This window comes from Acinetobacter sp. 'aerobic (ED)' (assembly GCF_904886855.1).
GTDB classification, from domain to species: Bacteria; Pseudomonadota; Gammaproteobacteria; order Pseudomonadales; family Moraxellaceae; genus Acinetobacter; species Acinetobacter courvalinii.
This window is the reverse complement of sequence record NZ_CAJHGI010000002.1, coordinates 286,913-344,583: the sequence shown is the minus strand read 5'-3', so window position 1 is coordinate 344,583 and position 57,671 is coordinate 286,913. Positions and strand designations below refer to the sequence as shown.

The 57,671-nt window shown below is 43.6% G+C and carries 57 protein-coding genes (2 of these 57 running past the window's edge); 34 read left to right on the top strand and 23 right to left on the bottom strand.

The genetic code is table 11. From position 1 onward, the window contains the following. From astD to JO943_RS05105, 8 genes are all read left to right on the top strand, one after another. Positions 1 to 299, top strand: partial view of a succinylglutamate-semialdehyde dehydrogenase gene (astD, locus tag JO943_RS05140; RefSeq protein WP_202740158.1) — the 3' end only. Its footprint begins 1,171 nt before the window's first position; the window shows 299 of its 1,470 coding nt (coding positions 1,172-1,470); its start codon lies off the left edge, out of view; it ends in the stop codon at positions 297 to 299. Positions 300 to 331: 32 nt separating this feature from the next. Next, positions 332 to 1,672, top strand: coding sequence for an N-succinylarginine dihydrolase (astB, locus tag JO943_RS05135; RefSeq protein ID WP_032871875.1), 1,341 nt, complete (start codon positions 332 to 334; stop codon positions 1,670 to 1,672). 33 nt (positions 1,673 to 1,705) lie between these two features. Next, entirely contained in the window at positions 1,706 to 2,680 is a 975-nt protein-coding gene (gene astE / locus JO943_RS05130; RefSeq protein WP_202740157.1) for a succinylglutamate desuccinylase, read from the top strand. Between the two features lie 169 nt (positions 2,681 to 2,849). Next, a complete protein-coding gene (locus JO943_RS05125; protein ID WP_005229226.1) occupies positions 2,850 to 4,340 on the top strand; it encodes an amino acid permease in 1,491 nt (496 codons plus the stop codon). A 260-nt stretch (positions 4,341 to 4,600) separates the two neighbouring features. Beyond that, on the top strand, positions 4,601 to 5,251 hold the full coding sequence (locus tag JO943_RS05120; protein WP_005229227.1) for a paraquat-inducible protein A: 651 nt from the start codon (positions 4,601 to 4,603) through the stop codon (positions 5,249 to 5,251). Between the two features lie 23 nt (positions 5,252 to 5,274). Then, positions 5,275 to 6,018 (top strand): paraquat-inducible protein A, encoded by a 744-nt coding sequence (locus JO943_RS05115; RefSeq protein ID WP_413814526.1) that lies wholly within the window; start codon positions 5,275 to 5,277, stop codon positions 6,016 to 6,018. Between the two features lie 36 nt (positions 6,019 to 6,054). Continuing rightward, positions 6,055 to 7,713 carry an intermembrane transport protein PqiB gene (locus JO943_RS05110; protein ID WP_392389963.1) on the top strand — a complete coding sequence of 553 codons (1,659 nt, stop codon included), beginning with the start codon at positions 6,055 to 6,057 and terminating at the stop codon, positions 7,711 to 7,713. Beyond that, a complete protein-coding gene (locus JO943_RS05105) occupies positions 7,713 to 8,408 on the top strand; it encodes a membrane integrity-associated transporter subunit PqiC (protein WP_202740155.1) in 696 nt (231 codons plus the stop codon). The genes JO943_RS05110 and JO943_RS05105 overlap by 1 nt, the downstream gene beginning before the upstream one ends. 220 nt (positions 8,409 to 8,628) lie before the next feature. Here the strand turns inward: JO943_RS05105 and JO943_RS05100 are convergent, their stop codons facing one another. After that, positions 8,629 to 9,393, bottom strand: a complete 765-nt coding sequence (locus JO943_RS05100) for a hypothetical protein (protein WP_202740154.1) — start codon at positions 9,391 to 9,393, stop codon at positions 8,629 to 8,631. Between the two features lie 161 nt (positions 9,394 to 9,554). Between JO943_RS05100 and JO943_RS05095 the strand changes: the two genes are divergently transcribed. Continuing rightward, entirely contained in the window at positions 9,555 to 10,127 is a 573-nt protein-coding gene (locus tag JO943_RS05095) for an undecaprenyl-diphosphatase (RefSeq protein WP_202740153.1), read from the top strand. A gap of 85 nt (positions 10,128 to 10,212) precedes the next feature. Here JO943_RS05095 and JO943_RS05090 read toward each other — a convergent pair whose 3' ends face one another. From JO943_RS05090 to tssH, 6 genes are read right to left on the bottom strand one after another with little or no spacing between them, the layout of a single operon-like run. Continuing rightward, a complete protein-coding gene (locus JO943_RS05090; protein WP_202740152.1) occupies positions 10,213 to 11,181 on the bottom strand; it encodes a M15 family metallopeptidase in 969 nt (322 codons plus the stop codon). 3 nt (positions 11,182 to 11,184) lie between these two features. Then, positions 11,185 to 11,781 (bottom strand): hypothetical protein, encoded by a 597-nt coding sequence (locus JO943_RS05085; RefSeq protein ID WP_005284329.1) that lies wholly within the window; start codon positions 11,779 to 11,781, stop codon positions 11,185 to 11,187. 11 nt (positions 11,782 to 11,792) lie between these two features. Next, positions 11,793 to 12,602 (bottom strand): type IVB secretion system protein IcmH/DotU, encoded by an 810-nt coding sequence (gene icmH, locus JO943_RS05080; protein WP_032871882.1) that lies wholly within the window; start codon positions 12,600 to 12,602, stop codon positions 11,793 to 11,795. A gap of 10 nt (positions 12,603 to 12,612) precedes the next feature. Continuing rightward, positions 12,613 to 13,977 (bottom strand): type VI secretion system baseplate subunit TssK, encoded by a 1,365-nt coding sequence (tssK, locus tag JO943_RS05075; RefSeq protein ID WP_005229252.1) that lies wholly within the window; start codon positions 13,975 to 13,977, stop codon positions 12,613 to 12,615. 16 nt (positions 13,978 to 13,993) lie between these two features. Continuing rightward, positions 13,994 to 15,085 carry a type VI secretion system protein TssA gene (gene tssA / locus JO943_RS05070; protein WP_376746140.1) on the bottom strand — a complete coding sequence of 364 codons (1,092 nt, stop codon included), beginning with the start codon at positions 15,083 to 15,085 and terminating at the stop codon, positions 13,994 to 13,996. 24 nt (positions 15,086 to 15,109) lie between these two features. Beyond that, a complete protein-coding gene (gene tssH, locus JO943_RS05065; RefSeq protein WP_202740151.1) occupies positions 15,110 to 17,782 on the bottom strand; it encodes a type VI secretion system ATPase TssH in 2,673 nt (890 codons plus the stop codon). A gap of 375 nt (positions 17,783 to 18,157) precedes the next feature. On the opposite strand from tssH, the gene JO943_RS05060 reads away from it, so the two are divergent. From JO943_RS05060 to JO943_RS04970, 19 genes are all read left to right on the top strand, one after another. Then, entirely contained in the window at positions 18,158 to 18,862 is a 705-nt protein-coding gene (locus JO943_RS05060) for a hypothetical protein (RefSeq protein WP_199949303.1), read from the top strand. Between the two features lie 19 nt (positions 18,863 to 18,881). Next, positions 18,882 to 19,385 (top strand): type VI secretion system contractile sheath small subunit, encoded by a 504-nt coding sequence (tssB, locus tag JO943_RS05055; RefSeq protein WP_005229256.1) that lies wholly within the window; start codon positions 18,882 to 18,884, stop codon positions 19,383 to 19,385. After that, complete coding sequence (gene tssC, locus JO943_RS05050; RefSeq protein WP_005229258.1) at positions 19,378 to 20,859, top strand: type VI secretion system contractile sheath large subunit; 1,482 nt, start codon at positions 19,378 to 19,380, stop codon at positions 20,857 to 20,859. Before tssB ends, tssC begins: the two co-directional genes overlap by 8 nt. A 51-nt stretch (positions 20,860 to 20,910) precedes the next feature. Further along, positions 20,911 to 21,414 (top strand): Hcp family type VI secretion system effector, encoded by a 504-nt coding sequence (locus tag JO943_RS05045; RefSeq protein WP_004654761.1) that lies wholly within the window; start codon positions 20,911 to 20,913, stop codon positions 21,412 to 21,414. 74 nt (positions 21,415 to 21,488) lie between these two features. Beyond that, positions 21,489 to 21,965, top strand: coding sequence for a type VI secretion system baseplate subunit TssE (gene tssE / locus JO943_RS05040; RefSeq protein WP_004771197.1), 477 nt, complete (start codon positions 21,489 to 21,491; stop codon positions 21,963 to 21,965). 12 nt (positions 21,966 to 21,977) lie between these two features. Then, the gene (gene tssF, locus JO943_RS05035) at positions 21,978 to 23,786 is read left to right on the top strand and encodes a type VI secretion system baseplate subunit TssF (RefSeq protein WP_202740150.1); all 1,809 of its coding nucleotides are present in this window, start codon (positions 21,978 to 21,980) and stop codon (positions 23,784 to 23,786) included. After that, entirely contained in the window at positions 23,750 to 24,745 is a 996-nt protein-coding gene (gene tssG, locus JO943_RS05030; RefSeq protein WP_202740149.1) for a type VI secretion system baseplate subunit TssG, read from the top strand. The genes tssF and tssG overlap by 37 nt, the downstream gene beginning before the upstream one ends. Beyond that, positions 24,745 to 26,169, top strand: coding sequence for a hypothetical protein (locus tag JO943_RS05025; protein WP_202740148.1), 1,425 nt, complete (start codon positions 24,745 to 24,747; stop codon positions 26,167 to 26,169). The genes tssG and JO943_RS05025 overlap by 1 nt, the downstream gene beginning before the upstream one ends. A gap of 28 nt (positions 26,170 to 26,197) precedes the next feature. Further along, positions 26,198 to 30,007, top strand: coding sequence for a type VI secretion system membrane subunit TssM (gene tssM / locus JO943_RS05020; protein ID WP_202740147.1), 3,810 nt, complete (start codon positions 26,198 to 26,200; stop codon positions 30,005 to 30,007). A gap of 37 nt (positions 30,008 to 30,044) precedes the next feature. After that, a complete protein-coding gene (gene tagF, locus JO943_RS05015; protein WP_009514829.1) occupies positions 30,045 to 31,004 on the top strand; it encodes a type VI secretion system-associated protein TagF in 960 nt (319 codons plus the stop codon). A gap of 2 nt (positions 31,005 to 31,006) precedes the next feature. After that, the gene (locus JO943_RS05010) at positions 31,007 to 31,774 is read left to right on the top strand and encodes an OmpA family protein (RefSeq protein WP_005229269.1); all 768 of its coding nucleotides are present in this window, start codon (positions 31,007 to 31,009) and stop codon (positions 31,772 to 31,774) included. A gap of 33 nt (positions 31,775 to 31,807) precedes the next feature. Continuing rightward, positions 31,808 to 32,071, top strand: a complete 264-nt coding sequence (locus tag JO943_RS05005) for a PAAR domain-containing protein (protein WP_005229270.1) — start codon at positions 31,808 to 31,810, stop codon at positions 32,069 to 32,071. A 167-nt stretch (positions 32,072 to 32,238) separates the two neighbouring features. Beyond that, entirely contained in the window at positions 32,239 to 32,691 is a 453-nt protein-coding gene (locus JO943_RS05000) for a hypothetical protein (RefSeq protein WP_005284363.1), read from the top strand. 86 nt (positions 32,692 to 32,777) lie between these two features. After that, positions 32,778 to 33,188, top strand: a complete 411-nt coding sequence (locus JO943_RS04995; protein ID WP_005284366.1) for an NF045616 family extracytoplasmic (lipo)protein — start codon at positions 32,778 to 32,780, stop codon at positions 33,186 to 33,188. Positions 33,189 to 33,232: 44 nt separating this feature from the next. Next, positions 33,233 to 33,646, top strand: coding sequence for an NF045616 family extracytoplasmic (lipo)protein (locus JO943_RS04990; protein ID WP_202740146.1), 414 nt, complete (start codon positions 33,233 to 33,235; stop codon positions 33,644 to 33,646). Positions 33,647 to 33,704: 58 nt separating this feature from the next. Then, complete coding sequence (locus tag JO943_RS04985; protein WP_202740145.1) at positions 33,705 to 34,115, top strand: hypothetical protein; 411 nt, start codon at positions 33,705 to 33,707, stop codon at positions 34,113 to 34,115. Between the two features lie 568 nt (positions 34,116 to 34,683). Beyond that, a complete protein-coding gene (modA, locus tag JO943_RS04980; protein ID WP_413814525.1) occupies positions 34,684 to 35,454 on the top strand; it encodes a molybdate ABC transporter substrate-binding protein in 771 nt (256 codons plus the stop codon). 4 nt (positions 35,455 to 35,458) lie between these two features. Then, positions 35,459 to 36,154 carry a molybdate ABC transporter permease subunit gene (gene modB / locus JO943_RS04975; protein WP_202740143.1) on the top strand — a complete coding sequence of 232 codons (696 nt, stop codon included), beginning with the start codon at positions 35,459 to 35,461 and terminating at the stop codon, positions 36,152 to 36,154. Continuing rightward, on the top strand, positions 36,151 to 36,768 hold the full coding sequence (locus JO943_RS04970) for an ATP-binding cassette domain-containing protein (RefSeq protein WP_032867589.1): 618 nt from the start codon (positions 36,151 to 36,153) through the stop codon (positions 36,766 to 36,768). The genes modB and JO943_RS04970 overlap by 4 nt, the downstream gene beginning before the upstream one ends. Here JO943_RS04970 and JO943_RS04965 read toward each other — a convergent pair. Next, on the bottom strand, positions 36,763 to 37,029 hold the full coding sequence (locus JO943_RS04965; RefSeq protein ID WP_005229281.1) for a metal/formaldehyde-sensitive transcriptional repressor: 267 nt from the start codon (positions 37,027 to 37,029) through the stop codon (positions 36,763 to 36,765). The two genes, JO943_RS04970 and JO943_RS04965, sit on opposite strands and share 6 nt — an antisense overlap. Before the next feature lie 56 nt (positions 37,030 to 37,085). Between JO943_RS04965 and dmeF the strand changes: the two genes are divergently transcribed. Further along, positions 37,086 to 38,057, top strand: coding sequence for a CDF family Co(II)/Ni(II) efflux transporter DmeF (gene dmeF / locus JO943_RS04960; protein ID WP_032871895.1), 972 nt, complete (start codon positions 37,086 to 37,088; stop codon positions 38,055 to 38,057). 46 nt (positions 38,058 to 38,103) lie between these two features. Here dmeF and chrA read toward each other — a convergent pair whose 3' ends face one another. From chrA to JO943_RS04905, 11 genes are all read right to left on the bottom strand, one after another. Next, positions 38,104 to 39,456: a chromate efflux transporter gene (gene chrA, locus JO943_RS04955; protein WP_202740142.1), complete on the bottom strand. Its 1,353-nt coding sequence runs from the start codon at positions 39,454 to 39,456 to the stop codon at positions 38,104 to 38,106. Between the two features lie 2 nt (positions 39,457 to 39,458). Next, on the bottom strand, positions 39,459 to 40,382 hold the full coding sequence (locus tag JO943_RS04950) for a chromate resistance protein ChrB domain-containing protein (protein ID WP_202740141.1): 924 nt from the start codon (positions 40,380 to 40,382) through the stop codon (positions 39,459 to 39,461). A gap of 106 nt (positions 40,383 to 40,488) precedes the next feature. Beyond that, entirely contained in the window at positions 40,489 to 40,776 is a 288-nt protein-coding gene (locus JO943_RS04945) for a DUF971 domain-containing protein (protein WP_202740140.1), read from the bottom strand. Next, positions 40,766 to 41,758, bottom strand: a complete 993-nt coding sequence (locus tag JO943_RS04940; protein WP_202740139.1) for a HEAT repeat domain-containing protein — start codon at positions 41,756 to 41,758, stop codon at positions 40,766 to 40,768. The genes JO943_RS04945 and JO943_RS04940 overlap by 11 nt, the downstream gene beginning before the upstream one ends. A gap of 12 nt (positions 41,759 to 41,770) precedes the next feature. Then, a complete protein-coding gene (locus tag JO943_RS04935; RefSeq protein ID WP_202740138.1) occupies positions 41,771 to 42,592 on the bottom strand; it encodes an ABC transporter ATP-binding protein in 822 nt (273 codons plus the stop codon). A gap of 1 nt (position 42,593) precedes the next feature. Further along, entirely contained in the window at positions 42,594 to 43,436 is an 843-nt protein-coding gene (locus tag JO943_RS04930; RefSeq protein WP_202740137.1) for an ABC transporter permease, read from the bottom strand. 128 nt (positions 43,437 to 43,564) lie between these two features. Then, positions 43,565 to 44,974: an ABC transporter substrate-binding protein gene (locus JO943_RS04925; protein WP_202740136.1), complete on the bottom strand. Its 1,410-nt coding sequence runs from the start codon at positions 44,972 to 44,974 to the stop codon at positions 43,565 to 43,567. 9 nt (positions 44,975 to 44,983) lie between these two features. Continuing rightward, positions 44,984 to 45,229 (bottom strand): ferredoxin family protein, encoded by a 246-nt coding sequence (locus JO943_RS04920; protein WP_005229296.1) that lies wholly within the window; start codon positions 45,227 to 45,229, stop codon positions 44,984 to 44,986. Between the two features lie 10 nt (positions 45,230 to 45,239). After that, positions 45,240 to 46,979, bottom strand: coding sequence for a fumarate reductase/succinate dehydrogenase flavoprotein subunit (locus tag JO943_RS04915; RefSeq protein ID WP_202740135.1), 1,740 nt, complete (start codon positions 46,977 to 46,979; stop codon positions 45,240 to 45,242). A gap of 44 nt (positions 46,980 to 47,023) precedes the next feature. Next, complete coding sequence (locus JO943_RS04910; protein ID WP_202740134.1) at positions 47,024 to 47,776, bottom strand: GntR family transcriptional regulator; 753 nt, start codon at positions 47,774 to 47,776, stop codon at positions 47,024 to 47,026. A 252-nt stretch (positions 47,777 to 48,028) separates the two neighbouring features. After that, on the bottom strand, positions 48,029 to 48,973 hold the full coding sequence (locus tag JO943_RS04905; protein WP_202740133.1) for a LysR family transcriptional regulator: 945 nt from the start codon (positions 48,971 to 48,973) through the stop codon (positions 48,029 to 48,031). Between the two features lie 92 nt (positions 48,974 to 49,065). Here JO943_RS04905 and JO943_RS04900 point away from each other — a divergent pair, with 92 nt between their 5' ends. Next, entirely contained in the window at positions 49,066 to 49,707 is a 642-nt protein-coding gene (locus tag JO943_RS04900; protein WP_032871905.1) for a LysE family translocator, read from the top strand. A gap of 46 nt (positions 49,708 to 49,753) precedes the next feature. On the opposite strand, the gene JO943_RS04895 is transcribed toward JO943_RS04900, so the two are convergent. The 4 genes from JO943_RS04895 to JO943_RS04880 form a co-directional block, all read right to left on the bottom strand. Then, positions 49,754 to 51,724 (bottom strand): family 2A encapsulin nanocompartment cargo protein cysteine desulfurase, encoded by a 1,971-nt coding sequence (locus JO943_RS04895; RefSeq protein ID WP_202740132.1) that lies wholly within the window; start codon positions 51,722 to 51,724, stop codon positions 49,754 to 49,756. Then, positions 51,699 to 52,631: a family 2A encapsulin nanocompartment shell protein gene (locus tag JO943_RS04890; protein WP_005284419.1), complete on the bottom strand. Its 933-nt coding sequence runs from the start codon at positions 52,629 to 52,631 to the stop codon at positions 51,699 to 51,701. Before JO943_RS04890 ends, JO943_RS04895 begins: the two co-directional genes overlap by 26 nt. Before the next feature lie 233 nt (positions 52,632 to 52,864). Then, a complete protein-coding gene (gene epsC / locus JO943_RS04885) occupies positions 52,865 to 53,821 on the bottom strand; it encodes a serine O-acetyltransferase EpsC (protein WP_150953190.1) in 957 nt (318 codons plus the stop codon). Positions 53,822 to 53,856: 35 nt separating this feature from the next. Next, positions 53,857 to 54,366, bottom strand: coding sequence for a rhodanese-like domain-containing protein (locus tag JO943_RS04880; RefSeq protein WP_202740131.1), 510 nt, complete (start codon positions 54,364 to 54,366; stop codon positions 53,857 to 53,859). 407 nt (positions 54,367 to 54,773) lie between these two features. Between JO943_RS04880 and tauA the strand changes: the two genes are divergently transcribed. The 4 genes in view from tauA to tauD are tightly spaced (at most 16 nt apart) and all read left to right on the top strand, a layout consistent with a single transcriptional unit that may run on beyond the window. Further along, positions 54,774 to 55,814, top strand: coding sequence for a taurine ABC transporter substrate-binding protein (tauA, locus tag JO943_RS04875; RefSeq protein WP_199974880.1), 1,041 nt, complete (start codon positions 54,774 to 54,776; stop codon positions 55,812 to 55,814). 9 nt (positions 55,815 to 55,823) lie between these two features. After that, positions 55,824 to 56,615: a taurine ABC transporter ATP-binding protein gene (locus JO943_RS04870; RefSeq protein WP_202740130.1), complete on the top strand. Its 792-nt coding sequence runs from the start codon at positions 55,824 to 55,826 to the stop codon at positions 56,613 to 56,615. Beyond that, positions 56,612 to 57,493: a taurine ABC transporter permease TauC gene (tauC, locus tag JO943_RS04865; protein WP_005284433.1), complete on the top strand. Its 882-nt coding sequence runs from the start codon at positions 56,612 to 56,614 to the stop codon at positions 57,491 to 57,493. Before JO943_RS04870 ends, tauC begins: the two co-directional genes overlap by 4 nt. A gap of 16 nt (positions 57,494 to 57,509) precedes the next feature. Beyond that, on the top strand, positions 57,510 to 57,671 hold the 5' portion of the coding sequence (gene tauD / locus JO943_RS04860) for a taurine dioxygenase (protein ID WP_202740129.1). The gene runs 684 nt beyond the window's last position; the window shows 162 of its 846 coding nt (coding positions 1-162); the start codon lies at positions 57,510 to 57,512; its stop codon lies beyond the right edge, outside the window.

Below are 57,671 nucleotides of genomic sequence, written 5' to 3'. Positions count from 1 at the left end.
GCTTTGATGAAGCCTTAAATATTGCCAATAACACCCGCTTTGGTTTGGCAGTGGGTCTGGTGTCACCTGACCGTGATTTATTTGATCGTGTATTGATTGAAGCGCGGGCAGGGATTGTGAACTGGAACAAGCCATTAACAGGTGCATCAAGTGCGGCACCATTTGGTGGGGTGGGCGCATCAGGTAATCACCGTGCCAGTGCCTTCTATGCAGCAGACTATAGTGCATGGCCAATGGCATCACTGGAAAGTGACAGCGTTACTTTACCTTCAAAATTATCACCGGGCATTGTGCTGTAAGTCGGCTTGTATCGGGACACAGGGAGAAAAAAATGTCAGGTTATGAAATTAATTTTGATGGTTTAGTGGGACCGACCCATCATTATGCGGGTTTATCGTATGGTAATGTCGCATCGACTAAAAACCGGAATAATGCATCCAATCCGAAATTGGCCGCAAAGCAAGGCTTGAAGAAAATGAAAGCGCTTGCGGATTTGGGACTCAAGCAAGGTGTGTTTGCCCCACAAGAGCGTCCGCATGTGCCAACGCTACGCCGTTTGGGTTTTACCGGCAGTGATATTGACGTGATTACCCAAGCCATGCGCACTGCGCCAGCATTGTTATCATCGCTCAGTTCAGCATCATCGATGTGGACGGCAAACTCCTGTACGGTGTCGCCATCGGCAGATAGCGCGGATGGTCGCATGCATTTTACTGCGGCAAACCTGAATAATAAGTTCCATCGATCAATTGAGCATCATACGACTACACGTATTCTGCAAGCAATGTTCAACAATGATGTATATTTCGCGCATCATGAAGCATTGCCTGAAGCAGCACTGTTCGGTGATGAAGGTGCAGCCAATCATAACCGCCTCGGTGGTGCTTATGATCAGGCCGGTGTACAGGTCTTTGTTTATGGTCAGCAACAGCTCGGTGGAACCGTTGCACCGCAGAAATTCCCTGCACGTCAAACCCGTGAGGCGAGTGAAGCGATTGCGCGTTTACATCGTCTAGATGCCAAACGTACGGTGTTCATTCAGCAAAACCCGGATGTGATTGATCAGGGCGTATTTCATAATGATGTGATTGCGGTGAGTAATCAACAGGTGTTGTTCCATCATCAACAGGCTTTTTTAAATCAGGCAGATGCCTTGCATGAAATCCGTGAAAAAATGGCGGGGATCGGGCAAGACTTTATCTCGATTGAAGTGCCGGAAAATCGGGTGAGTGTCGATGATGCAGTTTCGACTTACTTGTTCAATAGCCAGATTCTGACCCGTGCAGATGGTGGCATGAGCATTGTGGTACCCGAAGAATCACGCCAGAACAAAGCCGTGTGGGACTATTTGAGTGACATGATTCAAATGGGTACGCCTATTGATGACATCAAGGTATTTGATTTGCGTGAAAGTATGCGTAATGGCGGTGGCCCTGCATGTTTGCGCTTGCGTGTGGCGGTGAATGACGCGGAACTTGCTGCGGTGAATCCAAACCTGTTTATGAATGATGCATTGTTCAAAACCCTGAATCAGTGGGTCGATCAGCATTATCGTGACGAGTTAACCCAGGACGATTTGGCCGACCCAAATTTATTGATCGAGAGTCGTACTGCACTGGATGAGCTCACCAAGATTCTGGGTTTAGGTTCGGTTTATCACTTCCAGAGATAAATATTTAATAACGGCTTTTAAGGATGAAAGTACATGGTTGATCTACTCGCGTTGACTTTGGCACAACAGCTACCTGAGCAAAAGCAAGGTGAAACGGCTGGATTTTCATGGCAATGGCTTGGTGAAGGGCTATTGCAATGTACGCCAAAAACGGCTTATCGAAAAACCATCGTACTTTCTGCCGGTATTCATGGCAATGAAACGGCACCGATCGAACTGCTGGCACAGATCATTCAGGATGTGTTTGCCGGCCAGCTGGCTTTGGCGGTTCGTGTGCTTTTCGTATTGGGCAATCCTGCTGCAATCCGACAAGGGGTTCGTTATCTTGAAAATGATATGAATCGTATGTTCTGCGGTGGATGTCAGAATTTAATTCAGGATCAGGAAACTGCTCGGGCTGCACAATTGGAGCAGGCGGTAGCAGCGTTCTTTGAACAGGATCAGCTTGCTACGCAACGTTATCACTATGATTTGCATACCGCTATTCGCGCTTCGCTATTACCCGTATTCGCCTTATTTCCGTATCAGACACGGCCTTATGATGACTTCCTGATTCAAAGCTTAAATGCTGCCAATCTGGATGCTTTGGTCTATCACAATGCGGCTGGAAAAACCTTCACCCATTTCAGCACTGAACGTTTTCAGGCCGCCAGCAGTACTTTGGAATTAGGCAAGGCCAAGCCGTTTGGTGAAAATGATCTGGCCGAATTTGCCAGTACTGACCAGATGCTGCGTGCTGTACTTGCAGAGCAGCCTTTACCGATCAGACAAAAATCTGCCATTCGCCAATTTAAGGTGGTGGATTCCATTGTAAAGCAAAGTGACGATTTTCAGCTGAATCTGAGCGCGGATGCACCGAATTTTTCTACCTTCCAGCAAGGTGAAGAGATTGCAACACAGCAAGCGGGGGCCTATATTGCGCATGAGCAGCAAGTCTGGATTTTATTCCCGAACCCGAATGTGAAAACAGGGCTTCGGGCTGGGTTGATATTAAAAGAAATCAAATAAGACCTCGCCAGTGCAGTGGCTAGATGCCGTTATGGAATAGTAATACATGGAGTTTGAATATGGATGTTCAGTAGAACAAAACGCCTCAAGCAATATCATCTAGATATTCGTTTTTATGAATCAAAAGCAAGGACAGGTTGTCATAAGAATACAGTTGGAGTGACCGTGTATGAGTAACAATAACGAAAAGACATTTCCATCAGGCCAGACCCTGAGTGGACAATATGTACCACAGCAGGATGTCGCCAGTTTAGCGGGGTCTTCTAGCGCAGAGATTGAAGTCGGCAAACCATTGAAACGTGCCATGACCAAGCGTCATCTGGTGATGATTTCATTGGGTGGTGCAATCGGAACCGGATTATTTTTAGGCTCGGGCGATGTGATTTCTCAGGCGGGTCCCGTGGGCGCGATTTTTTCTTACCTGCTGGGTGGCGTGATTGCTTACATGGTGATGCTGTGTTTGGGCGAGTTGGCGGTACAGATGCCGGTTTCAGGTTCGTTTGGTGAGTATGCCAGAACCTATATTGGCCCAGGAACGGGCTATATGATTACCTGGTTGTACTGGCTGACCTGGACGGCAACGCTAGGCACCGAATTTACCGCTGCGGCCTTACTGATGCAGGAGTGGTTTCCGTCTATTTCCATGTGGACGTGGACCTTATTATTTGCAGGACTGGTATTTACCCTGAATGTCAGCTCTACGCGGCTATTTGCGGAGTCCGAATTCTGGTTGTCTTTGGTCAAGGTCTTGACCATTATCTGTTTTATTGGTTTGGGCTTAGCGGCAATTTTTGGCCTGATTTCCTATCATGGGCATGAGTCAGCACCTTTATTTAGTAAATTGACCGAACATGGCTGGTTCCCGAATGGGATTTTCCCGATTTTTGCGACCATGCTGATTGTAAATTTTGCCTTTTCAGGCACGGAACTGATCGGCGTTGCGGCAGGTGAGGCAGAAGAGCCAGCCAAAACCGTACCAAAAGCCATCAATGCGGCCATCTGGCGTTTATTGATTTTCTTTGTCGGGACCATTGTGGTGATCTGTGCATTATTGCCTTATGAAATGGCAGGTTTAAATGCCAACAGCGTTAGCAATAGCCCATTTGTTACGGTCTTTAACTACATCGGCATTCCATATGCAGAAGACATTATCCGCTTTGTGATCATTACTGCACTTTTATCGGCTGCAAACTCGGGGTTATTTGCAGCTTCACGCATGATGTGGTCATTGTCTGCCAAGAATCAGTTGCCAAAAGTATTTTCAAAACTGACCCGTTCAGGCACACCGATTATTGCGATTATTGTCACCATGTTTGGCGCAATTCCGGGTTTATTGTCAGAACATTTTGCCCCTGAAACGATTTTCAAGAACTTACTTGGTGTTGCTGCTTTCACCATGGTGGTGGTGTGGATTTCGATTTGTGTGTGTCAATTTAACTTCCGCAGACAATGGATCAAATCAGGTAAAACCGTCAAGGACCTGAAGTTTGCTGCACCGTTGTTTCCGTTAACTCCGATTTTGGGCGGTTTATTCTGTGTGATCACCTGTATCAGTATGGTGACAGATCCTTCGATGCAGGTCGGTTTTGTCTGCTGTATCCTGTTCATTATTGCCTGTTATGCCAGCTACAATATTTTTTATAAAAACAAAATCAATTAAGTTATAAGTTTCATCTAAAAATTATATTATCGACGGAGAGCTGCTAGATATTTTCTAGTGCCTCTCCGTTTTTTATGGATCAACGTTTCGAAAGGCAGTCAGTCACGCCTCGATCTGCTATTGGATTTAATAAACAATTTAATTGCTGATATGTTTATATATTGTGTAACAATGATCGCCTGTGGTTGTGATTGTTAAAAGAAAAGGTATAACTGGTATACGTTTAAACACGAAAGAATTTTTACAATGGGCAGGGCATTATGGCGAATAAAAATAATCAGCCCTTAGCAATCGGTCAGCAGGTCAGGCTGTCTGAACTGGCAGGTTGTGAAGAATGTGATGCGATTTACCGCAGGGTTGAGCTTTCATCTGGCGAACGGGCTTATTGTACCTGTTGCGGTGCAGAATTGTATCGTAGAGGTCAGTCCTTTTCCGCGCTGCTGGCTTTAGTGATTACGGCATTAATCGTATTTGTGATTGCCAACAGTTTTCCGATTGTGATTGTGGAACTGCAAGGCAATACCTCACAAACCACCTTGATCGGTGCGGCATGGACCATGTTCCATATTGATCGGGCACTGGTCGGGGTATTGATCCTGATTACGACCTTTATTGTCCCTTTGCTTGAATTGCTACTGCTCAGTTATGTACTGTCCTGTATCACTCTATTTCAGCGTCGGCCAAAATATTTAACTCCAGCACTCCGGATGCTGTTTTTATTCCGTACCTGGGGCATGGTTGAGGTGTTTCTCATCGGGGTGCTGGTCACTTTGGTCAAACTGGTGGGGATGGTGACCGTGATTCCGGGGGTAGCGCTGTGGGCATTTACCTTATTAAGTGTACTGTTGGTCTATATTGCTTCGGTTAAGATCAAGGATCTCTGGGACGAAGTGGATCGGAGTCTTGGATGAACAACAACGAAGATGAAATTGGAATGATGGCGCCTCATCTTGCTGTCGCTGATTTAAAGGTTAAAAACTATCTCAGGGCAAAAGATGTTGGCTTGATCCAGTGCCATTGCTGTGGATTACTCAACGCTGCTGCGAATAAAGAGGTGGCACAAGATCATCTGCATTGTTGCAGATGTAACAGTCGCTTGCATGTACGTAAGCCACAAAGTTTAAATCGTACCTTCGCTTTGGTGATCGCAGCTGCTATTTTATATATTCCAGCCAATGTAATGCCGATGACCGTTACAGATTCATTATTGGGCCGTCAGCAAGACACCATTATCAGTGGGGTCATTTACTTTTGGCAAAATGGCGATTATCTGGTGTCTGTGGTCATTTTCATGGCCAGTATCTTTATCCCGATTTTAAAATTACTGATTCTGGTTTTTTTATTGGTTGCCGTTTCTATGCAGTCTTCGGCAAAACTGCATTTTTCACCTGAACATTGCGCATTGCTGTACCGGATTGTTGAGTTTATTGGACGCTGGTCCATGATTGATGTATTTGTGGTGGCATTATTGACTGCCTTGATCCAGATCCAGTCGCTTGCCACCATTCTGGCTGGGCCGGGTGCTGTGGCTTTTGGAGCGGTGGTGGTACTTACCATGTTTGCTTCCATGAGTTTCGATCCACGGATTATTTGGGATAATTATTTCAAGGCAAATGCGGTGCATGATCCACAGGCTGAGCATTTAAAAACAAGCACGCTTCATCAACTGAAAAGTTAAAACTGTAAAACCCTGTTTTTGACCCATAAAAGAACGATCACTATGTCAGAAAATACACACAATAGCCAAGATTCTGAACAGAACCTGACCGAGTTAACTCAACAGGATCCGGTTCTCGCGGAACCTGAAAAAAAGAAAGGCCGCTGGAGACCTGCGCTGATCTGGCTGGTTCCTTTTATCGCCCTGTTAATCGCGCTTTCACTTGCTGCCAAAGCGGTGCTGGATACTGGCCCAACCATTCAAGTGTCATTTCGTACTGCTGAAGGTTTAGTCGCTGGAAAAACCACGGTGCGCTATAAACAGGTGGATATTGGTCTGGTGCGCCAGATTGATTTGTCTGATGATCGTTCCCATGTCATTGCCAAAATTGAGCTACGCAAAGATGCCAGTAATTTTGCGGCCAAAGATTCACGTTTCTGGGTGGTACGACCGCGTATTGGCACAGGTGGAATTTCCGGCATTGATACCTTGCTTTCCGGTGCCTATATTGGTGTGGATGGCGGCAAGGCTGAAGAAAAGCAGGAAAATTTTATCGGACTTGAGGTGCCCCCAGTGGTGTCCTCAGATATTCCTGGGAAAGTCTTTTTCTTGAAAGCACAGGATTTAGGTTCGCTGGATATTGGGGTGCCGATTTACTACCGCAGAATTAATGTCGGGCAAATTACCGCCTATAAGCTGGCGAATGATGGCAAAAGTGTAGAACTGCAAACATTTATTCAATCGCCTTATGATAAGTTCGTGACCACCGATGCACGATTCTGGCAAGCCAGTGGGGTCGATGTCACCCTGAATGCTTCAGGCTTTAATTTAGACACGCAATCTCTTGCCAGCATTGTGGCGGGCGGTATTGCATTTGGCTATCCAGAGAACTCTACAGGTGCGATTGCGCCGAATCACAGCTATTTTAGTTTGTCGGACTCCCGAAAAGAGGCGATGAAGGAACCGGATGGTAAACCGCGCCCGATTATCATGTATTTTGATCACTCGTTACGTGGCTTAAGTGCTGATGCGCCGATTGATTTCATGGGGATTGAAATAGGCAATGTCAAAGCCATCAATGTGGAGTTTGACCAGAATTATACCCAGTTGCGTATGCGCGTGGATGCGGTGATTTATCCATCACGTTTGGCGCATGGTAAAGAACTTGATCCGGATGGCGAAATTTTCAGGAAATTCATTGCAAAAGGCTGGCGTGCTCAAATGCGTACCGGCAATCTGTTAACGGGTCAAAACTATATTGCATTTGATAAATTTCCAAAAGCCAAGCCTGCTGCTTTGATCATGCGTCCAGATGGACGGGCCGAGGTACCCACCACTGCGACAGAGCTGAGTGGATTACAGGCACAAGTGTCACAGATTGCCGATAAGGTGAGTAAGTTCCCGCTTGAAGAGATTGGCCAGGATGTGCGTAAAACCTTAAACAATATGAATACCACCATCGAATCAACTGACAAACTGGTAAAACAGCTGGATGGTAAAGTGGCCCCTGGTTTACAGGCCACCCTGAATGATGTGCGTAAAACCATGCAATCCAGTGAGTCGATCCTATCCAGTGATGCACCGATGCAACAGGACGTGCGTAAGGCATTACAGCAAATGACCAGAGCAGCTGCCTCCTTGCAATTAATGGCCGATTATATTGAACAACATCCTGAATCGCTGATTCGCGGGAAAAAAGCAGAGAGCAATAAATAATGATGACACTATCTAAACAAGCATTCACTGCTCAAAAGACGATACGTGGTGCGGGCATCGTTGCTGCGACTTTATTGATTGCTGCATGTTCTGGATCACCTACGCCGAATTATTATACCTTGGCCAATAAAGTTACGCCTTTACCGAGCTCCAGAGTGAAGGTGATTGAAGTCTTGCCTGTAGGCTTACCGGATCGAATCAATCGCGCACCGCTGGTGATACAGGAAATTAATGGCCGTTCAAATATTCTGGATAATGAGCGCTGGACCTCAACCTTAGGGGCAGAGCTCAGAGACAATTTATCGGCAGGCTTACAGCAAAAGCTTGGTGCTGTGGATCGCTATAACAGCGGCATGATCGGTGGAAAGGTATCTTATCGTGTGGCAACCGACTTTTCCCATTTTGATATTGTGAATACTACTTCTGCCAATACCAAGAATGTTGAAGTTTCGGTGGCATGGATTATTAAACGTAACGATCCGAATATCACCATCGATCAAAATTCTACCCAGAATCAGCAGTTGGCTTGCCGCATGACATTCAGCCAGCCTGTCAGCGCCAGCAACAACCAGATTGCACCGATTGTAAGCACGGCAAGTACGTCACTGGGGCGTGTGATTGATGCCATGGCTGTTTCGATTGCGGCATTGGACAGCAAAGTGCCCGTCAGCGTAGCAGGGGCGGTGTGTTCTTAAACTACCCGGAAAAATGCATCCAGGTGGCAGTGATCTAAGAAAAATGCTTGCTGCTCAAGCGCATCCATAATTTTACAGGAGGCTGGGTATTATTTTATACAATACCCATCTGAGCGCTGAGGCAGGGTTAAAATCTCTGTATCTGATAATAAAGGCATCAGACAATATGTGCGCTGCTGCCTTTTCTATGGCTTTTTAGCGTAGACGGCGCTGTAATGGTTTAATGCGCGGTCGATGCAGGTTTTGATTTAAAACAGAACAGACAAACAACAATAAAAGCCAATAACAGGAATGAGGCTCCGAATCGGCTTAAATCCAGTCCGCCGTGGTTCAGCGGCTTATCGAGAAAATCACCCAGCACAGCGCCGAGAGGTCGGGTTAAAACAAAAGCTGACCAGAACAGAAATGTTTTGGAAATTTTAGTCCAGTAATAGCCACCCACCAACAGTAACAGTAATGAACCGAAGATCAGCGCTGCCGCTGTATAACCTAGACCTTGGGTATCAGCTGTCCAGTCACTAAGCGCTGTCCCTAGCGTTTGAGAGAACATAATGGTGACCCAGTAAAAGGCCTCGGTCTTTGCGGACTGAACACTGTTTACTGCAATATTTCCACAACGCCAGTACCAGACAGCGAGCGTGCTGATTAATAAGGTGAATAGGATGAGACTTCCACCAAGATAACCGATACCTAAGGAGCGATCGACAAAATCGGCAATCGTGGTTCCTAGGGTTGTGGTTGAAATAATGGTTGCCCAATATAACCACGGTTTATATTGTTTCGCTTTTATCTGCAATGAAACAAGCGCAATAAAAATAACAGTGAAAATACAAGAGCTGAGGATATAACCTAAATTCATCGACATCGATAAAGCATCGCCAGCCGTTTCTCCAAGCGTCGTCGCTGCAATTTTTACAATCCAGAAGAGCAGGGTCAGCTCAGGTACTTTACTGAGCGTTTCAGATATCATCTTTGGATTATTCATAAGGTATTCCAAATTGTATTTAGATAAAATTTAAGCGTCTTTTATTAATAAAGACTTAAATAAAATTTATGATTTACTTGTGCATTCATAGAAAAAATTAATTTTGTTTTAAGCTACTTTTTTTATTGTGCCGATATCAAATCATCATGGATCGATTGGCAATGTCAATTGAAGATGTCAATATTGCTTTGTTTCAGTGGGTTAATGCAGCTGCGACTCAAAATTCATTTTTGGATAAAATTGCTATATTTGCTTCGCATAATCTGATTGGCGGTTTATTCGGATTTCTGATTGTTTCTGTCGTGTTTAAGGATAAAAAATACAGAACGCAATTTATAAAGACCTTAATGTTCATATTGGTCGCCTTGCTATTTAGCCAAGTGATCCATGCTTTGTATTATCATCCTCGTCCATTTGCGATGGGGTTAGGACATACGCTGGTCGGGCATGGTTCAACTTCATCGTTCCCGAGTATGCACACACTTACCGTGGCGACGATTGCCTTTTCTTATCTGTTGTCTGGCTTTAGAAAAATTGCAACTGTCGGGTTATTCCTGGGGGTTATTGTGGGCTGGTCCAGAGTGTATGTCGGTGTGCATTTTCCTTTTGATATCGCCGCTTCATTTATTTTCGCCTTTATAATCGTTTCGGTTACTGATTATATTTATGAGCTATGCAAAGCAAAATTGAGTAGAATCGTATCTATTCCAGTATTTGGTGAAAATATAATTTAAATCATATGATTAAAGACTTATGGTGTTTTTGGTTTGAAACAAAGACAGATAGGCATGTAGATAATCTGTCTGGAAATGTTAATCACTATGAATCACCTGTTCGCGCTGTTAATTGACCCTCAGCAATCAGTTGATCTGCCATTTCCTTAGTTTTCTTTAAACCTGGCATACGATATTCGGTATGACCATAATCCTGAATTGATTTCCAGCGACCGCCCCAGGTCAGGCCAACCGATTCGGCAACCTGGCCATAGAGTTGATAACCCCGCATGGCCCACGGGTCCCGTTCACTAATCACCACTTTACCATTGCGTTTAAAGGCCACATCCGCAGCCAGACCAAACTGGTGGTAACTTTGATAGCCTTTTGCACGCGTGGTATTCGGGTTGCCTGCCAGCATGTTTTGACGATTCGGACTACGATAACCTTCGAGTAAGACCAGTTCATAGCCATGCTGTTCTTTCATGATTTTAAAGACCATGAGTAAACGCTGTTTATAACGTGGATTAATTTTATCCCATTTACGATCCACCATTGATGAATCCAGACTGCCATGAGAATGGGTCAGCGGTACTTCAATTTGTGACGCATCAATGCTCGGGTCTGTGGTATGTTGAGCCTGATAGGCCTGTTCTAAACGGGTTGCCTCTACAATCGCATCTTGAATCAGGGTCTCGTCCACATCTGGTGGAGGGCTCAGCATTTCGCCATTCAGGAGCGCATAGACCTGGGGATCGGTTTCCTTTAAATATTCAGCTTCAATCCGTGTAGAACTGATCGGACGGGTAAAGGCAAAAACTAGGATACTGGCAAATAAAAAGAAACCTGCGATCAGGATCCACCATTGTTGCAAATGCCAATGCGACTGTAATTTCTCCGGAGAGGCTGCCTGATGCATATGCTCTGCAAATTGCATGGCATTGGCGATTTTCTTTTTCCCGCTTGGGAGTAGCGATTGTAAAAGCTGCGTACATTTGTAACGAAGCTCATAGGACATCAGTAAAGTCAGCCCAATTGCAACCCCGACAAAGCAGAGAAAAATAAACCAGATCATCTGTTATTTGAGTTCATTGACAGCAAAAGGCTTCTGGGTGACTTTAATCTGCACGGTGGCATCAGGTGCTTCGGCTTCAGGTTCTTTTGCTGGTACAACTTTCGCGGGTTGAGCAGCGGGTTTAACCACTTTGGCTGGTACTGCTTCACTTTTTGCAACGGGTGCTTTTGCTGGAGCTGCCGGTTGAGCTGCTCTGACATGCGGTTCGTTGGCAAAAGGTGAGGCATGTTGCGCTGTTTGGGCCGGTGCAGCCGCTGGTGGTGGCGTGCGCTGGAAGAACTTGTTCAGGTCATTGCTGCCTGGCTGGGTAAAGTTACTGTCTTCTTCTGACTCAGTCGATTCATATTGAACAGGAGCAGCGGCTTCAGTTACCTGAGTGGTCTGTTTGGCGCCAGGAAGTACTGTGGTATTTTCTTCTACAACCTGAGTCGGTTCAACATATTCACTGGATGATCCTGTTCCGGTGGACAACATGAAGAAAAACAATGTAGTTAAAATAATCCCCGAAATAAATCCGATCAGTAAATAGATCACAGGAGATAACGTTTTTTTCTTATTTGTCTGTAAGATGCGTAAAGAGGTGGTTCTTTCCTGACTCATACTTCAATCAACTAAGGCAAATGGATAGTAATATGTGCTTCTTCCGCTGGCGCTGAAATCACATTTTGATAAGGTGTTAAAGCATTATGATTTTGTTTATTCAGCATAAACTTTAACCCTGCAAAGGCGAGCGCTGCGAATAACAATAAGAAAATCAGGATCCAGAAAAATGGCAGCTCATGATGAATAATATGCTTGATCTGGTCAGGAATCGCGGCAAACGGAGAGAACGCGGCTTTCTTGCCTTTGAGATAATCAATTTCATCACCGACACGTGCCACCAGATGATTGAGGCTTTCCACCGATTCGAGACGATATTTACCTTGGAAACCTAGCAGTAAGCAGTAATGAAACACTTCAAGCGAGGCCAGACGTTCTTTACCGCGGCTACGGAGCTGTTCCAGAATCTCAAAAAAGCGATAACCGGCCAACTGCGAGCCAAATAAGCTCAATTGTAACGGGCTGATCAGCCAGCTATTTTGCAAGTTAAAGTAAGCTGCATCCTGTTGCGTGGCAATGGTTTCATCAATCAGGGCACAAAATGCATATTTCGCGTCATGAATATCCTCTGCAGAAAATTGCAGACGTTTCGCCTGTTGCTCAAAGCGGTTAAGTAAATCCAGAATTTTTTCACGGAAATCACCCGGATTTGAGGGGATATAACGGTTACGAAGCAAGAACACCAAATAAAATCCATCGTGTAACAGATCGATCAGATTTGTTGCTTGGACCTTATTCTGTGGCTGGTCAGTACTAGGTAAGCCTGAACCGATTTTGCCATCATCAAATAAAGAAGGAATACCCGCTGGATGTTGAGTCATTGTGATTCTCTTAACTATTCATTACAGCAATGAGTTCAATACTAATATCTTGGAAACCAGCTGGTACATAGACACAGATGGATTCTGACTCAAGCATACGTTGATAGAGTTCATGATGCGGTTCAATTTCAAAGTAACTCACGCCGGAACGCACTGGAATTGCGGTTGGGACTTGCATCAAATGATGCAGTGGAACTGCAGGCAGGGCGGCAATCACACGTTGCTCAACGTCAATGGTACTACCCACTTTAAAGCGTAACGGCACGATCTGGATCAGTTCATGGGTTTGCATCATGCTGCTCGAAACTGCAATATAAAGACGTGTATCACGGGTAATCTTGTCAGACTCAAGGCTGCCGACCCAGTAGGATGGACGTGTTTCTTTCAAGGCAATACTGAAATAACGGCTTGAAATAATGGTATCCAGCAAATCTCTCAGAATAACATCGAGTTGCTGGAAACTATCCTGTAGCTGATGATGCTTGTAATGCGGTAAATGGTCGACATCATAAGCGGTTGAGAAGGTCAGCAGCGAACCGGTCAAACGCAATAATTCAGAGAATAAACGTTCTGGATGAATTTGCGGATAATGCAGTAAATGATTCAATCCCGCATAAGCGGTATTCAAGGCATTGATCAACCAGAATGAAACAATATCGCCGGAACGGAACTCGATCAGTTTCTGTTCGTTTTCACGGTTGTTGCTTTGAATGGTTTTAATCTTGGCCTTAATTACATTCAAGGTACGTTTTAAGTTATTGATTAAAGACTCTGACGCAGCCACATGTAAAATCGGTGGAATGAATTTGCTATCCAGCTCGAAAGTCCCCGAACTTTGGCGTTTTAATCGTCCTACCGCCAGATACAGGAAGCCATCCAGGTTCTGGGTCGGTTGAATATGCGGATCAAGCAGTTTGAATTCAGCACGACGACGCAACAAACTCAGCTCAGCAGGGCTGGCATCGGTAAACAGGTCATGGGTTTCTGACAGGTAGTTATGATAACGGCTCGACAGCGAACGGGTTTCATCGGCAATATTTTTCTTGTTCGCCTGTAAAATAGGCAGGGCAAGGTAAACAATCATTTCACCTTGCAGATTTAAATCGTCCAGCAACAAGGGTTCTGGTAATAGATCCTGTGCAGGTGCATGGTAGATTTCACCATCCTGCCAGATGATCTCAGCTTCTTCTAAAGCCAGAATATGGGTTGAAAGCTGTACTTCATCAAATTTGAGCTTTTGGACGCCATACGCATGCGGAATTAACGCCCGAACCGTATGGTTCAAGCGTTGCTCGTGGTAGGTGTCCTGAATCTGGAAATGCTGAGGACGTAAAAACAGGCCCTCACCCCAAAGAATTTTCTCTGCTTTAAACATATCGATTTACCAACAATTATTCGTATTCATTCTTTGGTTGCACACCGAGCGTATCTTGCAGCATTTGTAACGGATGCTCATCTTTAATCACTTGGGTTAACCATTCATGTAGTGGCATTTGGCTCCACTTAATGGTTTTTTGCAACATATAGCTCACAGGACTATGCGGTTCATTTTTTTGAAAATAAGTCGCAATTTCCTGTAAAACGCGCATCGCTTGCTCACGATTTTCAACATGTGATTGAACTTGTGGCTGAAAGGTCGGTTGCGCTTGAGCTACAGTCGGCTGAGCGGTCAGATTTTGTGGTGTCGTGGTCATAGCGGTTTCACTGTCAGTCGCCACGGTTTGAGTCACTTGCTCAAACTGTTCTGTTTTATAAATTTTCTTCAGACTAATATGAATATGATCGAGGCTAGAGTCAATTGCGGCAAAGCTTGGTGAATCTAGACCAAGTAAACCATCCAGCACATTTTTCAGGGTCGACCACTGTTGGAAAATCTCACTGAAATGTTGATAGTTCTGGCGTTGGAAGGCTTTGTCTGTATTTAGTAAAGCCTGCTCAAACTGCTCTAGCTCACTGGTACTGCCCGCACTTTCATAGTCATCACTCTGTTTACGACGAATATTTTCATGGTAAAGAAAATTATCATAGTCGAGTAAATGATAAAAAGGAGCGTGATTGATCAGTGGGACTTTTTTAATCAGTAGGGGTAACTGGTTAATTAAACCCTGTAATAATCCAATCCGTTGATCCAGATCATCATCTTCCACTTCTGGATGCAGTGTCAGCCAGTATTGTTCAAGCAAGCGATGACTGAGCTCAAGGCTTTTGGCAATCCCTTCGAAGCCATAGAGATTGGCCCAGGCTTCAGACAGCCAGGTGAGGATACGGATATCTTTACTTTTGGTTTGCAGTAGATCAATTGAGGTAGCTGCAACAAAGTCCCAATCGGCCTGTTTCGGTTCTGTAACCCAATCGCCTTGATCAAGCAGCAGATCATCTTGAGTCCGGGCTTTTTTAATGGCATGGAACTCATTTGAAAAAGAGTAATCTTCACCGCAAGGCGACTGCTCATTAATCGGGTTCAGTAATGGGTTAATATCCATATGTATCACAGTGTTGGCTCAATCTTAAAGTTCAGCTTTCGCTTTTTTGCTGGTACGCTTTTTCGTGGTTTTGGCAACAGGATCAAGCTGATAGATGATTTCATCATCTTTGGTATCAATGTTGATCAGTTTCGGCAATTTATGCTCAGCTAAAGCCACCAGAATTTCTGTCGCAAGTGCTGGTAAAACGGTCGAGTTTAAAATGTTATCTACATTGCGCGCACCGCTATCAACTTCGGTACAACGACTTAAAATCAGTTCAATTAAATCGTCTGAATATTGAACCTGAGTTGCATATTGTTTTTCAATACGTGCAACAATCTTCCCAAGCTTATGTTTAATGATACGAACCAGTAAATCATCATGTAAAGGGAAGTAAGGCACAATGCGCATACGACCAATAAATGCGGGCTTGAACTGTTTATACAAGCTTGGCTTTAAATGCTCGATCAAGTCATCCGCATCCGGCCATTCTTCGACAGGCTGATTTAAGCAGGCCTGCATGATGGCGCTAGAACCCGTATTCGAGGTCAGGATAATGGTAGTGTTTTTGAAATCGATGACACGGCCTTCACCATCTTCCAGGGTACCTTTGTCGAAGACCTGATAAAACAGTTCCTGAACGTCGCTATGCGCTTTTTCAATTTCGTCCAGAAGCACAACACTATAAGGGTTACGACGTACTGCTTCAGTTAAAACACCGCCTTGGCCATAACCGACATAACCCGGAGGCGCACCTTTTAAGGATGAAACCGTATGCGCTTCCTGATATTCAGACATATTAATAGTAATGAGATGTTGTTCGCCACCATATAACTCATTGGCCAAGGCAAGGGCAGTTTCCGTTTTACCTACACCACTTGGGCCGATCAACATAAATACACCTTGCGGTTTATTTGGATCTTCCAGCTTGGCTTTAGAGGTCTTGATGCCTTTTACCAATTGATTCAATGCATAATCCTGCCCCATGACGCGCTCACCGAGCTTATCTTCAAGACTTAGAATCTGTTTGATTTCATCATTGACCATATTGCCAACCGGAATACCGGTCCAGTCGGAAATGATCTCATTGATGATGCGTGCATTGACACGTTCAAATACCAATGGCGTCTGACCTTGTAACTGAGTCAGTTGATCTCTTAATGCAGCGACCTGAGTGCTTTGTTGTTCTTTCTCATCTTGCTTGCTCAGTTGCTGGATCTGTTTGACCAAATCCAGTTCTTGCTGCCATTTCACTTCAACATCCTGTATTTCTTTATCTAAAGAAGCCAGTTGCTGATTAAGCTCTTCCAGACGTTCATGATGAATCGGGAAGTGCTGATGTTCATTGCTTAAAATCTGCTGTTCTAATTTCAGGTTGTGCTGTTGCGCTTTTAACTGATCGAGCACTACCGGTTGCGCATTTTGGGTTAAGGCAACACGTGCAGCTGCAGTATCGAGTACACTGACGGCCTTATCCGGAAGCTGGCGTCCACTGATATAACGGTGAGAAGCCTGAACAGCAGTAATGATGGCCTGATCTTCAATTTGCAGATTGAAATGCTTCTGCATCACAGGAATCATGGCACGTAACATATCAATCGCGACTTCTTCAGTCGGCTCTTCAACCTTGACCACCTGAAAGCGGCGACTTAAAGCCGCATCTTTTTCAAAGTACTGTTTATATTCAGCCCAAGTGGTTGCGGCGATGGTTCTTAGTTCACCACGTGCCAAGGCCGGTTTAAGCAAGTTGGCAGCGTCATTTTGCCCCGCCTGACCACCCGCACCGATCAGGGTATGTGCTTCATCAATAAACAGGATAATCGGATGCGTAGAAGACTGAACTTCCTGAATCACCTGTTTTAAACGATTCTCGAATTCACCTTTAACACTGGCACCTGCCTGCAACAAACCCATGTCTAACACATGCAGATGCACATGTTTAAGTGCATCTGGTACCTGACCTTGTGCAATCTTTAACGCAAGACCTTCTACCACAGCTGTTTTACCTACGCCAGGTTCACCGGTCAAAATCGGATTGTTTTGACGGCGACGCATCAGGATATCGAGCATCAAGCGAATTTCAAACTCTCGACCAATGACCGGATCAATGCCGCCTTTCTTGGCTTTCTCTGTCAGGTTAATCGTATATTGATCAAGTGCCGGGGTTTTTACGCTGCTTGTTGTGGTCGCCGGATTTTCTTCCGAGGATAGATCCGCAGCGGCAGACGGTTCGGAAGCTGGTTGTTCCGTGCTGTTGCCGCAAATATCCAGAAACTTGTGTTTCATGGTATCAATCGGGAACAGTTCAAATAGACTGGAAGCCCTGAACGCAATCTGTTGTAAATCTGGCGCGGTGAGTAGGGCAATCAGTAAATGACTGCTACGAATCACGGGGGTTTGTTCAGCAGACGCTAGCAACCAGGCCTGTTCAAATAATCTTACAATTGATTTGGCAAAAATAGGGGTGCGGGTATTGCCTTTCGGTAAAGAACCTATAGTTTCTTTTAAATCATTAATTAAGGCTTCAGCAGAGATATTATTTTTTTTTAGTAAAATGTGTAAATCATTGGCAGGATTTTGATTTAATAACTCAACCAGCAAGTGTTCAATCTCAATCTCATAATTTAATTGGTTAATACAGTAATTTGCTGACTTTTCTAATGCAGTACGAGTAGGAGGTGATAGTTTTGTAATTAAAACCTTTAAGTTACTCATTTAATACTCACAGTAATTTTTAAATACCAAGTTCTATTCGGTACGTATTAACTTGATATGGTTGTTTTCTCTTAAAAATATTTTTTGAATAAAATCAAAAACTTAACTAAACTCTACACGAGTATACAGATTATTCTACAACAAAAAATGTCACTTTTAAACAAAAAATGCACGTTATTTAAGTTTTTTTTTACAGGAATGTCTGTCATGAAACTTTAATAATGTTAATAAACGTAACTGGTATTGACTTTATGTGTGTTTTTTTTGTTAAATTCGCGGAAATGATGTAAATGTACAAAAATTGACGAGTAAGAGGGTTTTTTAACAATAATTGTCAGCTCTTCAATTATAAGTTAAATAATGACGAGGCATATTTTGAAAAAAGGTATTGTAATATCAATTCTTTGTATAGCGACTGGTTTAATCGGCAATTCAGTTTATGCTGAAGAGCAGGCTGCGAAACCAATTAAATTAAAAAGCAAATGTATTAAACAGAATCCGTTGGTTGAAGGCCAGACGGATCAAACGCTATTGGGAATTTATCAACAGGTTTGTGATAAAGATAATGCTTCGCGTGTCAATGACCTGTTAGCTCAAGCTGCAATGCGCATGTATGAAATTAAGCAGCCGATGAATGCCTTAAAACTGGCGACACAATTACAAGAGCAGAATGTCCGTGGTGCAGCGTTAACCGATGTTGCTTTCTTGGCTAGTGTTGAGCTGGCGAATCAATCGCTTCAGCACATGCGCTCAAGTGAAATGCGTTATTTAAGCAATGAGTTGACGTACCCACCTGCAAAGCAGTTGAGTGACAATATCCGTGCAGCAGTGCCCGCACCTGATACCTCAACCAGCAAAGCCATTACTGACGAATCTTTAAAGAAAGAAGTTCGAAATACTGTGTCGAATACAAATACTCGACGTACAACAAACAGAAAAGCACCTACAACCCAACCAGCACGTAATAATGTAACTCGTACTGCTGCACCTAAGCGACCAGCAGCTGCAGCAGCACCAGCGACTAAACAACCAAATACTGTTCAAAAGACAGGCTCGAATCCTTTTGATTCGTTGAAATAATAAGCAAGGGTAGAAAGTTATGGCAAAGAGAGAAAGCGTACAGAAGAAACTGCAACGCATACGTCCTCCTCGTGTACAGCTGACATATGATGTTGAAGTTGGTGACGGTAAAGAGTCAAAAGAATTGCCTTTTGTTGTCGGCGTCATGGGTGATTTCTCTGCTGCATCCGAGTTAGAGAAAACCAAATTAAAAGATAAGAAATTCATCAATGTAGACCTCGATAACATTGATGAAGTTATGGAATCATTGGCACCACGTGCAGCCTTCCAGGTTGAGAATACCTTGACTGAAGAGGGTGGTCGCATGTCTGTTGACCTAACGTTTAACTCGATGGAAGATTTCCGCCCAGAACAGGTGGTACAGCAAGTTGATCCATTGCGTAAACTGGTTGCGGCGCGTGAGCGTTTAACGGATTTGCGCAACAAGATTTCCAATAGTGAACGTCTGGAAGACTTGTTGGATGAAGTATTGAAAAATACCGATCAGGTCCGTCAATTAAGTGCGGAGGCTGACAATGAGTAATTTACAGGCAGCTACTGCTGCAAGTGTGGAAGCTGAATCAGCGAATTTGCTTGATTCCATCGTTGAGCAAAGCCGTATTGCACGTAATGATGATGAACATGTTCGTGCAAAAAGCCTGATTGGTGAGTTGGCAAAAGAAGTGATGGCCGGAACCATTACGGTTTCTGAAAATATGACCTTGTCGATTGATAAGCGTATTGCCGAGATTGATGCATTAATTTCAAATCAATTGAGTGAAATTATGCACCATGAGCAATTCCAGAAAATTGAATCGACCTGGCGTGGTCTTTACTATTTCTGTCAAGAAACACCTTCTAACTCGATGATCAAGATTCGTATGTTGAATACGACTAAAAAAGAGTTGGTGAAAGACTTTCAGGGTGCGACTGATTTCGATCAAAGCACACTGTTTAAAAAGATTTACGAAGAAGAATATGGCTCATTCGGTGGTGCACCGTATGCGGCCCTGATTGGTGATTTCGAGTTTGATCGTACACCGTCAGATATGTATTTACTGGAACAGATCTCTCATGTGGCTGCTGCGGCTCATGCACCCTTTGTTTCAGCGGCAAGCCCAAGTATTTTAGGTCTTGAATCATTTACAGATATTGATCGTCCACGCGATGTTTCAAAAATCTTTGAAACAGCCGAATACGTGCAATGGCGTTCTTTCCGTGACAGCGAAGACTCACGTTATGTTGCATTGACCATGCCTCACGTGTTGGGTCGTCTGCCATATCATCCAAAAGAGGGAACTGCGACTGAAGGTTTCAACTTCATCGAAGATGTCTCTGGTGAAAACCATGATGATTATTTATGGATGAATGCGGCCTATGCCTTCGGTACCCGTTTAACCAATGCATTTGATATGCATGGCTGGTGTGCGGCGATTCGTGGGGTAGAGGGTGGTGGTCTGGTTGAAGGCTTGCCAGTGCATACCTTCAAGACCTCAGATGGCGAAGTGGTATTTAAATGCCCAACTGAAATTGCCATTACAGACCGTCGTGAGAAAGAACTGAGTGATCTTGGTTTCATCCCGCTCGTTCACTGTAAAAATACAGACTATGCTGCTTTCTTTGGTGCGCAATCGACGCAAAAGCCGAAGAAATATGACAGCGATACGGCCAATGCCAACTCTGCACTTTCGAGCCAGATCCAGTACATCATGGCAGTATCACGTATTGCGCATTACTTAAAAGCAATGATGCGTGACAAAGTTGGAAGTTTTGCATCTGCAGGCAATGTTGAAGCCTTCTTAAATGAATGGCTATCTCAATATGTCTTGCTAGATGATGGTGCATCTCAAGAAGCAAAAGCACAATATCCGCTTCGTGAGGCATCTGTAAAAGTTGTAGAAGATCCAGCTCAGCCGGGTCACTACAAGTCTGTGGTTTTCTTAAGACCACATTTCCAGCTGGATGAGTTGTCTGTTTCTTTACGACTCGTGACTGAACTACCTCAGTCCTCAAATTAACAATGAGATCAGCTAGATAATAACTTTAAATAAAATAGAGGTAATGTTTAAATGAAAGATATATATGTTGAGTTTCGTGGCAAGTACAAGGTAGACGGAGAATCTCGCGATTCTGAACACAAAGGTTGGCTTGAAGTTAACTCTTGGTCTCATAACATTCGTCAACCAAAATCTGCGACTTCTAGTAGCGTTGGTGGTCACACTGCTGAACGTGTTGAACACTCAGACATGATTTTCGTTAAAGATTTGGATGCAACTAGTCCAAAACTTTGGGAAGCATGTTCTGCGGGTTACACTTTTGATGAAGTACAAATCGATTACTACCGTGCAAATGGTGACAAGCGTATCAAGTACTTACAAATCAAATTGAAACACGTTCTTGTTTCAAGCGTAACGCCAACTGTTAATGAGGAAGGCGTTCCTACTGAAACATTTGGTTTGAAATATGCTGCTGTTGAGTGGACATATAACCAACAAGACATTAACGGTACTGCGAAAGGTGCTGTTACTAAGAAATGGTCACTTTCTAACAACACAGCGTCATACGCTGCGTAATAGAAACCGTGATGTTCTAGTAGAGGTTAATAGTCGCCTATTAGCCTCTATTTTTCCAAGATTTGTTCTTAAAAATGAATTTAGATCATTTATATCCCTATGGCTTCCGGTCAACTTTATTTGATCGTCTGGTGCCTGAGCAGGAAGATTATTTAAGAGGCATGTCGATTCAGCAATTACGAGAGTCTGTTGCTCGGGATCTGGAAGACTTGCTCAATAGTCGGATTGCACAATTTGATCGTGATATGGATGAATATCCACTCGCCAAGAAATCGATCTTGCAGTTTGGAATTATTGACTTTGTTGGCCTGTCAACCGCCAACCCGCTGGATCGGGATAAAATTTGCCAATCCATTGAGCAGTCAATTGCTGCACATGAGCCAAGATTGAGACAGATAAAAGTCGAGATGTTATTAGATGGTCACAATATGGGTTCACTGTGTTTGAGTATTCAAGCTTACTTAAACATCCATCCTTTATATGAACCTGTGTTTTTTGACGCTTTACTCAAACCGACAACACAACAATATGTTATTTCTGCCAGAACCTAGTGTGAGCGAACTGTGATAGAGCAACTTTTACCGTATTATGAAAAACAACTACAAGAATTCGGTCAACAGTCCAGAGAGTTCGCGCAGAAGTATCCCAAAATTGCGCAGCGTCTTTCCTTAAATCAGGAACAGATTGATGATCCGCATATAGAACGGTTAATCCAGGCTTTTTCCCTGATCGCTGCACGTATTGATAAAAAACTAGAAGACAGTTACGACGTATTTACCCATTCACTGTTTGAGGTGATGTTTCCTCAATATTTACGTCATTTCCCCGCCTGTACCGTTGTCAGCTTTGAAGATATTAATAAACTGAAACAGCTCACCGCAGCACATGTCATTCCACAAAAAACAGCCTTGAAATCGCGTAGCTTTAAAGGCGTTCAATGCGAGTTTAATACCACCAATGAAGTTCGCTTATTGCCGATTTCATTAACGCAGCTAGAGTTTCAAACCTCACCCAGTATTCATATGCATTTGAACCAGAATGCGACTTTAAGCCTGAAATTTGAAATTTTTAATGAGGCGCAAAATTGGATTCTGGATGAGAAACTGCCGATTTATCTGGATGCGATTTCAAACTTTCCATTACAGGTGCTGGACAGTATTTTCCGTAAAGATACCGGCTTTGCGCTCCGTGTCGGGCCGCGCGTGGTAGAAATCAGCAATCCATTTGAAGTGATGGGGTTTACCGAGCAGGAAAGCCTGTTGCCGATTGATCAGCATACCCATCATGCTTATCGTTTATTGATGGAATATTTCTGTTTTCCTGAAAAATTTAACTATCTCAATTTGGATTTAAGCCGCTTAAAAGGCTTGCTGGGTCAGCAGAATCAGTTTGAAATCCTGATTCATCTCAAGCTCAATTTAAACGATCAGGCGGTGGTACGGAATTATTCCGAGCTGAATGTCGCAAACTTTAAGTTGTTTACGACTCCCGCAATCAATCTGTTTGAAAAACAGGCCGAGCCGCAGAAAATTTCACATACCCAATTACAATATCCACTCATCACCGATGCGCATCATCCTGAGCTTTATCAGGTCTATTCGGTGATTGAAATGAATATGGTGCGGGAAAAAACCAATCAGGAACAGACCCATCTGCCAGTATTGCCGTTTTTTGCAATGAGTCATTATCATAATGATAAAGTACAGTTCTTTTATTCGCTGAATTATGTGCCCGCACAAAATAAAATCACGCAAATGGGCTATTCAATCGTTTCAAAACATTTGAAACCTTATGAAATTAAATCAGATTTTATTAGTACCCGTTTACTCTGCTCAAATGGCGATTTGCCGCATGAAGCATTAAGTCAAAGTAATAATATCCTGAACCTGAATGACAGCAGCTTGGCACGACGGGCATTAATTTTAAAACGTCCGACTTCGCCTTTCTATTTTGATAAGAATAAAAATGAGCAGTGGCGGATTATTTCTCATCTTTCATTGAATACGCTGGCCTTGATGAAAGGAGATGCCTTGAGTCATGTGAAAGAGCTGTTGGCCTTATATAATTTGCCGCACTCAAAAGAAAATATTTTACTGATTGATGCACTCAAGCAATTGAGCTTTTCAACCACCAATAAACTGGTTAATTCCAAGCCTTTCCCGATGTTCATTCGAGGAGTGAAAGCTGAGCTTGCAGTCAACAAGAGTGTGTTTAGAGGGCATAGTTTATATATTTTCAGTCAGCTGCTCAGCCATGTGTTTAATTTGAAAGTTCAGATTAACAGTTTTGTCGATGTGGTCGTAAAAGACAGTCTTAATCAGCAGGAGATATACCAATGCGTGCAGAACGTTGGTGGCAAGACTCTTCTGTAGTCGACCAGATTTTTAAAAAAGCCGGCTCATTTGAGTTTATTCAGTCGATACGGTTATTACGGCATTTACCTGCACCATCCCGTCAGCAGGACTGGTCAGATGATTTCAAATTTGGAACCTCATTTAGTTTAAGTTTCCCTGCCACTGAAATTGAGGAACTGAGTTATCAAGATCAGCGGATTCATTTGACCAATCTAGTGGTTGGTTTAACCGGTACCCAGGGTGCACTGCCTTATACCTATACCAATAAACTCAAGCAGAGTTCCCGCCAGCAGCGACTCGAAATCAAAGCCTTTTTGGGATTGTTTAATCATAAACTTACGACCAAATATGTCGATGCCAGTATTGCCTATAACTTACCGGTACGTTATGAGATTGAGCAAAAGAATCACTATCTCGATATTTTACATGCCTTAAATGGTTATATTCGCTCCCAGCATCAGCAGCATGATCTGGATGAATATTTTGCCGAATTTTCTGGTTTGATGCAGGGACAGAATAATACTGCCCATGCCTTGAAAACTATCTTAGGACGGGTGTTTGATACTCAGGTACAGATTCAGGAGTTTGTTAAAGAGAAATTCCAGTTGGGCGATGAACAGAAAACCACTTTGGGCGGCAGTCACCCAAGTTTACTGGGCATTAATACCTTCTGCGGAGATACTGTTGAGCAGATTGACGGAAAAATAGAAATTCAAATTGGCCCATTAAACCGCGAACAGTATCTGGCTTTTTTACCGAATCAGCCGCTGAATAAAAAATTAAAAGATCTGATCCAGACCTGGTGCAGTCCGACCCTGTTTATTGATGTGCGCTTGATTCTCGACAAAAATGAAATTCGCCCGATTTCGCTGGATTCATCGCATGCAATGGGCTTGGGACAAGGTGCATTTTTAATGCCGTCAGGACAATTACAACATAACAGTGAAACACGTTATGCACTTTTAGGAGCCGCATAATGATCAAGAAAATCCTGGCGACGTTAATTACCTGTTTTATTCTGGTGGCACTGATTGTGATCTTCTATTGGAGAGATACGCAATATTTACCTGAATCTGCAGACTTGATTAATTACTTCCTGATTCTGCCTGTTGTCATTACCTTTATTTTACTTTCGCCCTGGCTCATCTATAAGGGCTATCAAAAATATAAAGAGAGAAAAGAACAGGCTTTGGCCGCTGAGCAAAATAATAATCAGGCAGAAGATGAGCAAGCGCCGATTGCTCAGGCAAGTAAATGGTTGAATGTCAATCTGTACTCTGCTGCGGCCTATAATGCATTGGGTGAAAATGATGCCATCCTGACAGGGATTAAAGAGTTTGCCAGCCCGAAACTGGATCCGCATTTATTGAGCTTTCAGGGATTACCGATTTTATCCTATCGTATTGAGGAGCTGGATCAGCAGTTGGGCCCGGATGACGAGGATGAGTCACAGTTTTTAGCTATTCGACAGCAACGCATCATGGCATTGATTCGACATCAGATCGAACAGCACCATGATGTACTCGTTTCCATCTCAGAGCATTTAAAACGTTCCAGCCTGTTTTACGAAAGTCAGAACCTGCATGAATACCGGATGCATCCTGCATGGATTGATCCTGGATTTTCCGGGGAAGAACAAAGTGAAGAGCTGCAGATCGAGCAGGTCTACCGTTTAGATAAGTTAAATTTACATATTTTGCTGTCTGAGGATGTAGTACATACCTGGAATGACCAAAGTAGTAATGAAATGCTGCAGCGCATTTTTTATGATTTGGGCATCATTCCACAAAAATTCCATATTGAATATCATTTTATCAGTGCTGCATCGACAGAGCAGCAGCTGGTCGAGTTAGTGGAGCGCATCCAGAAACAGGCGCATGAAATTTCCTTGATTATTGCTGCAGATTCAGAAATTGATCAGGAAATCGTGGATGAAAAGGTGTGGGGAATGAGTGCCTATACACCTGCCGAGTTTGTCGGTAGCAGTTGTCTGGCGCATCCCGAAGTGCAGCTGATGCAACAACAGCCTTTAAAAAGCTTAAAGCTGGTCGCTCATCAAAATAATTTAGATCAAATATTCAAAGAGCTAGAAATACATGATTTACCACAATATCAAGATGAACAACCTTTTGTACTGGTGGTCGAGGATGCGACCGATATCAAGGCGGTCAAAAAGCTGGAACAGTTTTTTGCACAAAGCCCGGTAGAGCAGCATCACTACCTGTATTGTAAACCGGCTGCTGGACATACCCAGAACGTGGCAAAAGTTTTTGGATTGATGTTGGGGGCACACCTTCCAGATCAACAGGTTGCCTTTGTTTATGGACAAAATTTAAAAGCATTTATTCAAACTTTCCCAGAGATCTCACCAGATCAGGAAAGTGTAGCAATTGCTGATTGATTAACTTTATTAAGAATTTGAGAACTCAATGTATACCATTTTAGGTTATCTGTGGCAGTACATCACTAATCCTAAGGCAATCATTGCTTTGTCCTTGTTTGTGGCGCTTATTTCTTCATATTCGTCCATTCCGCGTCATATCTTCTGGGCGTTGGCAGCGACTTATGCGTTGGGCCTGATTGTGTATGGCATTTACTGGTTGATCCAGCGTAAACGCCATGCTGAACAGGGTGAAGAACTGGCCAATGCGATCGAGCAGGACAGCAAGGCTGAGTACGGACAACAAAAAGATAAAGCCGAATTACAGTTAATCCAGCAACAGATGAAAGAGTCGATCCAGTTGATTCGCAAATCCAAACTGGGCGATAAAAAGGGCAATGCGGCTTTATACGAATTGCCTTGGTATATGGTGATTGGTAACCCGGCTGCAGGTAAGAGTTCGGCCATTTACAATTCCGGATTAAAGTTCCCATTTGAAGAAACCCATCAAAAGATGGTCTCTGCGGGTTTGAGTGGTACACGTAACTGTGACTGGTTCTTTTCTACCGAAGGGATCTTGCTGGATACCGCAGGCCGTTATTCAGTGTATTCGGAAGACCATTCTGAATGGTTAGGTTTCCTTAATATCTTGAAGAAAAACCGTTCTAAAGCCCCGGTGAATGGTCTGATCGTGATTGTCAGTATTGCTGAACTGATTAGCCAGAGTCCTGAAAACTCCTTGAAACTGGCCAAGAATTTACGTGCCCGTATTCAGGATTTAACCGAACGACTTGAAGTGGTGGTGCCGGTTTATCTGGTGTTCTCGAAAATGGACCTGATTGCGGGCTTTACCGAGTTCTTCGATTGTTATGAGTCGCAAGAATACAATCAGGCTTGGGGCGCAACCTTGCCTTACGAGCAGAACTCATCCCAGAATGCGGTTGAATTATTCGAAAAACATTACACGATTCTGTATGACGGTTTAAAGAGTGTAAGTACGACGCATTTGAGCCGCCGTCATTCGCAAAATATTTCTCCAAGTGTGATGACCTTCCCGCTGGAATTCAAAACGCTAAAACTGGCATTAAAAAGCTTTATTGGCACTTTGTTTGAAGATAACCCATATCAGTTCCAGCCGGTATTCCGTGGTTTCTATTTTACCAGTGCTTTGCAGGAAGGCATTATTGAAAGTCCAATGACGGAAAATATTGCACAGGAATTCCAGCTTCAGCAGGTTCCGCTCAATGGTCAGGATGGTCCGAGCCCGTCACTTGCACCGAATCATGGCTATTTCTTGCAAGGCCTGTTTTCGAATGTAATTTTACGCGATAAGGATCTGGTAAAGCAGCATATCAATCCTGCGAAAAAGCGTCAGCGCTATATTGGCTTCATTGCAGCATTGGTCGGTGTTTCACTGGTCTTGGGCGTATGGGTCTGGTCATATCGCAATAACCAGCAACTGATTGCCGATGTGCAGGCAGATCTGGATAAAGTGGTGCATCTGGAAAAAGCCTCAGGGCAACAGCTTTCCACCCAGCTTGAAGCTTTACTGATCTTACAGGAACGCTTGCAACAACTGGATGAGTTCAATGACCATCGTCCACTTAAATTCAGCTTTGGTTTATACCAAGGCAATCAGTTACGTGAGAGCTTAAAGGCAGAATACTTAAAAGGGATCAAGCAGATTGTCCTGACCCCGACCCAACAGAATATTGCACAATACCTGCAACGTGTAAAAAATAATGAAGCAACCCTGAAAGCCAACCATGTCAATGTGGAAATCAAACAGGTTGCCAAGACTCAACAATATCTGGAGCCTTCGGATACCAATCCGCAAGATGCCTATAATGCATTAAAAGCCTACTTGATGATGAGCAATCCGGAATATATGGATAGTAGTCATTTAAGTGATCAGGTGTCACGTTTCTGGCGTTCTTGGCTAGATGCCAACCGTGGCCAGATGCCACGTGGTGAAATGATTCAGGATGCGGAAAAAATTCTTTCTTATGCCATGACCTTGGCCAATCAGGAAGGTTTCCCAATCCTTGAAACAGATGCGCAAGTGGTTGATCAAACCCGTCAGGTGTTATTGTCTGTCATTCGTGGCATGCCAGCGCGTGATCGTGTCTATAACGAAATCAAGATGCGTGCAGCGGTACGTTTCCCGGCGGTGACCGTTGCACAGATTGTGGGTGAGCAAAACCGTTCAATTGTGTTGGGTAGCTATGCATTACCAGGTGTATTTACGCAAAAAGCCTGGGATGAATATGTCGAAAAAGCGATTGACGAAGCGGCGAATAAACCAACAGACAGTAAAGACTGGGTGTTGAATAGCCGTCAATCTGATGACTTGACCTTCTCGGGTAGCCCCGAGCAGATTCGCAAGCAACTGGTGGCCTTGTATAAGCAGGAATATGTGACGGAATGGAAAAAGTTCCTGAGCGGTATTTATTATGCTAAAGCCGATCAGTTTAGCCAGCAGGTCAAGACCATTGATATCTTGGGTGAACCTCAAAACTCGCCGATCCGTACCCTGTTACAACGGATCGCGATCGAGACCAACTGGGATAACCCGATTGTTCAAGCTGAACTTGCTGTCCCTGAAAAAGGCTTTGTGGCCTGGTTCAAGCGTAAAGTCTTGAATAATTCGGATGATAGAGCAGCGGCTCAAGCTATGGACCGTGCGCAAGGTGCAATTTCTCAAGAGTACCAGATGTTCTATCAATTGGTGCGTAAGCGTGATGATTTGCAGGATAAGTCGCTATTTGATGAGTACATGAATAATCTTGCGCAAGTCCGCAGCAAGTTCAATGATCTGAAAACCGCAGGCGAGATTGGTCCAAGTGCGATGGCTTTAGTGAAACAGACTATCAATGACCAAACCTCGGTTTTCAACATCACCCAGAAATATGTGGATGAGAAAATGATGGTGGGTCTGAAGGATACTGACCAGCAGTTATTGCAAAAGCTGTTGATGGGACCGTTGACTCAATCATTTGCCAGTTTGATTGCACCGACACAAGATGAGTTAAACAAATTGTGGGGTATTCAAGCGTATCAACCATTTAAAACCAATTTGAGCCAGAAGTATCCATTTAACTCAAGTGTGACTTTACAGGCAACCAGTAATGAAATCGGCCAGATCTTTGGTGAAACAGGTAGCATTGCACGCTTTGTCAAAGAAGCCTTGGATCCATTTGTGATTCGCCGTGGCTATGTATTGACTTCTAAAACCTGGAAAGATCTGGGCATTAGCCTGAACCCGCAATTTGTGATGGCGTTCCAGCAATATGTGGCGCCAATCAATGGGATGGCGACTGGTAGTCTGGATCAGCCAGCTGCTGCACCTGTATCAAATCAGTCGAACTTCCAGTTCTATCCATTACCGAATCCACAGTACTTGTCGTATACCATTGATATCGATGGTCAGCGGATGGTATTTGAAAATGGCATTCAGCAATGGGTGAACTTCGTCTGGCCGAATCAGGGAGCGATTCCAGGTGCGCGTATTACGGCTGTCGATCTTGAGGGCAAGACCCATACCATTTTCGAAGAGCCGGGTGAATATGGCATTAACCGTTTGATCGATGCGGCACAGCGTAAAGAGCAAAACGGTAGCTTCGAAATGACCTGGACCAGCAAAGCTGAACCATCATTAACCTTAAAAGTGAACTTCCGTCTGATTAGCGGTAATAGCTCAGGCAATATCGGTTCGAGTCGTGGTTATGCAGGCTTGCAACTGGTTGATAAAGTGGTGACAGAGAAAGCAGTACGCGTGGTTTCTGCGCAAGCAACCCCTGCGGGTGCTGCACCGAAGCCACAACCGGCTGCACCTGCTCAGCCAGGAGTAACACCGTAATGTTAGGGACAATCACGGAATATCAGGAGGGGCTGGGATGCAACAAGTGAAGACCACACCTTTGTATTACGGAAAGACACCCGCTCGGGGTGACTTTCTGAAGTCCAAAGGGCAATATGCGTTGATTCAGGTGCTTGATCAATGGATCACTGAAGCACTTGAACATGCCATGCGAGCGCCTGACTTCAAACAACGTTATGAGTCTTTACCAGCGCTGGATTTCTTTATCGCCAATCCTGCTGAGCCGATGTTTCTGGCAGCCAACCTGATCGCCAGCCAGGATAGCTCAGGGCGAGCATTTCCAATGGTATTAAGCCAACTGCTGGAAGTCGAACAACCTTATCAGAATCTGTTGCTGGCGCCGTATTATTACAAGTCGGTACTAGTTGATCTGTTCCAGCGTAATCGGGTACTACGCAGTATCCGTGATACCAATATCATGCTGGAAAAGCTGAATAATCTACCCAACGTGGTTCAGTTATTTACCTCGACCGAATGTAATGGTTTCTATGAAAATCATACCATGCACTCATTTGCACAATTGATGAAGATCAATGTCTATGAACTCGCACAAAGCATGATTGGTTTGGGATTGTTATTGCAGCCGATTTTAAAGAATGGTACCAGTCGCTTAAATAAGGTGTTGATCCTGCCGATCAATAACCATATGTATTGTTATGAAATTGCTGCCTTCTGGGTTGGAATGATTGGACGATTCTTAGGCATTAACAATACCGAAATCCTGATTGGCATCTTGCACCGAGAGGAGCCGATTCTATTTATTGGTTTCCAAGGCGCAGATATCATGGCATTGAGCGATATCTTTACCCAGAATATGCAGAGTGAACATTGGGTTTCATTGATTCAGGCGCAATGGATTGATGCTTATCTGGAGCAAAATGCAGGCCTTGCGACACTCGAACAGTCACTTTGTCAGCGTCAGATGAGCCTGAATCAGGGCTTAAAGCTATTCCGACAAACTTTTTTAGATGAATAAATATGAGAAATAATTTGAAATCTGTATCGGCGGGTTGGGTCTTTGCTTTAACACTCTTAGGCCAAAGTGCTGTGCTCAATGCAGCTCCGATCGTGGTGGAAGGCGTAGTGCCGAACGATGCCAGCAAACAGGCAATTCTGGTCAAGATGCAGTCGGTGTATGGCGCTGATCAAGTGGTCGATAAAATTCAGGTCCGTCCAGTGTCAGCACCAAATGGATGGAGTGATTCGGTGACGCGTGTGATTACACCTGACTTGAAAAAGGTCAAGCAGGGGCAATTGCGAGTCAGAGGAACACAGGTCGAATTAACCGGGAAAATGACAGACCCGAATGACATTCAACCGACCACCAATAATTTTCAGGCTTTAGTGCAGCAGCCTTATCGTTTTAATGCACAGCTTTCTGTGAATCAGGCAGAGCAAAAAATTATTGATGATGCATTGAAAAACCGAATTATCGAATTTGAGTCTGGGAGTGCAATCCTGACCGCGGCAGGACAACAGATTCTGGACGAAATGGCGGTTGCTTTAAACAAGGTGGGCGGCAAGAAAGTCAAAATTATTGGGCATACTGATAGTTCTGGTGATGCTACCAAGAATACGGTATTAAGCCAGCAGCGTGCTGCAGCGGTACAAAGTTATCTGGTCAGTAAAAGTATTGCTGCTGACCGTTTGAGTACTGAAGGTAAGGGCTCTAGCCAGCCTGTTGCTGATAATGCAACGGCAGACGGGCGTCGGAAAAACCGTCGAATTGAATTTGAAGTGCTTTAACAGTTTAAATACCTACATGTGAGGGATGTGATTATGGCAACACCCTATATAGTTGTTGGTTGTCCAACCACAGGCGGTGGACAGGTGATTAGTGGTAACAGTAGCTTCTTGATTGAAGGGATTCCAATTGCCTGTGTCGGTGACAAGGCCACCTGCCCAAAACATCAAACTGTTGCGACCATTGTCGCTGGCGATCCGAATATGCAGGTGATGGGCAAAGCAGCAGCACGTGTCAATGATCCCTTATCTTGTGGTTGTAAGTTATTACCGAAGCAGAACTTAGCTGTGAGAGGTTAAAACTTTTTAAAGCTCTTGGAATGAACAAAGGGCTTTAAAATTTAATCTATTTCGGCAAGGTTGCTGGTTAGAGCAATAATTTGGTCGTTGCAGCAGGCTCAACTAAACTGTGTATTTCGCATTTTACTGGACAGATCAATGCTTGATTTTTTAGATGAGCATGGCCGATGTTAAAACAATTGCCTATACTCTTATTGATGGCTTTTCTTGGAGGTTGTAAGGAAAAGCAGACCGAAAATTTTAATTATGAAGTTTCAGGTCATCAGCTTTGTGCTCTAAAAACAAGTGAGATGAGCGCTGCTAATGAGTTTGGATTGTTAGATAGTTCATTTAAGTATAAAGAAAATGTTTTTGATGAAAAATTATCGATTGATATATATGAAGAAAGTTTAAAAAAATTATCGAATAAACAAAGTAAGTATATTTTCTGTATTGATACTTCAAGCATAAAAGCAGGTACTCTGGAGACACAGATAAGATTGGAAATTAAAAAAGGAAAGTATCTGAGGCAGTATGAATTTATAAATTATTCATGCCTGTCGGGTCGTCATTCTAAGCTGAATCTATCAAAAAATGAAATCATTAAATGTAATGAAGGTGATTGGGGAAATGATAGATGATAGATGATAGATGATAGATGATAGATGATAGATGATAGATGATAGATGATAGATGATAGATTTTAATTATCTTTTAGATTTTGAATATGAATAACTATAAATTATTTGTTTTTATTACTTTTTTTTGTGGTTGCTTAACAGGATGTAATCTAAAAAGTAAGGATCTTGAGGTGAAAATTAATCAGGATCATTTATGTGTATTTAAAAATAATTCTAAAACTTATTATGGTCTTGATAATACATTTCTTATTTATTTAGGGAAGATAGACTACAATAAAGATTTTAAAAGTACTTATGAAAAGCTATATACTAATGTCCCTCTACCTATAGATGAAAAAAATTGCGTTGCAATACCATTAAAAGAAATTGAACGTAATATTGCTTACGAAATTATTTTAGATACAAATAAAAGCTTTCATACAAGCATTTGTCTCATAGATGATGATAATAAGCTGGAAGTTAGATATGTTGAACCAGGAAAATCAACTTGTAATTAATTTGTTACCCATATGGTAAATAATTATTGCCGAGATTATAAAAGATGAAGTCTACATATCTAAATCTATTATTTATTTTTGGTTTTTGTGTCTTTATCACTGGATGTAATCCACAAAGTAAGGATCTTGAGGTAAAACTTATTCAAGATTATTTATGTATATTCACGAACAATCCTAAAACCCATTATGGATATGACAATAGTATTGTAGTGTCTACAGGAAAAATAGATCATACAAAAGAATTTCAAAGTAATTATGAGCAGCTTTATAAAAATGGAGTATTGCCTATAGATGAAAAAAGCTGTATCCAGATATCTGTAGATGTTTTCGAAAAAAATATTGTATATGAAATCACTTTGGAAACAAATAAAATTTATCACAGAAAAATTTGTCTGCTTGAGAGTAATGGTCGGATAGACATAAAATATATTGACTCTAGTAAAAAGAATTGTGAGTAATTATTTTAATGATATCAAACTATTTATTTGTCAAGACTTAAAATTTAAAGAGACAATTATGAGTTTTTTGAAGTTTTTTATATATTCAATTATTTTTTTATTGGCAGCTTGTACTAGGCAGACAATATACTTAGCACCAAGTGCTAAAGGCTATTTATACAATGCTGTTACAAAAGAGCCCTTACGGAATCTCGAAGGTTATGTAAGCTATGCTTCTGGAAATGATCCTTATAATTATGTAAAAACAAATAATGTTGGGAAATTTAAAACGAAACCTATTACATATACTTATCGTATAAATAAGCCTGACTATAAAAACTGGAATCAACCTTTAATTATATTTATTGAATTTCAAAATTATGAACCAGTTGTATTCCAGATTGATAAATTTGTACAAGATCAAAATGCAATTAACCCAGATAAAGAAACTACAGTTAATATAGGGAGAGTTTATCTCAATCCAAAATAAATTATTTTAACTTTTCTCTACCTACTTATTTTTTTATTATTTATTGGGTTGGTTAAATAATTTATATGCAAATAAATAATGGTTCTGTTTCTGCTCGAGATATTTTAAGGTGTCTTAAATAGAAAAGATTATTTTTTAATTGAATTGGATAAATGGGATGTAATGAAGGGATAAAGGGAAGGCCTAGTTTTGACTTCTATCAGAATGTTGATATAGGTGTTATTCATTTAGATCCAAAATATTAACCTGTTCGGCTTTATTTTGGTTAATAGTATATTAAAAAACATTTAATGATAAAATTCTATATCTTTTTCTGTCTCATTCCTAAGATAACAATTTATGTTATCTGTTCAAGATAGACAACGACGCCTATTCAATATCATTAACTTGATGTTTGAATAGGCTTTTTTTGTACAAAAAACTGCTTTTAGTACAAATCTTTCAATTGTTGATGGCGTTACAAAGAGGTGAAGGACAAAACCTAACAAAACTGGCGAAATGTTATTTTTAGTGTATCTTTATTCAGCGATATATTTTTAAAAACATATCGAAATCTGAGGACAGGATGATGACAATAACGATGAAAAAATTAGGTCTTTGCAGTGCCATTTTCGGGGCGGGATTATTGATTCAAACCCCGGCATTTGCTGCCGAATCAGTAACAGTATATGCCGCTGCCAGCTTAACCAATGCAGTCAATGAACTCGATGTAATCTATCAAAAGAAGAATAAAACCCAGATCAAGACCTCATATGCCGGTTCCTCAACTTTAGCCAAACAGATTGAAGCAGGTGCGCCAGCTGATGTATTTATCTCGGCTGATACACAGTGGATGGATTATTTACAAAACAAACAATTGCTTGCTGCAACAGATCGCATCAATTTATTGGGTAATCGTTTAGTGATGATTACGCCTAAAGATCGGCCGATTAAATTAAAAATGGATAAAAGCTTTGATCCAGGTAAGGTGATTCAGGGCAAGCTGTGTACAGGCGATACCAAAAGTGTGCCAGTCGGGAAATATGCCAAGCAGGCATTGACTTCACTGGGCTGGTGGGACAAGGTTCAATCTCGTCTAGTGGAAACCGAAAATGTCCGTGCTGCCTTAAACTTTGTAGCCCGCGGTGAATGTCAGGTCGGTATTGTCTACGCAACTGATGCTGCCATCAGCAAAGATGTAGTTGTAGCCGGTATCTTCCCTGAAAGTACCCATCCAGCGATTATTTATCCTGTGGGGCTGATCAAGAAAAATACCGAATCGATTAAATTTTATAAGTTTTTACAAAGTGGGCAGGCCAAAGCCGTATTTAAAAAATATGGGTTTAGCGTGTCGCAGTAATTGAATGATGATCCTCAGTCCCGAAGAAATTGAAGTCCTTAAGCTATCGTGTAAAGTGGCAGCCGCATGTCTGGTGTTTAGCCTCATTCCTGCAACGTTAGTAGCTTGGGTATTGGCCCGAAAAGAGTTTTGGGGAAAATCACTGTTCGAGACCTTGGTGTTCTTGCCTTTGGTTTTGCCACCTGTGGTGCCGGGCTACTTGTTACTACAATTGTTTGGTAATCGCGGATTATTCGGACAATATCTGGCACCTTTCGGTTTAGAGTTTGCCTTTAACTGGAAAGGGGCGGTATTGGCCTCGGCGGTCATGGGCTTTCCCTTGTTGGTACAATCGATTCGACTGGCGATTGAACTGGTAGATCAACGTTTGGAAATGGCCGCAAAAACCTTGGGCGCATCTTCCTTTGGGGCGTTTATGCAGGTGACATTACCGCTCGCCAGTAGTGGTATTTTGGTCGGTGCTATTTTATGTTTTTGCCGAAGTTTAGGTGAGTTTGGTGCAACCATTACCTTTGTCGGCAATATTGCTGGCGAAACCCGCACTTTACCGTTGGCAATGTATAGTTTGATGCAACAACCCGATACCGAAGCCGCGGTATGGCGATTGATTATCCTGTCTTTATCGGTGGCATTCTTTGCCTTATGGTTTGCACAGTGGTTCAATCGATATCAGAAAAATAAGCGTGGGTATTCAGCATGATTGATTGTCATATACAACTGCAACAAGGGCAATTCTCTCTGGATCAACGTTTTCAATCCGATCAGTTGGTGATTGGCTTGTTTGGGGCTTCCGGTTCGGGGAAAACCACAATATTGCATAGCATTGCCGGATTAATCCGACCGCAATCGGGTTGGATTAAAATTCAGGATCAGATCTGGTTCGATCAAGCTCAAAATATCCATCTAAGTACACAGCAGCGTCGCGTGGGCTTGGTTTTTCAGGATGCCCAACTGTTTCCGCATAAAAACGTCAAACAGAATTTACTGTTTGGTTTTAAGCATATTGCACCACAACAACGTCAGTTTGAAGTGGACTATATTGTTGAGCTACTCAAATTGGGACATTTGCTGGAACGTATGCCCATTAAGCTGTCTGGAGGCGAAAAACAGCGAGTGGCTTTGGGACGAGCATTATTATACTCGCCACAATTGCTGCTTTTAGATGAGCCGCTGTCTGCACTGGATACGGCGCATAAAGCCGAGATCATTCCTTTTTTTCAACGTGTCAAACAGGAAATCAAGATCCCGATGTTATATGTGAGTCATGATCATGCCGAGATCGAGCAGCTGAGCAAGACAATCTGGTATTTATAGATAGCGTTGTAATAAGGTGAAAAACTTTTCTACTTCCTCCTCATCCACATGATCAGCACCTTTTAATACATGTTCTTTTAAGTGTTGTTCGATCAATTGGTTCATTAAACCATTCACCGCACCTTTGACTGCAGCAACCTGCTGTAAAACCTCTATGCAAGAACTGTCAGGATTGGTGAGCGATTTCTCGACTGCTGCGAACTGTCCCTGAATCCGCTTAAGACGATTTAAAATTTTCTTATCTTGGTGTAGGTGAGACATACTTTTTTTCCTAAAAAAATATATACTAGGGGGAGTATATTGGAAGACTAAAATAAATGCAGCATAGTAACCTAGAACGACGTCATTCTCATCAGTTTGATCAAGGAAATCCTTTAGCGCAAAAAAGAATTTTAATTGCCACTCTTTTAACGGCAGTGATGATGGTGCTGGAAATTCTGGGTGGCTGGTTTTTTAATTCGATGGCTTTACTTGCCGATGGCTGGCATATGAGCTCGCATATGCTAGCCTTGGGACTGGCTTATTTTGCTTATCGTATGGCACGACATTATGCCCATGACCAACGTTTTAGTTTTGGTACCTGGAAAATTGAAATTCTGGCGGGGTATAGTAGTGCGATTTTATTGATGGTGGTCGCGTTGTTGATGGGGATTCAGTCACTGGAGCGCTTATTCAATCCGGTCACCATTCATTTTAATGAGGCGATTCCGATTGCGATTATTGGCCTGATGGTCAACCTGATTTGTGCTTGGCTATTACATGAAGGTGGTCATGATGATCACCATCACCATCACCATCACCATCACCATCACCATCACCATTCGCATAGCCAGCATCATGAAGCACATCACCATGCTCATGACCATCATGATTTAAATCAAAAAGCTGCATTTCTGCATGTAGTTGCCGATGCAGTAACCTCTGTTCTGGCCATTATTGCCTTATTTGCAGCCAAATACTTCGGCTGGAATTTTCTGGATGCTTTGCTCGGAATTGTGGGCGCATTGCTGGTGGCGAAATGGTCTTGGGGGCTGATGCAGGAAACCGGAAAAACCTTGCTGGACGCCGAAATGGGTCATCCTGTGGTTGAAGAAATACGGGAGGTGATTGCCGGGTTTTCACAGGTTGACATTACCGATCTGCATGTGTGGAAAGTGGGGAAAGGCAAGTTCTCGTGTATTGTCGGTCTGGAAACGACATTGACCGATCTTAATCCTGATCAGGTCAAAGCCGCGCTGGCGATTCATGAGGAAATTGTGCACGCCTCAGTCGAAATTCATCATATTTAAGATTGAGTGGCATCGAGTAGGATTTTGCGCTACCCGATGCATCTGCTTAAGCACCGATATATAGGATCAGGCCACAAAAGGCTGAGGCAAATATCACATACAACACATTGATCTGGAATTTGAATAAGGCAATCAGTGCTGCAAGGGTAATACAGGCTGCTTCATAATTAAACGGGTGGTTAAAGCCCTTTGGCCACAGCACATGATAGCTAAAGAATAAAGCCAGATTTAAAATGACTCCGACCACGGCGGCCGTAATGGCGGTGAGGGGTGCCGTGAATTTCAGTTCATTATGGGTTGATTCAATGACTGGCGCGCCTGCCAGAATAAATACAAATGAAAATAAGAAGGTAAACCATGTGACAATTACGGCGCCGAGCGCACCTGCCAAAAACAGCTGTTCAGCACCCAATACAGCATGATTGTACGCCCCTAGAAAACCCACGAATGCCACCACCATGATCAGAGGGCCGGGAGTACTTTCGCCCAGTGCCAGACCATCAATCATTTGAGTGGGACTTAGCCATGCATAATGATTGACTGCACCCTGATAGACATAGGGCAATACGGCATAAGCACCGCCGAAAGTGAGTAGGGCGGCCTTGGTAAAGAACCATGCCATCTGGGTATAAGTATGGTGCCAACCCAATCCCAAAGTTAAAAGCAACATTGGCACACACCAAAGTAATGCTGCAATGAGCAGGATTTTGACGAGATTGCGCCAGCGGAAAATGGCATGCGCTGGTGTCGGGGTATCATCATCAATCAGGGCGGCTCCATAGCTTTTATGGCTGTTTTGATGGGCTGCCTGAGCCGTAAATAAATCCGGTTTTTTCCTGCTGAGCAGATAGCCGGTCAAGGCAGCTGCTAAAACGATCAGGGGAAAAGGAACATTAAACATAAAGATGGCAATAAATGCGGCAGCGGCGATCCCCCACATAAACGGATTTTTAAGTGAGCGACTGCCAATACGATAAGTCGCATGAAACACAATCGCCGTGACTGCAGGTTTAATGCCATAAAATAGTCCTGCAATGATCGGTACATCACCAAACTGTACATAAATCCAGGACAGAGCAATCAGGATAAACAGTGAGGGAAGTACAAACAGAATCCCTGCCACCAGCCCGCCCGCTGTTCGATGCATGAGCCAGCCAATATAGGTGGCCAGCTGTTGTGCCTCGGGACCGGGCAGGAGCATGCAATAATTCAATGCATGTAAGAATCTTTTTTCAGAGATCCAGCGTTTATTTTCGACCAGTTCCTGATGCATCACTGCAATCTGGCCTGCCGGTCCGCCAAAACTGATAAACCCCAGTTTCAGCCAGAACAGCAAGGCTTGCCAAAAGGGTACAGCGGCGATGGGCTGATCGAGCTCATTGATTTGTTTTTGTTGCATGATCATTCTCGAGAAAAATTGGCATAGAGGCCGTCAAAGACATAATTAGAGAGTTCAAGTAACTGATCATCATCCATAATTTTAGTTCTTAAGCCCTGGATCACTTTTTCAATTCCGATTGCTTCGGGTGGTTCCACACCACCAAAATCAAGAAAATGCACAATTTCCGCAATCTGCTTTAAAGCAGACTGTTGATGCAGAGCAAAGCTGTGCAATAAGGTTTCAAACGTGACCCAATGATCGATATGACTAAAGCGGGCGCCATCAAAATCAAATCCCAGGGCAGTGGCTGGACAATCGTTTGGTGTGTCTAACCAGATGAAGGTTGCCTCAGGGTCAATAAAATTCTGGATGAGCCAGGCGGATGCTAAACGATCAATCCATGGGCGTTTTCTGGTGGCCCAAACCTTATTTTGAAAGTCCTGTTTGCTTAGTATTTGAATATCGCCATATAGGGCATGCGGTTCATCGGTTTCACCGCAACGTAAAATGCTCTGTTCAACTGCATTCAGTTCCCGAACCGTTTGCTGCTGTGCTTCGGTTGGGAAATAGTCAATTTCAATTAATGCATCGAGCTGCTTGCGTAGCTTGCGGATCTGTTTTAGCAGTTCTTTTTTATCGGTCTGGTTCAGCGCCTGTCTTAGCTGGCTGAGCTGCTGATAGAGCGCTTCATAGTCTTCTTTCCGGTTAAATAGCTGTACGAGATCCAGATGTTCTGATGCAATGGTTTGAAATAGATAGGCACTGCCATGTTCTGCAATTAGATTTTCGGCAATCGCATCAAACTTTTCTGAATGTTCTACAGGCAGAATATATACCCCATCTCTTAGTGTAGCTGCACCGCAGGCTTTGAGTGATCGCCATACCCGCATCCGTGTTGTGGTGTTCTGGGTGGGGAGAGAGGAAATGAGTAAGGTTATTTTCATGTAATATACTCAACTTATTTGTTAAATATATTACACTTAAATTTTAGTTTATAAATCTAAAAAATTCATATCCTTTTAGGGTTTATATATAAGTTATTTGAATGTTTTATGACAGATTCAAGGCTTTTAAAAATGCCCAAGGAAATATACCTTGGTCATGTCCATCATCAAAACAGATTTGAATGCCGTAACCCTGTGAGTAGATTGCAGAGATGGCGACATGCTCTGGATATTGAATTTCTTGCTGACGTAGGCGTTTGGCTCGACAAAACCCGCAAGGACAACTGGCTCTCAGTTGGGCATGGCTAAAATCCTTTTCTGTGCCATCCTGCCAAGACAGCAATAGGCGTTGCTGCTCGGTATCGACTGTAAGCTGATCAGGTTCAAGCGACATACTGTTTCTCCTGAATCAGCGCCAGCCCGATACGAATCGATTTGCGTACTTCCGGGTCTGGGTCTTCGGCATGCTGCAATAAAATATGCTGGGCGTGTTCTCCACCAATTTCTCCTAAGGCAATCGCCACTTCTTTGCGCAAGTTACTGATGTCATGCTGGAAATTTTCCTGAAGCTTGGCAATCGCAGCTTTGGACTGAAGTAAGCCTAAACTGCGGGCCACCGCAATCCGCACTTGCCAGTAAGCATCATCCAGCTGTTGCAACAGTGGTTGTTCTAGTTCAACGGCTTTAAGTTTGCCAATGCTCAAGGCCGCTTCGACCCGGAGTTGCCATGCTTCGGCAGTCAGGGAGCTGTGTAAGGCCGATAAAATTTCGGATGTTAAAACTTGACTGGCTGCCAAACCGCCTGTGGCGATACGACGGATTTCAGTTTCAACATCAAACTGGGCAATCTGTGCCAGTGCAGACAGTCCTTCCGGTTTTTGCAGCCAGCTTAAGCTGCTGACAGCTTCCTTACGTACCAAAGGATTGGCATGTTGTAGCTGTTGCAAAATATCATCAAACAGCTGCTCAGCACGTAATTCCCTGATGGCCCTTAGTACTGAAGCAAGCACAAAGTCATCTTGATGCTTTAAATAACTTGCCAAATGTCCAGCCGATGCGGAGTGTTTAATTTCACTTAAGCTTTGCGCGGCTGCAACACGCACATTTTCATGTGGATCGCTTAAGGCTTGAGCCAAGGTATTTAAAGACGTCGCATCCTCCCAGCCCTCTAAACGGGTGGCTGCCAACTCACGAACCTTGCTGGCAGGATCATGTAACACTGCGTGCTGTAACCAAGCCAATAATTCTGTTTGTTCCTCATCGGCAATATTCATCAGTGCGACAAAGCGGATATTTTCATCGTCCTGATTCAGTTGAAGGAGATAATCGGCATAATCTGCATCAATATCGGTCAGGATTGGGTAATTTAAACTCATCTTTTATGCTTCCTAAACAGCGGCTTTCTGATTTAAACCGAGTGGATTTAACCGGCTCAGCTCAGTTTGGGTGGCCTGTTTTAATACTTGTATGCAATGTTTTTTTATTTGGGTAAATTCGGTCGAAGTCACCAGATCAACATGTCTTGGGCGAGGGAAATCCAGTTTGATTTCTTCGATAATACGTCCCGGACGATGACTCATGATCAGGACCCGATCCGCCAGAAACAAGGCCTCATCAATATCGTGGGTAATGAACAGCACCGAGGTCTGAATGCTTTGCCAGATTTCAAGTAGCAGTTCCTGCATCTTTAAACGGGTTTGCGCATCCAGCGCGCCAAAGGGTTCATCCATCAGCAAGACACGCGGTTGATTAATCAGCACCCGTGCAATTTCAACCCGCTGTTGCATGCCACCGGATAACTCGGCAGGATATTGATGTTCAAAACCTTTTAAGCCGACCAGTTCAATCATTTGTGCTGCCTGTTCCTGTCTTTGGGCTCTGGAAATGCCTTTCATTTTCAAGCCAAAGCAGACATTGTCCAGTACACTTTTCCAAGGGAACAGGGTGTGCTGCTGGAATACCAGACCGCGATCGGAAGAGGGTTTTTCAATGGTTTTTTGATCGAGTAACATGCTGCCCGAGCTAATCGGTAAATGACCTGCCAGTGCACCCAGTAGCGTTGATTTACCACAACCCGAAGGACCCAGTAAACAGACAAATTCACCTGCCTGAACGTCAAAAGAGACCTGATCCAGTGCCTGAAAGCGTTGTTTATCCTGACCCAGATGCAGGTTGATATTGTTTAAATGAATATGACCGTACTGACGCATGTTATGCCTTCCTTAACTGATACCAAGGGGTAAGTTTTTTACCGAGATAGCGCAGAAAAGCACTGCTGAACATGCCTAATGCGCCAATCAACAGCATGCCGACAATAATGTCTGCGTAGTTTTGCAAGGTGAAGGATTCCCAGGTGAAATAGCCAATGCCAAGCTGACCAGAGATCATTTCAGCCGTGACCAGACAGAACCAGCAGGTACCCATCCCAATTGCGAGACCTGTGGTGATACTCGGTAAGGAACCCGGAATAATCACTTCTCGCAAAATGGCAAACTGACCCGCCCCCAGACTTTTGGCAGAAGCAATCAGACGTTGATCCACGCCTTCAACACCATGAATAGTATTGAGCAGGACTGGAAATAACGCACCTAAAAAGGTAATAAAAATCATCGAGGCTTCTGATGAGGGAAACATCAGAATCGCCAAGGGAATCCATGCAACGGCCGGAATCGGACGCAAGATTTCTAAGGGTGGCATCAACAGGGCCGCCAAGGTTTTGGAATAACCAATCAATAATCCTAAAATGACACCGACCACGGATGCGAGTAAGAAGCCAATCAGCACTCGAGTAATACTGGCTTTGACATGTGCAAGGGCTGTATCCAGTTCGGCAAAAGCAACTAAAGACTGAATCACTTCTCGTGGCGAAGGCACATTGGCAAAATTGATTAGCCCTAAATTCAAATGATGCTGTGAAGCCAGTTGCCAAAATACCAGACTGAACACCAGTGACAAGGCACCTAAGCTGTATGAAATGATACGACTTTTTGAAAATATCAGCACAGGGCGGATTGCCTTAGACTGAATCGGTTGGGTATCCGCTAAACTATTCATATTGTTTTCTCCTGAATCTCAAAATCCCCCTAAGTCCCCCTTTAAAAGGGGGACTTTTCACGAGTCTAAAGACTGACTAAGATTCGTGAGGCTCCTCCCTTTCTAAAGGGAGGTTGGGAGGGATTTGATCACTTCACCAACTTTTGAGCATGATTAAAGTCATAAACTTTGCCGCCATGTGCTTTGGCCCAATTGTTGGCATCTCCACGCAGTAAGAAGGCACTGATCTGACCGTTTTTATCGGTGGCATACCATGCCAGATTCGCCAGTAATTTGATTTTTAAATTACGGTCCTGGTTGTACACCACACGGATGTTTTTACCGCTCTGCTTTAATTTATTTAAATCTGCAAAGGCAGTTTCAGGTGTGGCATAACTACGCACTTGGGCTTCGCCTTTCACCCAAATTTGTGTAACGCGATCAAAACTTTGAATCGGTTTTTGCGTCAGGGCATCTTTGGCAACGAGAGGGGATTGAGCGTAATTTTTGAGTTGTTGCACGTAATTCAGGCCCGCACTTTGAAAGGCTTTTTTAATGTATTGCTCATCAATGAATTGATTGACATTAAGATCAACATCATCACGTCCCAGATATTTCAAGGTGTCAACTGCGGTTTGCGTGGCGCGTTTATATTCAGATTTCCAGGTCAGGTCACGGGTTTGTACGCCGAGAGGTCCATGAAATAAATACACTACTTCGGCAGGGATGCCGGTTTTAGCTGCAATCAGTTCACTGTATTTTTCCGGTTGTTTACGGATTAACTGATCGGCTTCAATGGTCGCGCGTAAATAGGCCTGAATAATTTCCGGATATTGCTGGGCATAGGATTTACTGGCTAAAGAACCATGAAAGGTTGGGGTCTTGGCCTGTGCGCCGTCATAAATTTTGCGGGCAAAACCTTGGTAGGGAAATAATTCTGCAAAAGGGACGAAGTCGGCATGGGCATCAACCTTATTGCTTTTCAGGGCTGGGCCTGCGACTTCAGGCGCTTGAGCAATAATTTTGACATCCTTTTTCGGGTCCCAACCTTGTGCAGCAATGGCACGCAGTAATAGACCATGTGCAGTTGAAGCAAAAGGGACCGAAATGGTTTTGCCTTTGAGTTCCTGAATCGAAGTGATTTCCGAATCCACAGGAACCACAATGCCGTTACCACTTCCCGTGGTACTGCCAGAAAGCACGCTCAGGAAAATACTTTCTTTACCTGTCTTTTTAAACGCGACATTGTTATTCACCGCGGGGAAGTCTGCCATGGCGCCAATATCCAGACGACCAGCCACCATTTCGCTGGTTAATGGTGCTCCAGAAGTAAAATTTTTCCAGACAATATCGTATTTGGCATCTTTGTATTTACCTGTTTTTGGCAAATATTTGGGTAGTAGATTTAACTCGCGAATCAGCAAGCCGCCTGTGGCACAGTTAATGGTGGTATCTTGGGTACCAATGGCGATGCGGATATTTTCTGCATGTGTCGGGCTAAAGATCAGCAATAAACTACTGCTCAGAATCAGGCTTTGGGCCAAGTGGTTAAGTCTCATGTTGTCCCCTCATTTAAGTAAATATGGAATGTTGACCTGAATGGCATCGGTCGGGCAGTCTTTCTCGCATGGCATGCAATACCAACATTCATCAAACTGCATATAAGCTTTGTTACTTTCTGGATGAATCGCCAATAAGTCCATTGGGCAAACATCAACACAGACGGTGCAGCCTTTGTCGGCAATACATTTGTCTTCATCCACCAACACAGGTGCAGCAGTGCGGTGGGCAATTTCTTTAAAAATAAAAGCCATGTGATGTTCCTTATTCGACTGTTTCAGCGACTAATTTTTTATTGATACGTAGCAGGTTGTAGGAGTTGGCTTCATCTTGTTCGATCGGGATCAGATAGGGCTCAACTGCTTTTTTGAAGCTGATCATATTGCCGTGCTGATCCTTTTTAAGATGGGCATGACAGAACCAGTCCTGATCATTTTTTTCAGGGCAATCTGCACGGTAGTGATACAGCCCCCAACGGCTTTCTTCACGGAACAGCGAAGCCCGTGCGGCCATTTCGGCACAGTCACGAATCACAGCGACTTCGGCTGCGCGCATTAGCTCATGGGGATGGCTGGCATTGATCTGGGCGATATCGGTTTTGATTTCTTCAAAGCGTTTCAGCGCAATCTCAATTTTCTGTCGGGTTTTCGGTGGCTGTAAGTAGTCGTTGACCATGCGACGCAACTTGTATTCCACTTGCTCCGGTGATAGCCCTTCTGGACGGTGTAAAGGCGTAAAAATACGGGCTTTTTCAGCTTCAATTTCCTGCGCATTCAATTCTGAACTGGCTTGTGCTACGACATATTCAGCGGCATTGACCCCAGCAAACCAGCCATAGGTAAAGGCACCGAGCATATAGTTATGTGGAACGGCTGCCATATCACCTGCGCTATATAGACCTTTGACCGTGGTCTCGGCTTTTTCATTAACCCATACGCCGGAAGCACTGTGTCCACTACAGAAACCAATTTCTGAAATCTGCATTTCCACCATATCTTGTCGGTAATCAGTGCCACGTCCTTCATGGAAACGTCCACGACTTGGGCGTTCATTGCTATGTAGAATTTCTTCAATGGTTTGAATGGTTTCTTCGGCCAGATGATCCATTTTCAGGAACACTGGGCCATTGCCACTTTGCAGTTCCTGATAAAATTCCCACATCATTTGGCCTGACCAGTAGTCACATTCAATAAAGCGTTCACCTTTGCTGTTGGCGGTATATCCCCCCAAAGGACCGGTCACATAGGCACAGGCAGGGCCGTTGTAATCTTTAATCAATGGATTGATCTGGAAGCATTCCAGATTGGAGAGTTCAGCCCCTGCATGGTAAGCCATGGCATAGCCATCGCCCGCATTGGTCGGGTTCTCATAGGTTCCCATCAGATAGCCAGATGCAGGTAAGCCTAACCGTCCAGCAGCCCCACAACATAAAATCGCAGCCTTGGTCTTGATCACATAGAAATCACCCGTACGACAATCAAAACCGAGTACACCGTTGATGGCGCCCTCAGCATTTTTCAGCAGGCGGGTGGTGACAATACGGTTATTGATCTTGACCTGAGCACGTTTCAGTTGGCGATACAGGACTTTTTTAATGTCATGGCCTTCAGGCATCGGCAGTACATAAGCGCCCATGTGATGGACTTTTTTGACCGCGTATTCACCTGTTTCATCTTTTTCAAATTTCACCCCCCATTGATCCAGTTGCTGAATGGTGGTGAAACTGTGTTTGGCATAGGCATAGACGGTGGCTTGATTGACAATGCCATCATTGGCAATGGTAATTTCCTTGGTATATTGCTCAGGCGTGGCATAGCCTGGAATAACGGCATTATTCAGGCCGTCCATGCCCATTGAAATTGCGCCACTGCGTTTCACATTGGCTTTTTCAATCAGTAAAACTTTCAGGTTGGGGTTGGCTGTTTTGGCTTTGATGGCTGCCATTGGGCCAGCCGTCCCCCCACCGATGACGACAATGTCATAGTCCAGTGTAATCGTATTCATGTTGTGCCTTTTTGAGTGCGTTTTAATTCACACGGTTGCTGATGTCAGGTATGTCTTTTTCGATCTACTCTTAAACGGTATTGGAAGGTCTCTCCTGAGAAGTAGAGATATTCGAAGTCAATTGGGTGTCCAGCATGATCATGAGTCAGTCGTTCCACTCTTAATAGTGGTGCATTGATATCGACGTGCAGAAGCTCACTGAGTTCTTCATCAGCAAGGGTGGCGTCAATGTTTAAATCTGCATGTCCCAAGGCAATCGATAAATCTTCTTCAATCGCTAAAAACACATCACGCGTGGAGAGGTTAATCTCTTGCAAAGCTAAACCAATCGATTCGGGTAAATAGGTCAGTTCAAATGAAACGGGTTTACGATTGAGCAGGCGAATGCGTTTGATTTCCACCACAGTACTGTTCACTGAAACTTTTAATTTCGATGCAATTTGTGGTGTGGCAGGAATAAAGCGAAATTCTTTGACCACGTTAAATACCTCATGTCCCATATTGGTCATAGCTTCTGCAAAGCCTTGTAACTGGGAAATGTTTTGGAAGGTTTTCGGTGCGCTCACGAAAGTACCTTTGCCTTGAATCTTGTAAACCAAGTGTTCGAGCTGAAGTTGATTGAGTGCCTGACGAATGGTGATTCGGCTGACATTAAATAACTCACTCAGTTCTTTTTCAGATGGCAATTGCTGATGAATCTGATAGCTCCCCTCGACGATCTGCTGAAGCAGGGCCTGATAGACTTGATCATACAATGGGCGTTCGCCACTTACTTTATTCACAATCGGTTGGTTCATTGCACTTAAACTTGTTATAACAACTTGGTTGTTAGATTAGCGATTATGCAAAATGAAGAAAAATAACTTATGCAGCAAAAAATATCTGTTTTTGTGCATTGTCTATTGCACAGGATAAAAATAAAGATGCTTTTTATTGTTTTATGAATGGATGATTTCTATTGATATATAAATGAAAATCAATATCTTAAGATATATTGATTTTCATTTGGTTTGCTATTGTCACCAGATTTATAAATGAAAGTGATCGTTTTAGCTTGGTGTATTTTGCGGAAATAAGACCGGTTCTGCAGCTAATTTTTCCGCCAGATATTGAATGAAGACACTGAGTTTCGGTGGCACATGACGGGTAGGTGGATAGAGCAGCCATGCACCACCACTATAATGGGTTTTAAAATGCCAATCAGGTAAAACTTGAACCAAACTCCCTTGTTCTAAGGCATGGCGTGCCACGAAGTAAGGCAAACTGGCAATGCCTAGATGCTGTAAAGCGGCACTGAGACGCACGCCGGTATGATTGGCTGCATAACGACCACGGACTGGCACCGTAATCGATTTCTGTTCCTGCTGGAATTTCCACTTCGAATCATTGGGCTGTTCACCCAAATAAATACATTGATGCTGCTTTAAATCATGTGGATGTTGCGGTGTGCCATGTCGCTGTAAATATTCTGGCGTAGCACAAATTAAATGATCAATATCAATCAGTTTTCGTCCCATCAAGCCACCTGGCGGCTGTTCGGTAATACGAATCGCCAGATCGACACCATCATCAATCAAGTCAATGTAACGGTCTTCCAATAACAGTTGAATATCAATTTTTGGATACAGTGCCAAGAATTCGGGTAAATGAGGATGCAGCATAAAATGCCCAACAGCTTTGGGCACACTGATCCGAATTACGCCTTGTGGTTCAATATGAAACTGTCCCGAGCTTTCCATTACCGCTTGTGCCGCATTGACCATGTCGACACAGCGCTCATAGACCTGTTGACCACTTTCACTTAAGCGCAGTTTACGTGTGGTGCGATGCAATAAGCGTGTACCTAAGGCCCGTTCTAAACGGGCAATCGCGCGGCTCACGGCCGAAGGGGTAGAACCGAGCTGTCGTGCCGTTTCAGAAAAGCTTTCCGTTTCGACAACTTTGACAAAGGTTGCCATTTCATTTAACAGAACCAGACTTTGATTTGTGCTCATGAAGCAAAAGTTATTTGGATTTTGATTGGATTATCGCGCTTTAAAAATCGCAATACAATCTTTTTCCTGTAGTCATGATGGAGATAAATCAAATGTGGCAGTTGTATGGTCATGAGTTTCTGGCCTTGGCATTGATCCATTTTATGGCAGTCGTTTTACCGGGTCCTGATTTTATTATTACAGTACGGCAGAGTGTGCGATATGGCTATTTAATTGGCTGTATCACTGCGATCGGCATTGGTGTCGGCATTTCGGTACATGTGTTTTATACCTTGGTGGGGGTTGGCGTGCTGATCCAGCAAAGTGTCTGGTTAATGTCGGTATTACGCATAGCTGGGGCGGCTTATTTGATTTATTTGGGCTGGCAATGTTTACGTAGTCAACCGAATGCCAATCTGGATATTTTGGCAGGGGAAGCGCTGGGCAAACCGAGCTTGATCCAAGCCTTTAATATGGGCTTTTTGACCAACGCGTTAAATCCGAAAGCGACCGTGTTTTTTCTGGCGATTTTTACCACCATTGTGAATCCTGCAACACCGCTAAAGGTTCAAATCGGTTATGGCATCTGGATGTGTCTGGTGAATGCATCATGGTTTATCTTGGTCAGTATCATGTTTGCACAACCGATTGTACGGAAACGCTTTTTAGAGTTTGGCGTATATTTCGAGCGGGTGATGGGGGTTATCTTGAGTGCAGTGGCAATACGATTGATCTGGAGCGTTGCCTTTGCCTGAATAGAAAAAAGACTGCACTGAGGCAGTCTTTTTTATTGCAGAGCGTTTAAGTACTGCGTTTGTTTCTGCTCAGTTGATGTAATACAGACACCAGCAAATCAATTTCTTCCGTGGTGTTGTAAAACGCCAAAGATGGGCGCACCGTCTGTTCTACTCCAAAACGACGCAAGATCGGCTGAGCACAATGGTGTCCTGAACGCACTGCAATACCATGTTGATTCAGTGCTTTACCCACTTGCTCGGTTGAATAACCTGCAAGGGTAAAGGACATGACACTGGCTTTGTTTTTCGCCGTGCCAATCGGTCTCAAACCTGCAACGCTGCTTAATGCATGCTGGCCATATTCGAGCAAGTCATGTTCATAACGGGCAATATTATGAATGCCAAGGCGTTCCACATATTCCAGTGCTGCACCTAAACCCACGGCATCGGCAATATTACCCGTGCCTGCTTCAAACTTGTTTGGGGCAGGTTGATAAACCACTTGTTCAAAGCTCACATCCTGAATCATATTGCCGCCACCTTCCCACACTGGCATGGTTTCCAGGATTTCAGGTTTGGCATAGACTGCGCCAATACCTGTCGGCCCAAAAACTTTATGCCCTGAGAATACAAAGAAGTCGGCATCAATCGCCTGCACATCGGTTGGCATATGCGAAACCGATTGAGCCCCATCGACCAAGACCCGTACACCTTTGGCATGCGCGATTTTGATCACCTCGGCGACAGGAGTGACCGTACCTAAGGCATTGGACACCTGGGTAATCGAGATCAGTTTGGTCCGTTCATTAATCAGTTTTGGCAGTTCTTCCAGAATGATTTGACCGGTATCATCCACTGGAATGACACGAAGTTTGGCACCGACTTTTTTGCTCAGTTGGAACCACGGTACGATGTTGGCGTGATGCTCCAGATGCGACACGATGATTTCATCACCTTCACCAATATTTTGTTCACCCCACGTTTTGGCAATCAGGTTAATACCTTCAGTGGTACCACGTACAAAAATGATTTCCTTGGATGATTTTGCTCCAATGAAACGGGCCACCACATTACGCGCATGTTCATAGGCATCGGTTGCACGTGCTGCCAGTTCATGTGCAGCACGATGAATATTGGAATTTTCATGCTGATAAAAATAGGCAATACGATCAATCACGCTTTGTGGTTTCTGTGTGGTCGCTGCATTATCAAACCAGACCAGAGGACGGCCATTGACGCGTTCTTGCAGAATGGGGAAGTCACGACGGATCGCTTGAATATCCAAAGGTTGAGCTGCATTGGCTATAAACTGTGGTTGTGAAGGCTGGTAATTGCCATAACCCGTATTGCTTTGTGGCAAATCAAGAAAGTAGAAACCTGATGAGGCATTATTTTTTGCTTGAGTTGAAGTTTGAGAATCTTGCTGCAACACGCTTTTTAGTGCATCGCCATGTGGTAATTGAAATGATTGAGCAGTCGCAAAACTGGCAGCATCAAATTCAGAACTTGAAGTGTTGGGTGCTGCAAAATCATTTAAAAAATAAAATGGTGATGCCTCACTTGCTGATGGGCGAGAAGGTTCAACCAAAGGCACATTCGGTGGGCTATGAATCGCTTGTGGAAAATTTGGTTCAATTGGTGGGCGAGGTAAGTTCGCCCCACCGACCACGGGTGCAGAAGCAATCGCACGACGTTCAGGATAATCGGGATAGTTTGGAATATGCTCAGGATATTCAGGATTCAAACTTTTTTCATAGGCAATATTGGGCGCACGTCCACTTAACGCTGCTAAAGGTTCAGCAGGCTGAGGTTGATGTGGCGGTGTACCGACATTGGGCAAGTCCAAATTCAAACCAGAAGGGTGACCACTGCCTGAGCTTGGCAGCGCAGCAAAAAATTCAGAGGCGAGTCTTGAAAGTGTTGCTTCATCTGGGAAGTTGGACGGTGGACTAACACCGACCACTTCAGAACCCGTTGGACCACCTTGCCCAGTAGCTGTAGAAGATAGCTTACTTGTAGTTAACTGGGTAGTCATGATATTTGTCCACCTCCACATCTTCGAGTACAGCCAACGCATCCTCAGTCAATACTGCCAATGAGCAGTACAGTGAGATCAGATAAGACGCAATTGCATTGCGGTTGATGCCCATAAAGCGTACGGAAAGACCGGGTGACTGCTCGCCTGCCAAGCCCGGTTGGAACAAGCCCACCACACCTTGACGTTTTTCACCTACACGGAGGAGCAGGATTTTGGTTTTACCATCTTCGACTGGAATCTTGTTGGATGGAATCAATGGCACACCACGCCATGTGATGAACTGAGAGCCGAATAAACTGACGGTTGGTGGTGGCACGCCACGACGGGTACATTCACGGCCGAATGCAGCAATCGCATCTGGATGTGCCAAGAAGAAACCGGGTTCTTTCCAGACTTTACGCAGTAAATCATCAAAGTCATCTGGTGTTGGCGGGCCATTTAAAGTTGAGATACGCTGTTCATCTGCAACGCTGGCCAATAAACCATATTCGGGATTATTGATCAGCTCGCTTTCTTGGCGTTCTTTAATGGTTTCAATGGTTAAGCGTAATTGTTCTTTAATTTGATCGTGCGGGCTGCTGTAAAGATCGGCAACTCGGGTATGAATATCCAAGACGGTAGACACACCATTTAAGAAATATTCACGTGGTTGCGCATCATAATCAACAAAGGTTTGCGGCAATGTGGCTTCATCACGTTGCGTACATGCCACTTGGATGTCATCGGTATTGCTGACACGGTTAACACGATAAATACCTGCTTCAACAGGAATCCATTGTAATAAATGTGTGAGCCAGCGCGGGGTAATGGTCGAAAGTTGTGGAACGGTCTTGGTGGCGTTGGCAAGCTGTCTGGCTGCATGATCGCCAAGTGCAAGTTGGGCTTTGTCGGTGGTTTTTGCCATGAATCAATTTTCCTGTTGTTTTTTGGCTTTGTTAATAAAAAGAGTTGGACTTATTACAATGTGGTTTAATCATTTATTGAATTAGACTAGAGCTGATTTATTATTTTTAAAAATATTAATATGAGATAAATAATGCTGAATTATTCTATGCGTCATAAGAATATATTTATAAAAAATAAATATAAAATACGAATATAGACGTTTTAATTTAAATAACGATCTGCTCCATTTAATTAAACTTTACTGTTATGCAAGGACTCGCTGGGGGATTGTAAAATCTGGCTACCTGCTGCAACGCTATGGGTGAGCCAGACATTGCCGCCAATAATGGAGCCTTTACCAATGGTGATGCAGCCTAAAATGGTTGCACCTGCATAAATCACCACGTGGTCTTCAACAACCGGATGACGGGCATAATCTTTTTTCAGTGCGCCATCTTCATTGACTTCGAAGCGTTTTGCGCCCAGCGTGACCGCCTGATAGATGCGGACATATTCACCAATCACCGAGGTTTCGCCAATCACCACGCCGGTACCATGATCGATAAAGAATCCTTTCCCGATTTGCGCTCCAGGATGAATATCAATCCCGGTGGCTGAATGAGCCAGTTCAGAAATGATCCGTGAGAGCAGCGGTACACTGTGATAGAGCTGATGGGCGACACGATGATGAATAATCGCTAAAATCCCGGGATAGCAGAGCAGTACTTCATCGACGCTATGTGCTGCAGGATCGCCTTCATAGGCTGCACAGACATCGGCATCCAGTAGACGACGGATGTCCGGCAGGGTGTTGGCAAAGTCCTGCACGATGGTCTGTGCCAAAGCGACCTGCTGTTCATATAGCAGCCTGTCGTTATTCGAAATGGGAACCGGTTTCACCCGACTTTTGGCTTCATAATTTAAAGCCAGTTTGACCTGTGCAAACAGGGCATTCAAAACCCGGTCAAGCGTATAGGCAATATAATAATCTTCTGTTTCCTGACGCAGCTCACTGGGTCCAAGCCGCATTGGAAATAGAATGCCGCACAGATCATCCAGTATTGATTTAAGCGCCTCTTTGGATGGAAGTTCGCGTCCACCAAATTCCTTGATACGGTGTTGCCGCTCCCGCCATTCGTGTCGTGCTTGTTGTAAGCCTTCGACCACCGGCTGTATTTTCCATTGGCTCACGAGAGTTCCTTGCAAAATGAGGGGTTAAAAAACATCAAGCTTCAAAGGTCATATCAATCTTGTAGCCACGGTAATTGATGAATACGCCAGCCATTGCTCTGATTTCGTTGTTGCTGTTCGTTCAGATCGCCTTCAAAGCCTTCTAGCACGTTATAGACTTGGGCAAACCCGGCACTAAAGGCCGCAGTCGCTGCCAAAGCCGAGCGTTTACCACTACGGCAGAGTAAGAGAATGGTTTTGTCTTTGCCGACCTTGCTATCCAGTTCTTTCAGGAAACGTGGATTTCGGTTGAATGAGGTACCGGTTGCCCATGCCACATGGACACTTTCAGGCACATAACCGACAAATTTACGTTCTTCATTGGTGCGGACATCCACTAAGATGGCATGACCTTGTTGAACCAGAAACCATGCTTCAGCAGGCGGAATACTGCCGGTAAAATCAAGCTCATTGTCTTCTGCATATTGTTGTGCGCGTTGCAGGATATCTTGTGGGTCGTGTGAAGAACCGTCTGAAGTGAAGTTGGATTCTGCAGCTTGAGCAGAATCAAATTGAGCATTCATTGTTATAACCTTTATATACATCAGCGGGATGATGTTTTTATCTTAGGACTGTTTTTATATTCAGGAAAATAATCAAAATTTATTTATATATCTATTTTTGATAAATAATGGGTATTTATTAACTTATTCAGAATATGGTTTAAAATGGTTTTTTTAATAAATATATTTATTGGATTTAAAGATGAAATTATCAGGAATAAATATTTTACTTTTCCATTAAGTTGTATCATTAATATTAAAAAAGGGGAGTTTGGAAAATTAAATGCAAGAGCACTGAAAAATATCGCTATTGATGATAAAAACAGCATAAATTGTCTAAGACTTATTCTTATCTCATAAAGGAATAAGCAACTCACTTTTTCTTATTTTTAATCATAAGGCATGCCGCATACCATACGCCTATATTGTTGAAAGATCATCTAATTATGGGCATCAAGAACACCAAGCCGCTAATTGTTACAGCGATCGTCCTTGTGGCGATTGTTGCTTTTATTGTCTATCAAAATCAAAAAGATGCTGCGCCTGTTCAGTCTAAAAACAACAAGGCAGTGGTGATTGCCTATCAGACAGGTGTTGACCCAACCAAGGTTGCACAGGCCAATGGTGATTATGAACGTGACAGTAAGCAAGCCATTCAATGGCGTAAGTTTGATGCAGGTTCAGATGTGGTCAATGCATTGGCTTCGGGTGATGTGGTGATCGGCAATATCGGTTCCAGTCCGCTGGCCGCTGCAGCAAGCCGTGATTTACCGATTGAGGTCTTTTTGGTGACGGCGAAATTAGGTGGCTCAGAAGCATTGGTGGTGAGTAACAAATCCGGCATCAAAAACCCGCAAGACTTGATTGGCAAAACCATTGCCGTGCCGTTTGTTTCAACCACACATTACAGCTTGTTGTCAGCACTCAAGCATTGGAATATTGCCGATAACCAGGTCAAGATCATTAATTTACGTCCACCTGAAATCACGGCTGCTTGGGAGCGTGGTGATATTGATGCCACTTATGTCTGGGAACCTGCATTAAGCAAAGTCAAAGCCAGTGGTCATGTCTTGACCGATTCGAAACAGGTCGGCGAGTGGGGTGCACCAACTTATGATTTATGGGTAGTACGTAAAGATTTTGCTGAAAAAAATCCAGAATTCTTAAAAGCCTTTGTGCAAACCAGCTTGAAACAAGTTGAAGCGTATCAGCAAGATCCGAAAGCATTTGAACAAAATACCGATAATATCCAGAAAATTGCTCAGCTGACAGGCTCTGATGTGAAAGATATTCCTCTACTGTTATCCGGCAATATTTATCTGAATGGCCAGCAACAGCACGCGACTTTAGCGGGTGAGTTTGCCAAAAATATTTTTGATACCGCAACATTCCTAAAAAGCCAAGGCAAGGTGGATCAAGTCAAACCTGATTATCAAGCGAATGTCACCACCCAATTCTTACAGCCATAGGAGATCGAAATGAGCGTATTAGCTGCCGAGTATCTTCATTTAACCTTTCCCAAACAGACCGTGCCTGTTCTTCAAGATATCAATCTTAAGATTGAGGAAGGCACCTTGACTGTGGTTTTGGGCGAGTCTGGCTGTGGTAAAACAACATTGCTGAATATCTTGGCGGGCTTTCAACAGCCAAGTTCAGGCCAGATTACACTGGATCATGAAGTGGTGACTGCACCCGATGCACGTCGTGCGGTGGTATTTCAGGATCATGCATTGTTACCTTGGTTAAATGTCTCTGAAAATATCGGTTTTGCTTTACAGCTCAAAGGCTTGAAAGCGCAAGAAATTCAACAGCAAGTCGATGCAATCCTGAAAATTGTGGGTTTAAGTCACGTGGCTCAAGCCAATATCTGGGAACTGTCTGGTGGCATGAAACAACGTGTCGGTATCGCACGTGCCTTGATCAGCCATGCGGCATTCATTTTGCTGGATGAGCCTTTTGCTGCGCTGGATGCCTTTACCCGTGAAACCATGCAGCAGTTGGTACTGGATTTATGGATTGAACAAAATAAATCGTTCTTTCTGATTACACATGACATTGAGGAGGCGCTTTTGCTGAGCAATCAGCTGGTGTTGATGACGGCGCGTCCTGGAAAAATCGTCGAGACTTTAAAACTGGATTTTGCCGATCGTTATCAGCAGGGTGAATCGATCCGTGCGATTAAGTCCGATCCACAATTTATCCAGTTACGTGAGCAACTGTTTGAACGCTTACGCGTACAGAAGCAGGCAGGACATGAGGTGGCTGTATGACGGGTCAAGCAAAAAACACCGCTTATGAGCTGAGCAAGGCAGAACAACTGCAAGCGACCAACAATGCACAGCCGGATTCAATCTTGAGTTCAATTGGGGCTTTTGTTGCTCGTCATCGCAGTTTGGTACTCAGTCTTTCCAGTGTACTGAGCGTATTGGTGATCTGGTATCTGATCACGGCATTAAAAATTGTCCCAAGCCTGTTTTTACCAAGTCCGCAAGCGGTATGGCAGAAGTTCCTTGAAGTCAGCCAGCAAGGCTTTATGAAAGCCACCTTATGGCAGCATCTGGCCGCGAGTATTTCTCGGGTCTTATTGGCCTTGGTTGCCGCGATTGCGATTGGTGTGCCTTTAGGTTTATGGATGGGACTGAATAAATGGGTGCGTGCAGTGCTTGATCCATTGGTTGAGTTATTGCGTCCGATTCCACCTTTGGCTTATTTGCCACTCTTGGTGATCTGGTTCGGGATTGGTGAAACCACCAAAGTACTTTTGATTTTCTTTTCGATCCTTGCGCCTGTGATTATCAGCAGTACCCATGGCGTATTGAGCCATCAGCTCAATCGTGAGCGTGCAGCTTTATCTTTAGGAGCGAGCCAGTCGCAAGTATTCTGGCATGTGATTCTGCCGACGGCATTACCGCATATTTTAACGGGTGTCCGTATTGGTTTGGGTGTAGGCTGGTCAACCTTGGTGGCTTCGGAATTAGTTGCAGCAGATCGGGGCATTGGTTTTATGGTGCAGTCGGCGGCACAATTCCTGATTACCGATACCGTGGTTCTCGGCATTATTGTCATTGCGATTGTCGCAGTAAGTTTTGAATTGTTTTTGCGTTGGTTACAGAAGCAATTATCTCCTTGGTATGGCCAACAGTTATAAGTGTGAGTAGTAGAAGATGACGTTAAATATTGAAATTATTAAACCAACAATCGGTGCCATTATTCACGATGTTGATTTAAACACGGCTGATGAAAATACTACACAACAAATTCAACAGGCTTTGCTGGATCATCATGTGATCTTCTTTCGCAACCAGCAGCTTGCCCCTCAGGCACAA

Bases quoted from the DNA above. Each gene is read 5' to 3' on its own strand.
- astB (WP_032871875.1), top strand. From the start codon at position 332: ATGTCAGGTTATGAAATTAATTTTGATGGTTTAGTGGGACCGACCCAT.
- astE (WP_202740157.1), top strand. From the start codon at position 1,706: ATGGTTGATCTACTCGCGTTGACTTTGGCACAACAGCTACCTGAGCAA.
- JO943_RS05125 (WP_005229226.1), top strand. From the start codon at position 2,850: ATGAGTAACAATAACGAAAAGACATTTCCATCAGGCCAGACCCTGAGT.
- JO943_RS05120 (WP_005229227.1), top strand. From the start codon at position 4,601: ATGGCGAATAAAAATAATCAGCCCTTAGCAATCGGTCAGCAGGTCAGG.
- JO943_RS05115 (WP_413814526.1), top strand. From the start codon at position 5,275: ATGATGGCGCCTCATCTTGCTGTCGCTGATTTAAAGGTTAAAAACTAT.
- JO943_RS05105 (WP_202740155.1), top strand. From the start codon at position 7,713: ATGATGACACTATCTAAACAAGCATTCACTGCTCAAAAGACGATACGT.
- JO943_RS05100 (WP_202740154.1), bottom strand. From the start codon at position 9,393: ATGAATAATCCAAAGATGATATCTGAAACGCTCAGTAAAGTACCTGAG.
- JO943_RS05095 (WP_202740153.1), top strand. From the start codon at position 9,555: ATGTCAATTGAAGATGTCAATATTGCTTTGTTTCAGTGGGTTAATGCA.
- JO943_RS05090 (WP_202740152.1), bottom strand. From the start codon at position 11,181: ATGATCTGGTTTATTTTTCTCTGCTTTGTCGGGGTTGCAATTGGGCTG.
- JO943_RS05085 (WP_005284329.1), bottom strand. From the start codon at position 11,781: ATGAGTCAGGAAAGAACCACCTCTTTACGCATCTTACAGACAAATAAG.
- icmH (WP_032871882.1), bottom strand. From the start codon at position 12,602: ATGACTCAACATCCAGCGGGTATTCCTTCTTTATTTGATGATGGCAAA.
- tssK (WP_005229252.1), bottom strand. From the start codon at position 13,977: ATGTTTAAAGCAGAGAAAATTCTTTGGGGTGAGGGCCTGTTTTTACGT.
- tssA (WP_376746140.1), bottom strand. From the start codon at position 15,085: ATGGATATTAACCCATTACTGAACCCGATTAATGAGCAGTCGCCTTGC.
- tssH (WP_202740151.1), bottom strand. From the start codon at position 17,782: ATGAGTAACTTAAAGGTTTTAATTACAAAACTATCACCTCCTACTCGT.
- tssB (WP_005229256.1), top strand. From the start codon at position 18,882: ATGGCAAAGAGAGAAAGCGTACAGAAGAAACTGCAACGCATACGTCCT.
- tssC (WP_005229258.1), top strand. From the start codon at position 19,378: ATGAGTAATTTACAGGCAGCTACTGCTGCAAGTGTGGAAGCTGAATCA.
- JO943_RS05045 (WP_004654761.1), top strand. From the start codon at position 20,911: ATGAAAGATATATATGTTGAGTTTCGTGGCAAGTACAAGGTAGACGGA.
- tssE (WP_004771197.1), top strand. From the start codon at position 21,489: ATGAATTTAGATCATTTATATCCCTATGGCTTCCGGTCAACTTTATTT.
- tssG (WP_202740149.1), top strand. From the start codon at position 23,750: ATGCGTGCAGAACGTTGGTGGCAAGACTCTTCTGTAGTCGACCAGATT.
- JO943_RS05025 (WP_202740148.1), top strand. From the start codon at position 24,745: ATGATCAAGAAAATCCTGGCGACGTTAATTACCTGTTTTATTCTGGTG.
- tssM (WP_202740147.1), top strand. From the start codon at position 26,198: ATGTATACCATTTTAGGTTATCTGTGGCAGTACATCACTAATCCTAAG.
- tagF (WP_009514829.1), top strand. From the start codon at position 30,045: ATGCAACAAGTGAAGACCACACCTTTGTATTACGGAAAGACACCCGCT.
- JO943_RS05010 (WP_005229269.1), top strand. From the start codon at position 31,007: ATGAGAAATAATTTGAAATCTGTATCGGCGGGTTGGGTCTTTGCTTTA.
- JO943_RS05005 (WP_005229270.1), top strand. From the start codon at position 31,808: ATGGCAACACCCTATATAGTTGTTGGTTGTCCAACCACAGGCGGTGGA.
- JO943_RS05000 (WP_005284363.1), top strand. From the start codon at position 32,239: ATGTTAAAACAATTGCCTATACTCTTATTGATGGCTTTTCTTGGAGGT.
- JO943_RS04995 (WP_005284366.1), top strand. From the start codon at position 32,778: ATGAATAACTATAAATTATTTGTTTTTATTACTTTTTTTTGTGGTTGC.
- JO943_RS04990 (WP_202740146.1), top strand. From the start codon at position 33,233: ATGAAGTCTACATATCTAAATCTATTATTTATTTTTGGTTTTTGTGTC.
- JO943_RS04985 (WP_202740145.1), top strand. From the start codon at position 33,705: ATGAGTTTTTTGAAGTTTTTTATATATTCAATTATTTTTTTATTGGCA.
- modA (WP_413814525.1), top strand. From the start codon at position 34,684: ATGACAATAACGATGAAAAAATTAGGTCTTTGCAGTGCCATTTTCGGG.
- modB (WP_202740143.1), top strand. From the start codon at position 35,459: ATGATGATCCTCAGTCCCGAAGAAATTGAAGTCCTTAAGCTATCGTGT.
- JO943_RS04970 (WP_032867589.1), top strand. From the start codon at position 36,151: ATGATTGATTGTCATATACAACTGCAACAAGGGCAATTCTCTCTGGAT.
- JO943_RS04965 (WP_005229281.1), bottom strand. From the start codon at position 37,029: ATGTCTCACCTACACCAAGATAAGAAAATTTTAAATCGTCTTAAGCGG.
- dmeF (WP_032871895.1), top strand. From the start codon at position 37,086: ATGCAGCATAGTAACCTAGAACGACGTCATTCTCATCAGTTTGATCAA.
- chrA (WP_202740142.1), bottom strand. From the start codon at position 39,456: ATGCAACAAAAACAAATCAATGAGCTCGATCAGCCCATCGCCGCTGTA.
- JO943_RS04950 (WP_202740141.1), bottom strand. From the start codon at position 40,382: ATGAAAATAACCTTACTCATTTCCTCTCTCCCCACCCAGAACACCACA.
- JO943_RS04945 (WP_202740140.1), bottom strand. From the start codon at position 40,776: ATGTCGCTTGAACCTGATCAGCTTACAGTCGATACCGAGCAGCAACGC.
- JO943_RS04940 (WP_202740139.1), bottom strand. From the start codon at position 41,758: ATGAGTTTAAATTACCCAATCCTGACCGATATTGATGCAGATTATGCC.
- JO943_RS04935 (WP_202740138.1), bottom strand. From the start codon at position 42,592: ATGCGTCAGTACGGTCATATTCATTTAAACAATATCAACCTGCATCTG.
- JO943_RS04930 (WP_202740137.1), bottom strand. From the start codon at position 43,436: ATGAATAGTTTAGCGGATACCCAACCGATTCAGTCTAAGGCAATCCGC.
- JO943_RS04925 (WP_202740136.1), bottom strand. From the start codon at position 44,974: ATGAGACTTAACCACTTGGCCCAAAGCCTGATTCTGAGCAGTAGTTTA.
- JO943_RS04920 (WP_005229296.1), bottom strand. From the start codon at position 45,229: ATGGCTTTTATTTTTAAAGAAATTGCCCACCGCACTGCTGCACCTGTG.
- JO943_RS04915 (WP_202740135.1), bottom strand. From the start codon at position 46,979: ATGAATACGATTACACTGGACTATGACATTGTCGTCATCGGTGGGGGG.
- JO943_RS04910 (WP_202740134.1), bottom strand. From the start codon at position 47,776: ATGAACCAACCGATTGTGAATAAAGTAAGTGGCGAACGCCCATTGTAT.
- JO943_RS04905 (WP_202740133.1), bottom strand. From the start codon at position 48,973: ATGAGCACAAATCAAAGTCTGGTTCTGTTAAATGAAATGGCAACCTTT.
- JO943_RS04900 (WP_032871905.1), top strand. From the start codon at position 49,066: ATGTGGCAGTTGTATGGTCATGAGTTTCTGGCCTTGGCATTGATCCAT.
- JO943_RS04895 (WP_202740132.1), bottom strand. From the start codon at position 51,724: ATGACTACCCAGTTAACTACAAGTAAGCTATCTTCTACAGCTACTGGG.
- JO943_RS04890 (WP_005284419.1), bottom strand. From the start codon at position 52,631: ATGGCAAAAACCACCGACAAAGCCCAACTTGCACTTGGCGATCATGCA.
- JO943_RS04880 (WP_202740131.1), bottom strand. From the start codon at position 54,366: ATGAATGCTCAATTTGATTCTGCTCAAGCTGCAGAATCCAACTTCACT.
- JO943_RS04870 (WP_202740130.1), top strand. From the start codon at position 55,824: ATGAGCGTATTAGCTGCCGAGTATCTTCATTTAACCTTTCCCAAACAG.
- tauC (WP_005284433.1), top strand. From the start codon at position 56,612: ATGACGGGTCAAGCAAAAAACACCGCTTATGAGCTGAGCAAGGCAGAA.